This window comes from Bordetella muralis (genome assembly GCF_965139205.1).
GTDB classification, from domain to species: domain Bacteria; phylum Pseudomonadota; class Gammaproteobacteria; order Burkholderiales; family Burkholderiaceae_B; genus Bordetella_A; species Bordetella_A muralis.
In genome coordinates, this window is sequence record NZ_CBCSIU010000011.1 from 113,532 (window position 1) to 170,089 (window position 56,558).

Genomic DNA, 56,558 nt, shown 5'->3' on the forward strand with positions numbered 1-56,558 from the left:
ATCGCAATACCAACATCCGCTTTGGCCAGGGCAGGGGCGTCATTAATGCCGTCGCCTGCCATTGCAACGATTCGACCTTCTGCTTGCAGTTTGCTGACAAGATCAAGCTTGTCGGCCGGCTTCACTTCACCATGAACCTCGTCTATACCGAGTTTTTCTGCTACAGCTTTAGCCGTCGAAACGCCGTCGCCTGTTGCCATGATGACGCGGATGCCCGCCGCTTTTAGATCCTTCACGGCTTCGGGCGTACTTTCTTTGATCGGATCAGAGACAGCTAGCAGACCCATCAATTGGCCGTCTGTGGCCAGATACATAATACTTGCACCTTTTGTGCGCAACGATTCGGCAGCACTAGCCATGGTCCCAACGTCAACGTTCTCTTGGCCCATCAGGGCGGTGTTGCCCAGGGCAAGACGTTTCCCCTCGACCTGGCCGCGCACTCCAATGCCGCTACCCGACTCAAAGTCGTTGACGGCACTGAGGTTCAAATTCCGCTCGCGCGCTGCGTTGACAATGGCATCTGCCAATGGATGCTCGCTGCCCTGATCAAGGCTTGCCGCCAGGCGCAGCACTTCGTCGGCGGCCATGTCGCCAGCGGGGATGGCTTGCTCGAACACTGGCCGACCTTCGGTCAAGGTGCCGGTCTTATCAACGATGAGGGTATCGACTTTGCGAAAATTTTCGATAGCTGCCGCATCGCGAAACAGCACGCCTTGCGTTGCACCACGACCGGTTGCCACCATAATGGACATGGGCGTGGCTAATCCCAGAGCGCACGGGCAGGCGATAATTAGCACGGCCACAGCATTGATCAATCCGTACACCCAACTGGGTTGAGGGCCAAGCAACCCCCACACGAAGAACGTAATAATGGCGATGACCACTACCGCCATCACAAAATATCCGGCTACATGATCTGCCATGCGTTGCATCGGAGCGCGAGAGCGCTGTGCTTGCGCTACGAGCTGGACGATCTGTGAGAGCACCGTCGCCGATCCGACCTTCTCGGCGCGTATAACCAGCGCGCCCGAAGTATTCATTGTTGCGCCAATAACCTTATCGCCTGGGCGCTTGCTGATGGGAAGAGGTTCCCCAGTGAGCATGGACTCATCAAGAGAACTTGCGCCTTCTTCGACGATGCCATCAACCGGCACTTTCTCTCCAGGGCGCACACGTAAGCGATCTCCTTCATGGACATGCGTCAGGGGCACATCTTCCTCCGTACCATCCGCGTTGATACGGCGCGCCGTTTTTGGTGCGAGCCCAAGCAGCGATTTGATGGCAGCTGACGTCTGTGAACGGGCTCGAAGTTCGAGTATTTGACCAAATAGCGTCAGCGAGATGATGACTACTGCAGCTTCAAAGTAGACCGCGATGCGACCCATGGCCATGAATGTTTCAGGAAATATCCCCGGAGCCACTGTCGCCACAACGCTATAGCTAAATGCAGCGGCTGTACCCAGACCGATGAGCGTCCACATATTGGGGCTACGATTGATTACCGACTGCCAACCCCGCACAAAAAAAGGCTGACCGGCCCACAGCACCACCGGTATCGATAACACCAGCTCAATCCAGGTTTGAGCAGTCATGCTGAACCATCCCAACTGATGGCCAAACATGGCGAGCACTGTGACAACGATGGTGAATGGCAGCGTCCACCAGAATCGTCGGGTGAAATCCTCCAGCTCCGGGTTGTCGTCCTCCACGGATGGCATCAGCGGCTCGAGCGCCATGCCACACTTCGGACAGCTTCCGGGATGATCTTGTCGAATCTCGGGGTGCATGGGGCAGGTATAGATGGTGCCAGGAACCTCTTGCTCGAAAGTCGATTCGCCCTTGTTTTTCAGAGCACTGAACTTTTCAGGCTCGCGACTGAAGGCTTCTAAGCACTTTGCACTGCAGAAATGGAAAGACTTGCCTGCACGCTCAATGTGATGCGGAGACTTTTCTGTTACCGGCATCCCGCACACGGGGTCGCTGAGTGGGGAGTCAGACTCCGAGTGTTTCGGATTCTGCCCGTGAGGATGTTCAGATTTGTTCTGCGCCATGACAATAAACCTTTCAGAGTGAGCGCGAATCCAGCCCATGTACTGCTGACACTGTCAGCTCCCCGGGAGTTTGGGGCAGATTCCATCATGCCACATACCCACCTGTTTTTAGTCGCAAACTCGTATCCCCGCGAATTACATTTTTGTCATGTGGACTACCGTTTTGAGTGGAATCAACACTAACTACTTGTTAGTTGTTAATAACAACGTATGAAAGGTCACTGAATCGCCCCAGGGGCGATTCATCGATCTCTTCTGTCCACTTGGGATCATCTTTCTTGACAGACAAGGCGACGAAGTCGATTTTTAGGTCGTTGGTTTTCAGTCAGCGAAGAAGTTTATGCGCTCATTGAATACGGCCATTCCCCTTTGACATTACAGCGCGACCGACAGCATGTCAAAAATGTAATCGAGACGTCCACCTTCTGTCAGGGATAGTTCGTTAAAATGGCCGCACACAGAAGCTTGCGTACTATAAGCATGATGACAAAATAGCTTTCCCGAGTGTTGTTAACTTGAACGGATTGGGTCGATATGAAAACGTTACTCATAGAGCAACTAAATTGTCCGATGGAAAACGCGTCCCATAGCTGCAAGGTCCGGACACGGATTCTGGACGAACTGGCGGCCCGTAAAGTGACAGGTCACATGCAAACTGATCTGAATTAACGAACATAAAGGAATAGCCCTCTAAATGGCTGATTACTGAACATCATGCGCATGTCTTGCTCCACTGCCCGCTGGTTGCTTATTTTAGTGTTGCTCCCAACACTACTATTCTCGCGCCTGGCATTGGCGAGCTATGTGTGTCCTCAGTCTCAGTTGTTGGTTGCGGCATCAGTGGGCCATGCGCAGAACCACGGCTGCGCCCAACCGGGTGACCACTCCCATATGGTCGATGAGGTGCAGCCATCGCTATGCGCGGCGCATTCTTCAGATGAAAAGCAACTGAACAACGCTGCCGCACAGTCGGCTGCATCAGAGCCGGTTTTGCTGTTCTTGTATCCGGTCTCCTCCCCACCTCTGTCGCTCGCATGGCCAGTTTCCGCCTACGCCGACCTGCCCGACCTAGCCAGGGGCGATAGTGCCCTATTCCTGCAAACGCTCAGGTTACGCATTTGACCTGACTCCGGTTTTGTTTGTCTCGCGGCTGCGGTCGCGAGTGACCTGAAAAAACTATCCGGAGTCAACCATGTTTGTATCCATACGCGCGCTTGCACCGCAGCGCGTTCTGGTGCGCGCTCGCGCCCTGTGCGCGCTGCTTGCAATAGCAAGTGCATCTGCCTATGGGCAAGAGGCCGGCCTCACTTTTGAGGAAGCGCTTTACGAGGCCACGAACCGATCGGCCGCCATACAGGCGAGCGAGTCATCTGTATTGGCCAGTTCGAATGCCGTCGTGTCGGCGGGCGAGTTGCCTGACCCGGTATTGAAATTGGGTATCGATAGCGTTCCCATTGAAGGTCCGATGCGTTATTCGCTCAATGAGGACTCGATGACAATGCGGCGCATCGGCATCGAACAGGAGTGGGTCCCGGCGGACAAACGCGAGCGCCGGACGCACCTTGCCAACCAGCAAGTCGGCAGGGAGCAGGCAGACCTACTGTTGCAATCTGCGAATACGCGGCAGCAGGCGGCAATTGCTTGGCTCAATGCAGCCTACGCCCAGCGTGCCCTCGGGCTGTCCAAAGCGTTAACCACGCAGATGACTGACGAACTCGCCGCGACGCGGGCTTCTTATCGCGGCGTGCGCGCGACGGCCGATGATGTAACGCAGGCTCAGATGTTGAGCTCTCAGGCTAGAGATCGATTGCTCAGAGCCCAGCAGGAGCATCGTTCAGCGTTGATTTCATTGAGTAGATGGGTTGCCTCGCCTGTGGCGCGTATAGCGGGTGAAATCCCACCGTTGCAAAGCCATGTTTCGTCGCTCACGATACAGGAGCTCAACCGCGTGCAGCCTGAGCTCCTCGTTGCGCAGCGCGACATATCCATTGCTGATGCGGCCACTGCGGTTGCTAGCAGCAATAGGACCCCGAACTGGACCTGGGGCGTGACATATCAGAACCGGGGTAGCCAATACCAGGACATGGTGTCGGTAGGTGTGAGCATCCCACTGCCCGTCGATCGGGCTAACCGGCAAGACCGGGATGTGGCTCAAAGAGCTGCATTGGGCAATAAAGCTCGCTTTATGTTGCACGAGAGCCAACGCCAGGTTCAGGCCAGTATCCAGAACTTGTCCACATCACTTGCCAACGGGCGAGAACGAGTTGGCAACCTTAACACTACCTTACTGCCCGCAGCACAACGACAAGTTGGGCTTGCGACCGCCGCCTACAAGGCGGGCACGGGATCGCTGGCAGATGTATTCAAAGCCAAGCGAGGACTGCTAGAGGCAAAGCTTCAGATACTCGAACTTGAGCGAGATGTCGCACAAATTTGGGCTCAGCTCGAGTACCAGGTTATTGCGAACAGTGATGAATTTATGCAAAGGAATAGTCATGCGGCCAACTAACTGGATACGCGTTATGGTCGCACTTGCTGCGGTGGTCGTATTGCTCGGTGCCGGCTATGTGTTGGGTAGCCGCCAAGCCGGTAGCGCTACGAGCAACTCGGATGCGAGTGTGGCGAGCGACAGTAAGTCTGCACCTGATTCGGATCGAAAAGTTTTGTACTGGCACGATCCCATGGTGCCAAACCAGCGCTTTGACAAGCCGGGAAAATCGCCCTTTATGGATATGCCACTACAGCCGGTTTATGCGGATGAAGGCGCGGCCAGCGGCATCCAGATCGATCCATCACTTCAGCAAAATCTGGGCATCCGGTACGCTACGGTCACGAAAGAGGAAACGAAACAAGGGTTCGATGCGATCGGCACGACGCAGTTTGACGAATCACAAGCGGTGTTCATTCAGTCTCGTGTGAATGGATTCATCGAACGCCTGCATACGGACGCACCCTTGCAGCACGTCGAAAAAGGCGCGGCCATCGCATCGCTGTTCGTTCCTGATTGGCTTGCGGCGCAAGAAGAGTACCTTGCACTTAAGCACGGCGGAGCTGATCAAGAGATGTTGTCGACATCGCGCGCGCGCATGCGGGCACTGTCGATACCGAAGGAAGTAGTCAGTGCCCTTGATCGAACCGGAAAAGCACAAAGCTATATTACCTTGTCTGCACCCGTCTCGGGCGTGATCACCGAGCTCTCAGTGCGCAACGGCGCAATGGTTACCCCTGGGCAGACATTGGCTAAGTTGGTTGGCTTGAACAAGCTGTGGCTTGTGATCGAGGTGCCCGAATCGATGGCGTTAAGGGTCCGCCCTGGGATGGCCGTTGAGGCGGTATTTTCGGGCGATTCAACTCAGCGCGTGACGGGGCGAATTCGTGAGGTCCTCCCCGGAATCAGTACTAGCAGCCGCACCCTGCAGGTTCGGCTGGAGATCGACAACACTGAGCTAAGGTTGACCCCCGGAATGCTGATGCGCGCGCACATTAGTGCGGAAAAAACGGTCTCACGCCTGCTCGTTCCCTCTGAGGCGGTGATCACAACGGGTGAGCGTTCAGTGGTCATTGTGAAGAACGAGACGGGGCGGCTGCAGCCGGTTGAAGTCGAGCTTGGCATTAGGCTCGGTGATCGGACAGAAGTCCTGCGCGGACTGCGCGACGGACAACAGGTCGTCGCGTCGGGCCAGTTCCTGATCGACTCGGAAGCGAGCCTGCGATCTGTCCTTCCTAAGCTACAAGGAGGCGCTCGGACTGGCGCTGACGATACCGCCAAGACAACGACGACATCTGCAACAACGTATGAAACGACCGGTAAAGTCGAAAAGGTTGCTGCGAACAGCATGACGTTTTCGCACCAAGCAGTCCCGGCGCTAAGCTGGCCCGCCATGACGATGACGTTCAGCAAACCCGCTGCGGATGCCTTCCCGGACGTGAAGGCGGGTCAGACTGTGCGGTTTTCCTTCAAGCAGTCGGACGATGGCTATCAATTGGTATCGGTTGAACCGGTTACGGAGGAAGCACGATGATTGCGCGCCTCATTCATTGGTCCATCTATAACCGCTTTCTTGTGCTGCTGGGAACCCTCGTGATTGCAGCGTGGGGCGTATTTTCACTGCTGGATACGCCGGTCGATGCCTTGCCCGATCTCTCGGACACCCAAGTCATCATCAAGGCGTCTTATCCGGGCCGTGCGCCGCAGGTTGTCGAAGACCAGGTAACCTATCCGCTCACCACAACCTTGCTGGGCGTTCCCGGCGCTAAAACGATCCGAGCCTATTCATCGTTTGGCGACGCGTTTGTTTACGTGCTTTTTGATGATGATACTGATCAGTACTGGGCCCGATCGCGCGTGCTGGAGTACCTGAATCAGGTACAGAGCCGGCTGCCCGCCGGTGCCAGCGTTTCACTCGGGCCAGATGCCACTGGGGTAGGCTGGGTCTATGAATATGCATTGGTGGATCGAACCGGTTCTTACGATCTGGGCCAGTTAAGAGCCTTGAATGACTGGTTCTTGAAGTTTGAGTTAAAGGCAGTGCCAGACGTCTCCGAGGTAGCCTCTATCGGGGGTATGGTCCGCCAGTATCAGGTGGTCGTAGACCCGGATAAGCTACGCGCGTATGGAGTCACATTGGCGGCGGTGAAAGATGCGCTAGCCAAGTCGAACCAGGAGTCGGGAGGCTCGGTGCTGGAGTTGGCGGAATCCGAGTACATGGTTCGTTCCTCGGGATACCTCAAGACGCTGGAGGATTTCAGAAACGTCGTACTGCGCACCGACGACACTGGCACCCCCGTCTTGCTGGGCGACGTTGCGCGCATTCAGATCGGCCCTGAGATGCGCCGGGGAATCGCTGAGTTAAATGGCGAAGGCGAAGTCGCCGGAGGCGTGATCGTAATGCGTTCCGGAAAAAATGCGCTCACCACTATCGACGCGGTTAAAACGAAGCTGACTGAACTGAAGAAGTCCCTGCCGCCGGGTGTTGAGATCGTGACGACGTATGACCGCTCGCAGTTGATTGAGGGGGCCGTGGCAAATCTTACCGACAAGCTGATCGAAGAGTTTATTATCGTCGGTATAGTTTGCGCTCTGTTTCTGTTTCATTTGCGCAGTGCCCTTGTCGCCATTCTTTCGTTGCCACTGGGCATACTCGCAGCGTTCATCGTGATGCGGTACCAGGGCGTTAACGCGAACCTGATGTCACTCAGCGGCATCGCGATTGCGATTGGCGCGATGATCGACGCTGCTATCGTGATGATCGAGAACGCGCACAAACACCTTGAAGCGTATGAGCACAAGCATCCCGACACCCCGCTTACAACCTCGCGGCGCTGGGAACTGATTGCGACATCTACGTCGGAGGTAGGGCCGGCCCTGTTCTTCTCGTTGCTGATCATTACGCTGTCCTTTATACCGGTATTTTCTCTGGAGGGACAAGAGGGGAAAATGTTCTCGCCCTTGGCATTCACGAAGACATACTCGATTGCAGCCGCCGCAATTATCTCCGTGACACTCGTGCCGGTCCTCATGGGCTACTTCATCCGAGGGCGTATTCCCCACGAAATGGCTAATCCAATCAACCGTGTACTGATTCGGATATATCGGCCGATGCTTAATGCAACGCTACGGCGCCCATGGGTGGTTATCGCGTTGGCACTCGCAACCTTGCTGATGACATTGATGCCCCTGTCGCGCCTTGGCAGTGAATTCATGCCTGCACTGAATGAAGGCGATCTGTTGTATATGCCAACAGCCCTGCCTGGCTTGTCTGCGCAGAAAGCCACCGAGCTTCTCCAGCAGACTAACCGCATGATCAAATCGGTTCCTGAGGTCGCAACGGTGTTCGGTAAATCTGGCCGTGCGGATACGGCCACGGATCCTGCCCCACTTGAAATGTTCGAGACCACCATCCAGTTCAAGCCACGCGATGAGTGGCGCGCGGGTATGACGCCTCAAAAGCTGATCGCAGAACTGGACCGAACCGTCAAGGTACCGGGTCTGACCAATGTCTGGGTGCCCCCCATCCGAAATCGGCTTGACATGCTCTCCACTGGGATCAAGACGCCGGTAGGCGTGAAGATTTCCGGCCCGAGCCTGGAGGAAATCGATAAGATCGCCTCGCAGGTTGAAGCGGTGGTTAAGGACGTTCCAGGCGTATCGTCCGCGTTGGCCGAACGCTTGACAGGCGGACACTACATCGACGTCGATATTGATCGTGTATCGGCCGCGCGTTACGGGCTGGCCATTACCGAAATCCAATCCGTCGTGTCCTCGGCAGTGGGCGGCGAAAACGTAGGAGAGGTGATTGATGGGCGGCGGCGTTTCCCCATCAATGTTCGATACCCGCGCGAGATACGCGATTCTCTGGAAGAGTTGCGACAGTTATCTATTGTTACGAACCGCGGCGCCCAGATCCGTCTTGACGATGTGGCGGACCTTGCGATCACCGACGGTCCACCCATGATCCGCAGCGAAAACGCGCGCTTGACGGGCTATGTCTATGTTGACATCCAAAACGCCGATCTGTCTTCGGTGGTCCAGACCATGCAGGAGACGGTCGCGCGCGAAGTCGTACTCCCGGCTGGGTACTCCATTGCCTGGTCGGGCCAGTTCGAATACCTTGAACGAGCCGAAGCAAAACTGCGAACCGTCGTGCCCATGACGCTGGCATTGGTCTTCGTGCTTTTATTCCTTACATTCAATTCCGTGGCGGATGCATTGTTGCTGATGTTGACCGTGCCGTTTGCGCTAATAGGAGGTTTCTGGCTGATCTGGATGCTCGGACATGCCATTTCCGTGGCAACCGCTGTTGGCTTTATCGCTCTTGTGGGCGTGGCAGCTGAATTCGGGGTAGTAATGCTGCTTTATCTTAAAACCGCGTTGAATGATCGGCTCAAGAGTGGCAAGGCGTTGACTGAGTCCTTGCTTGTAGAAGCGATTCGAGAAGGAGCGGTAATCCGGGTTCGTCCCAAAGCCATGACCGTGGCCGTCGTCCTCGGGGGACTATTTCCGATCATGTTAGGTCAAGGTACGGGCTCGGAAGTCATGCAGCGAATCGCCGCGCCCATGATAGGCGGAATGGTCACGGCGCCCATTCTATCGATGTTTGTCATCCCAGCCGCTTGGTTCTTGCTGCAAAGACGACAAATCCGCCGTCTTGAACAACAGCGTCAATGAGGTGGCCCTTATCCGGTGCATGCGCACCGCATATTTCACTTATGGAGAATTGTTATGAAAAAACTAATTACCTATTCGCTGGGCGCGAGCCTCGCATTTGGCGTTCCACTCGCGGTCCACGCGGCCGATAGCAACAACATGAATATGGGCGGCAACACCAACTCAACGCCTTCCACGCGCTCGACGGACACTGCTTTAGCTGATGGCGTGGTTCGTAAGGTGGATCAGTCAAGCGGCATGGTAACGATCGAGCATGGCGAGCTTAAAAACGTCGGCATGCCCCCGATGACAATGGCTTATAAAGCCAAAGACGCAACGGTACTGAAGCAGGCTAAAGAAGGAGGAAAGGTTAAATTTCGGCTGGAGAACCTGAACGGCACCTATACCATCACGAGCCTGAAGAAGCAGTAGAGATTGCCGTTTCGAAGAACCACCTGGCGCAGCAAGCAAGAGTCGCAGTGCGCCAGGTGGGGATTTCAAATACAAGTTGGGCAGCCGATTGGCTGCCCAACTTGTATTGGCGAAAGGTGGATGACTTAGGCGCCGGTGTAGAAGCTTTGGATGTACGCTTTTTCTTCCGCGCTCATTGAAGCCAGCTGGGCGGTCGCACCCGTCACTGGCAATAGCCGCTGCGCGATACATCCAGCACGCGGCACAAACGACTGATGGTGTACTGGTCGCGATGCGCGTCAATCCAGGCGTACTTCATCGTGACCCTCTGGCGAAGTACGCCGTCGCTTTTTTTAGGATTTCTACATCCTGCTTCGCTTCGGCCAACTCTCTGCGAAGGCGGCTGTTCTCAGCCTCCAACTCACTCACCGGGCGGCGCGTGGCAACCTCGGTCACAGCAGCCGGTAACCGACCGTCACTCTCGACCGAAGCCCTCTGACGACGCGCCCAATTACCCACAGTGGAGACAAGAATGCCCAGGCGCCGTGCCGCCTCATGACTACCCACCGACCCCGCGAGCCTTGCCGCTTCGGCCTTGAATTCCTCTGTGTACTGCCTCTTAGGCAACCTGCCATCTTTCATTTCAATTCTCCGTACCTGCGAAGTTAACAACTTCTTGCTATACGTGGAATCTAGGCAAGGTCAAGGCAGGCATGCTCGATTTCGTTGTGCAATTCTCGGATATTGCCTGGCCACGAATATTCTTGCTGTCGCAATTTCGTTAGTGGATGCAAGGATTTGGGCGGATCATTCAGCTGCTGCACCATCGCGCTGATAAAGCGCTGCGCCCGCTCGGGCATCCGGGCTGAGTTTTCGTGTTGCGTGCTGGCGGTCGCCAACAATTACAAACCACGTCCAGTTAGATCGCCCATCCGGCGATGGTGGCGCTCACCGCGCGGGCCAGCATTCGCAATCAGTGCATAGCGGGCCGTCGTTCCCATTGCCACGAGTGCGCCGCCCAAACCGCCGACTGTACCGCCATCCGTGTCCGCTGCCCTGGCTTTCGCGGCATAAACGGCTTCCTCCCCGCCAGGCGGGTCCCCTCCATATATTCCACGGTCCTATTCATCAGCCCCGGCCAGCAGTTCAGCACGGCAAGGCGACGAACTCACGGCAACGGCGGCAACCCCGCAGGAACCGTATTGCTGCGAATGCTGAAAACCTACGATCAGGCTCGGAATCTTCGGCCCCGGTCAGCAGGAAAACCAACCGGTATTTGAAGGGGTAGGACTATGGAACAGGTTAACCACACAGCAGCTTTGGGCTACGACAACATGAACGCAGGGCAGACGCTTTATGTGCGCAGCCCATCAGGCTGCTATTACGTTGCGACCGATTCGCACGTACTGGCCGCCGCCAGGGTCGCCGCTGAAAGCTTGATCGGTGATCGGGCGGACATGGGAAACCCGAACGCTGTAAAACGGTATTTTCAGGCCAAACTGTCGGGCATGGGGCATGAGGTTGCTGCTGTGCTGTACTTGAACAGCCAGCTTAAGGTGATCCGTTACATGGAAATGAGCCATGGCACGTTGACGCAGGCCAGCGTATACCCGCGTGAAATCGTTAAAACGGCGCTACGTCTGGATGCTGCTGCGATCATCATGTCGCACAACCACCCAAGCGGTATACCGGAACCCAGTGAGGCCGATTTGGCACTGACACGGCACTTAAAGCATGCCTTGGCGCTAGTTGATGTTCGTTTGCTGGATCACATCATCGTGACCGGGCAGAACAGCACTTCGCTAGCGGAGCGAGGTCAGGTGTAAACCTGGAGCAGGACGGGTGAGAGCCCGCCTGCACAGGCAGACGCCGCATGTTCATCCCTATGTCCCATACGTCCCCGCCAAAAAGACAAACTAATCGCCCGTGTCCGCCGAATCAAAGGACAGTTGGAAGGCATTGAACGCGCTTTGGATTCGGAAGCGGCAGGTGTGGAAGTGCTGCGTCAGATCGCCTCTGTGCGCGGCGCGGTCAATGGGTTGACGGCAGAGGTGATGGAAGATCACTTGCGCGAACACATCCTGACAGTCGAAACAGACAGGGAGCGCAAGCAGGGCGGCGAGGAAATGATTGAGGTCATCCGCGCTTACATGAAATGACTTTCTGCCTACAGGCAGCTCGCGAGATATAGGATCGCTGATGAGAACGAAGACCATCCCGGCCTCGGGCCACAATCACTTCTTTCTCGGTAGCGACCACCAGCGCAATGAACGTAGGGTGTGGCTGGTCATTGGCCTCACGGCCAGCATGATGCTGGTGGAAATCATCGCCGGCACACTCTATGGCTCAATGGCGTTGGTGGCCGACGGCTGGCATATGTCTACGCATGCCGGTGCGATGCGACCGCCGTTATCGGGAGCGCATCAGCCGCAGCTATGAAAAATCCCTTGAATTGCAGAAGAAGACCGAACACTACGCCGGTAAGGCCGCAGCAGTAGGCAAGAACGGAATTTCCAGCGACGACCCGGATGCTATTGGAAAACTCACGGCCAAGCTTGCGACGCCGCAGGCCTCGCAAGACGCTATGAAGAAGCTGAATGCCGTCATTCGCCGCCATGCCGAGACCCATACCGAAACCCGCATCACCGCGCCATGTTCCTGTGTGACGGCAAACCGGCCAAGGAAACGCGCCTGTTGAAGCGCCACGGTTTCCACTGGAGTCCGACACGCAGCGCCTGGGTGCGGCAGTTGACGGGTAACGCTCAATGGGCCGCCCGCGATGTCATCCACGCCCTGGATGAAACACAGACGCAGGAATAACCCCTTTCGCCTGAGCGAGATTGCTGGCGAGTACCTGCGCAAAGGCCGTACCGTCTTTGTGGAAGGCCGGCTGAAAACCCACAAATGGCAAGATGTAGACACCGGCACTGACCGTTACAACACCGAGATCATCGCTGATCAAATGCAGATGCTGGGGAGCCGCGATAACGGACACGCCGAAACAACCCAGGCCACGCCCGCAGCACGCCCGAAAGGTCGTAGCGCCAAGAGCAAGGCACCCGCAGCAGAGTCTGCAGAAGTCGATCCATCAGACATTTTGTTCTGCTTGATGAAGCACTGGGCCGGGTAATACCGGCCTGGACTTCCCAACCATGGCCCGGCACTGTCCGGGCCTTGTTGCGTCATGGTCTACTGTTCTGTGGCCTGCTGTTTTATGGCATGTCTTCGTTCCGGTGGTCGAGGTTTAGCATCCGCCAGTGAAATTCAGAGCAGCTTGTGCTGCAGGTGTCGTGCACGTCCCAGGCTGCGCCTGGGCCCCTATCCGATGACGATGCCAGCCCGGTTCCGGTCTGGCTGGGTCTTTCCGCCCCCCAATTCGCCTACGCTCATTTGTGGCCTTAAAAGCCCCACACAAGACGCACCCCTGACGGGGTAGAAAAAGCGTTTACCTTTCAAGGAATTGGGAGCAAATGGCGGTGAGCCGCACCGTAGAACATAAAGAGCGAAAAAACAGCATAAGAGCTTGATTTGTCGAACGAATATCCGGCTACAGTTGTAGCCTTGTTTCTGGTAGACGGCCCGGGCACCGGCCGCTAGCAACGTACCGACTACACGCTGACTGCTTTCCATCTGCACTTTGATTGCATGGCGACAGCATGAGTGCTGCGTGACGATTGCCTATGGGCGGCAGGGGCCTTACAGTGTTGTGGCATCAAGCGTACGGGGAAATGTCAGAGGTACTGATTCATACTTGACCAGACAGGCATTGCCAGATCTGAAGGGCAGAAAACGACCCGTTGCCGTCACACGCACACATCGGAATCGGTCGTCCGCTCCGCAGCCAGACCGGTCACCAAAGCATCGACAAACAGACGTACCTTTGGAGGCAGAAGTCGTCGGGACGGATAGATGGCGACGATGGGAGTTGGCTCCGGTTCGTGTGCTTCAAGAATTCTCTTCAGATCACCTGAATCAAGCTGGCCTTCAACCACAAAATCAGGAAGCTGGACTATGCCAAGTCCGGCACTTGCAGCGTCTCGTAGTGCCTCACCGCTATCAAATCGTAGCCTACCGTTCAACTCAAGCGCGATCGGTTTGCCGTGTTCGTCCCGAAGCTGTAGTGGAAGTGGGCGTCCATATTGAGAAAATCGTAGGCATACATGCTCGGAAAGCTGCTCAACCGTTGTTGGCTCGCCATGTTCCGCGAGGTACGTGGGCGAGGCATAGAGACTCACCCGGTGACGGGCGACAACGCGTGATACCAGTTCATCGTCCAAGTCGCTTGCCCCGATACGAACCGCCAGATCGTACCCGTCAGCAACAATATTCGACGAGCGATCACTGAAGTTGACGTCCGCTTCAATGCCGGGCCAAGCCTTGAGAAACTGAACGAGGACCGGAAGCAAGTGGCTACGTCCATACGAATCGGGCACTGTCATCCGTAACACTCCGCGCAGTTCGCCAAGTCGCCCAGCCATATCCATCAGCGCACCGTCGAGCTCAGCCAACGTCTTGGCGCATTGCTCGCAGAGAATTCGACCTTCCTCCGTCAGGACCATTGCGCGCGTGGTTCGCTGAAATAAGCGGGTGCCTGTCCGCGTCTCAAGACGCGCGACAGCCTTGGCCACCGCCGAACGCGTGAGCCCAAGCCTGTCGGCTGCCAATGCAAAGCTGTGAGCTTCAGCCGCTGCGACGAAAGTGCGAAAAACATTTAGATCGTCCATCTTGTCCTCTGACGACTGGGATTCCACGGCGTGGCGACTATTGTTCGCCAATAAATACGGTTTAATTTCTCTTTGGGTAATTGTAATCAACAATCGGAGGGTTACTCATGAACGACACGACACGCCGCAAGACCGTCCTGGTGACAGGAGCGAACGGGTACATCGGCAATGCGGTTACGAAAGCATTCAGCCGGGCTGGTTGGCGAACGTATGGCCTGATCCGAAAACAAGAGGATGCGCTCGATCTCGCGGAGAATGAGATTTACCCCGTGATTGGTTCGCCCACGGACTTGTCCTTCCTCGACCAAACAAATGATGTGGTTTTTGATGTCATCGTCTCGAATACCGAGGACAGGAGTAACCCGGTTACCCACTTCGAAAAAGTCCGCGCAATGATCGGTGAGGTGACGCGACGTAGCCAGAGCGCAGGCGTGCGCCCACTGGTAATGTTCACCAGTGGTTGTAAGGACTACGGCAAGATGAGTCTGAAAAATGGCGATCCAGGTTTGAAGCCGCATACCGAAGACAGCCCCATGAACGCCCCGGCACCACTAGTTCCCCGGATGAATTGCGGTCTATGGCTGCTCGAAAGTTCGCATGCTGGCTTCGACGCGACAGTGCTTCGACCGACAATCGTTTATGGTCACACATCGAGTCATTGTGGGGCGCTGTTCGATCTCGCGGCGAATAGTTCCGGCGTGTTGAAGCTGATTGCCGACCCCAACGCGATTATGCATTCGCTGCATGTCGATGATTGCGGAGACGCGTATGTAGCCCTCGCCGAGCATCCGTTGCGAAGCGAGGTGGCGCAACAGGCGTTCAACCTCTCCAACGCGCGTTATGAAACCGCGAAAGAGATCGGTGAGGCACTGGCGGAGTCGTATGGATTGCCGCTAGAGTTTGTCATTCCAACTGATGGCGTTCCGATGCAAACCGCTCACGGACTCGCCAACTTCTGGCAGTGGGTCGGTTCGGACAAAGTGCGGGCTGTAACCGGATGGTCAGAGCATCGATCGACGTTTGTTGACGGCATTGATGAATACCGCATGGCCTACGAGGCCACGATTGGCCGGAAAAGCTGACCGGGCCAACTTCATACGGCGTTAAGCAGAGTCGCAGCGTTAGGGGACGGAGCGGTGGGCGTGTCAATAACGGCCTCATATTGCTTAGCCTGCCCACCTCCATACCTGCTAATCCGTCTGTGGGCAGGTTTGTCCGCTTAGCACGCGAGACCTGACAGTCGCGAGACGCCATACCAACTCTTCGGAAAGACCGCCTATGGCCGATATCTGCCGGGCATGACAACAAATTCACTTTGACGCAGCTGCGGTTGCTAGTTTGGTTAACTAGACTGTATGTGGAATAGAGAACAAGGGGTGGCTAGTTATCCTACTTCCAGTTCAGATTCTGCGCGTAGGGCAAGAGGATCCTGTTCGTTCTGGCCGTGTGTCAGATCTTCAGGCGCCACCGCCTGCAGGTCATGTGCCAGCCCCTTGTACGTCATCTGGTCCACCCGCTCAGGCAGTTTTTTTGCATCGTCTGTGAACACAATAACCTCGTGCCGTTCGCGCGAGATACTGACATAGTAAGTATCCTGGGCAGTCGTGCGGCTGAAGCTTTCGGCGTTGTAAAGAACTCGGTCGCAGGTCAGCCCTTGGGCGCTATGCGCGGTGGTCGTGTAGGCATAGTCCATGTTTAGCGGTCGATCTGTGGGCAGCTGCACGTGGCGACCATGGGTTTCGATGGTGATGCTGCTTGCATCGATCGTCGCGACCTTCGCCAGTTGGCCGTTGACCAAGTCATTATGGGCGTCGTTGCGTGTGATTCGGACATGGTCGCCCACAGACAGCTCTGCCCGATTCAGGCGATAGACCGATAGCTTGCTCATGGTTTTCGGGATGATTTCCACGGGCTGCGTAGGTGACGGGCCGGGCCGAATCGGTTCGACGGTAATACGATCGTGGCGCGTGCTGTCGATCACGCGGTACAGCCCTCCACGTTTTAGGCCGCACTGATAGTCCCGTTCGGGCACGACGATGTCGCCCACGGCGTAATACCGCGCTACGCTGCGTTCCGCACGGGTAGTGTCATGGCGAGCCAGTAGCTGGCATTGATGCCCTTTATTTTTTAGGCCGAGCAGAGTATGGATCCGTGCATTAATGGCTTCGCGCGAAGCGTTGGTGCCGGTCACCACGATGGTGCCCGCCTGGTCTGCCGGAGGAAGCTGCACATAGGCTTGAGCAATGGCCTCATATCGGGCGGAACTGTCCCGGCTTTTGTGGCCGTGCTCGTCGGCGGTGAACTGATCCGGGATGGTGAGTACCTGATCCAGGAGTGGCAGGGATCGGCTGGCTTGGCCTTCGGCGGCCAACTGCACCGCCTGGCGCAGCCGTTCAGAGCGTTGGCGCTGGATGTCTGCCATCAGTACAGTTTTCATGCCGTTTTCCTGCAGCATGGCAAACGCGCGACCTGCCTCAACGGCCTTGGTCTGGGCGGTGTCACCCAGCAAGACCACTTTGGCTCCTGTCGGTTGAATGAGGGCCAGCAGCTTGTCCATCTGCCGTATGGGTACGACTCCGGCCTCATCAATCACTACGACGGCTTTCGGCCCTAGGGTGTTGATGAAGGGGCGTTTGTCGGAAGCTGCAAGCACTGATGCAATCGTGTTAGCCGGTATGCCGTCTTCGCGCAGATTGCGAACCATGTTTCCGTAGGGAGCCAGGGCCGTCATGGTGTGTCTCTGCTGTTGGAGGATGGCTTGGGCGTTCTGCAGAGCGAAGGATTTACCGGTGCCAGCCAGGCCTTGGATACCGGCGACTTGATCGACGTCGGTCGTGATTAGCATGACAGCTTCGCGCTGGCCGGGCGTCAGGCGTGTGTCCAGGCTGCTTTCGACACTGGTATCTGCAATCGTGGTCTGCCAGGCACTGCGGCCCGCTTGATCGGCGGCCAGTATTCTGGACTCCGCTTCGTAGGCTTGCCGGGTCGCATAGCGTGGGCTTTCCATTAGTAGGCGTCCTTCGGTAATGGCCTGATCAACCAGCTGCAGGGCGCTACCCTGAGCCAGGCCGCGCAGGCGTATGACCTCTGTCGCCCAGCCTGCGCGCGTCATGGGAAGAGCCATCCTGTCTTGGGTGCTGCAGTAGTGCGGTGCTTCCCGGATCAGTGCGCCGGACTCCACGCGGCCCTGAATCGCAGCCTGAATGGCTGTAATGTCCGTATGGCCACCGGCATGGCGTACGGCGTTTTGCAGTAAGTCCGCCAGTGGCATGACGGATTCCCTTTCAGCCAGATGTTGGATTGCCCAGTTCAGTGAGGCTTGTGCGACCAAGTCAGATGACTGCTTCATGTTTTGGGTCGGCTGGATGTCCGCTTGTTGTCTGGCATGGTCAAACTGCATTCCGATGGTGGTCGCGGCGTCACGCCATTGTCGATGCAGCTCTGTGCGGCTGAGTTCTTGAGTCTTCGCCTGGCGGTGGGCCAGGGTGATGCCTTGGCGCAAGGCGTGAGGCGCTTCTTCACGACTGGTGCCGCGTGCAGACAGTTCAGCAGTAATGCCGGCGCTGCGTTTACTGAAAAACTCAATTTTCTCGCGACTGATGTGGGCCAGTTCGATATGGCTCTTTTCGTGGCGAACCCCATATCCCAGCGCCCGGACATTGCGTTCCAGCTCTGCTTGGTAGATTGAATCTGTCACGCGTAGCAATTGGAAGATTTTCTCATTAGACAAAGCCACCCAACTGCCGTCGGCTCGCTGGGTCAGATTCATCAGCACGGCGTGGACGTGTAGGTGAGGGTCTGGGGCAGCGCCTTCGGTAGGGCGTGCTGTCTCGTGGCGGAATTTGGCAATGATGAGGTTGCCCGTGTGTTCGATTCGTGACTTGCCGTTTTCTTTGTGGCGACCCAAGGTCAGATGCTGCTCGACATAAGCAAGGGCAGCAGCCACGGCTTTGTCATTGGCCTGGATTAGGCGCTCGTCGCCGCCGATCAAGGCTTGCAATGTGATGCTTTTAGGCGCGCCGAAGGTGAGATCTAGGGCGGCACGGGCCTTCGCATCCTTGCGGATAGACCGGCCCGCTGCGATGCCACGACCAAAGTCGCCCTGCAACATTGCTTTTAAGCGTGCGGGATCGATTTTGCCAACGGCGCCCAGGCGTTGGGCACCTTCACCTTGCCAACTGGCGGCACCGCCTTCACGGCTGTAGTAGTCATCGGCCTGGTCGGCGTAGTAATGGGTGGCGAGGGCCGCACGGGCGCGGTAGATCTGGCTGTGCGAGATCATGGGAGCTCCGGGAGAGGGTGGGGTGGCGAGAGATTGGCCAGCGAGCGTTAGGGCGCGCCAACGCTAGCGTATGAGGGAAGGGGTAGTGGTTGCACACGTTCATCCACAGGTTCCGTGGGTAAACGGGCGGCAGTTAATGAGCCATTCCTGACACTTGGGCTCCATCGGCCAACGTTAGTTTCGCAGCAGGCGGTGCCAGTCATGATCGCATTGCGAGTTCCTGCTTCCTAACCTCTTGCAGTCATACAAAAGCTCCTGCTGTGACAATTCCGGCGATCGCTTTAGCTTTCAAACGGTTATTGCTGCTAAAAATTATTATTAGTGGCTTTTGCGTGAGCGAGCCATATACGCCTAAGTTTGACCTCGAAAATGTTGGCAATCATGCCCCTTTCAGAGGCAAAAACGGGTTGGTATGGGTCAACGAGTGAGTGCTCGCCACATCACATGATGTGTATGTTGTCGGTATGCCATCGGAATAAAGGCGTTAACATCACGTTACGAAAAAAATATCCGCGAGCGTCAGGCTCAGCCACGCGGGATGACAACGTGATGATTTAGCAAGGGAGCGACCATGTATCTGAAACACATCCACGCGCGGAACTACCGCGCATTCGGGGACGGTACGGGTACGCCTGCGCCTGCACTTGATTGGGAACTCAATCCTGGGCTCAACATCTTGGTGGGTGAAAACGATGCGGGCAAGACCTGCATCGTTGACTCCATCCGCCAGGTACTGCTCACCACCAGCTACGAGCCCGTGCGGCTCTTCGAGCAGGACTTCCACATCAACGGAACTGACCGTGCACACACGCTCACCATCGAAGCCACGCTTTGCGGCCTGAGTCCTGATCAAGAGGCTTCTGTTCTTGAGTGGCTGACGCTTGAGAAAGACGGCACCTGCTCGCTCATTCTTCATCTCGAAGCGCGCTACCACCCGCCCCAAGCGACAAAGCGAGCGCGGGTAGACACCATAGTTCGGACCGGAACGAACGGAACCGGCCCGGAGGTTGGCTACGCGGTCCGAGAACTGGTGCGAGCGACCTATTTGAGGCCGCTTCGCGACGCCGAAGCTGAACTTCGGCCTGGCCGACAATCGCGACTTTCTCAAATTCTGGGCGCGCACAACGACATCGCAGGCCAGGAGGTGAACGACTTCGACAAGGCCTCGCCCAAAGAGATCCCAGAGCGGCTGGTTGGCCTGATGGCCTTCGCACAGCATCACCTCGGCGAGCATGAGGTCGTAAAGGGAGTCGAGAAGGACATCAACGACAACTACCTCAGCCAGTTCGCGTTCTCCGAAGACGACCTTCAATCCCGCATTCGCATCGTCCCTGACCTCGCGCTGACGCCAATTCTGGAGAAGTTCGAGCTATCGCTGCTCCCGGGCTCGCATATTCATCCCGATGCGCGATGCGCCCGTGGCCTTGGCTACAACAACGCGCTGTTTATGGCTACGGAACTGGTCCTGCTGCGTGATGGTGAGGAACTGGGACTGCTGCTCGTCGAAGAGCCCGAGGCTCATCTTCATCCTCAATTGCAGGAAAGGGTCATGGACCTCCTAAAGGAACATTCGAACGCAGAACAGGCTGACAAAAGGGTTCAAGTCATTCTTACGACTCATAGTCCATCGTTGGTCTCAACTGCGCGCATCGAGGATATGACGCTTGTGCATAAGGCCCAGACCTTTCCGCTGGAAGCGGGGAAGACAAAGCTCAAGCGCACGGACTATTCGTTCTTGCGTCGGTTTATCGACGCCACGAAGGCTAATCTCTTTTTTGCTCGTGGTGTCATGATGGTGGAGGGGCCCGCAGAAGCCATCTTGCTCCCCGCTATCGCGGAGATGTGCGGTCGGTCGTTTTCCAAGCATGGCGTGTCGATGGTTAACGTCGGCCACACCGGCCTGTACCACTACGCCCGCGTCTTGCAGCGTGAGGGCGTCGGACCGGAAATCCCAATTCCGGTAGTTTGTCTGACAGACCGAGATATCGTCCCGGATGTTGCGAAGTCTTACGTGCCGAAGCCCGCCACAGGCAATCGATTTGACTCGGATTACTCCGCGTCGGAGATCACTGCGCATGTGAAGAGCAAGAAAGACCGAGCAGAAGGTGGCAAGACCATCGTCTGTGTCTCAGACCGTTGGACGCTTGAGTACGACTTGGCGTTGTATGGCTGCGCGGAGCTGATGTACTTTGCAATTCAGCTTGCAGTGAAGGCCAAGTCTCGCGATGAGCGTCTCGATGAGCAGGATGAGGCCAATACGCTGGCGGCTGCCAAGCGGAATTGGACCACGTTGAAGGCCGCTGGGCATGTTCCGGACGAGCTCGCCTCAATCATCTATCGGCCGCTCCAAAAGAAAGAGGCCTCGAAGGCCATCGCTGCACAGTATGCTGCTTACCTAGTCTACACAGGTGCATATGGCGAGGGCGATGTTCTATTCACGAAGCTGCCTCCGTATCTGCAGACTGCGCTTGCTCACCTGACCAGGGCTCCCGCTACGAAGTCCGCGGTAGCGCCCGATGCGGCAGCCGGTGTAGTCGCGTCGGTCGCGGTGGCAACTCCCTTGGATCTTGGCGCAGCGGTGGCGTCTCCGTCGCCTTCGACGCTTCGGGCAGTTCCTGCGGTGCCTTCGGCAATCCCTGCGGTGCCTTCGGCAATCCCTTCTGTCCCGAAAGTCCCCCCGCCTGCCGCTGCTTCCGCTGCTGCACCTGCTCAGGTGGTAGCTAGTCAGTCCGCGAATCCAATGCCGCTAGGCACCGAGGCGGCAAAGGGAACTGAGGGAGCTGGCAAGTGAGCGCGGTAAGCCTTAAATCCGAAGATCTTGCGGACCTGGCGACGCTGGCCAGGGACTTGAACTTCGACGATGACGAACGCCGCTGCGCGCTGCTCGAGAACAACTCTCGGGACTTCAACGCTGTGCCGGGCAGCGGGAAGACCTCGTTGCTCGCGGCAAAATTGTTGTTGCTGGCCAAGAAGTGGCCTCATACGCGACGCGGTATCTGCGTCCTGAGTCATACGAACGTCGCGCGCGACGAGATTGCTCGGCGCCTTGCGGAGACGGTGGAGGGAGCGCAGTTGCTTAGCTACCCTCACTTCATCGGCACCATTCATAGCTTCGTCAATCAGTTCTTCGCCCTGCCGATGTTGCGAAGCTTGCATCAGAAGGTCGACGTTATCGACGATTCGGTGTTTGCTGAGAAGGCGCTCGCCCGGTTGCAACTGGGGCAGTTTTTCAAGTTGCGTTATTTCCTGGAGAACCAGAGCAATGGCGAGGGCATCGCCACGTCGCTGTTTTACAGAACTGCAGCGCTTACAGTGAATGTTGAGAGCGGCTCTCTGCCGGCAGCTCATACGGCGTCGTATAAGTCCCTAGTCAGCCTCAAGACACAACTCTCCAGCTTGGGCATCTTTCGGCATAGCGACATGTTCGCGTATGCGGACTTGGCGCTCCAGACGTGCCCGCACCTTGTCGACGTTGTACATCGCCGCTTTCCCATGGTATTCATTGACGAGATGCAGGATACGTCATGGGACCAGGAGTCCTTCTTGAATCGCATCTTCGATGGGAAGTCCGTGATGCAGCGGTTCGGAGACATCGATCAAAAGATTCTGACGGACGAGGAGAATGCTGAGCAGCTAACATTTCCACGCCAGAACCACGGGTACATCAGCACTAGCAAGCGGTTTGGTGGAGCAATTGCGCACGCTGTGGGCAGCGTCCGCATGAGCGGCGCTGCGGTTGTCGGTGAAGCAGCCAACGCCCATGCTCCCGTTTTGCTGCTGTACGCGACGGATGACGCGACGAAGGTGGTCTCGCACTACGGACGTATCGTCCTTGAACGTCTGAGCGAGACGGACATCAGCACAAGCGACGTGAAGGTAATGTGTGCTCGAAAATTGGGCGAAGGCAGTGTTTTGGCTGGGCGTCATTTAAGTGACTACTGGCCGGCTTATGGCGAGGGTCTACCCAGCATAGGTATGCGCTCAGGAAACTTCTGGAACCTTATTGGAGATACTGGGCAGCCTCGTCAAGAAACGTCGCTCAGTGCGCGAGTTTCCGATGTTCGTAGGGCCTTGCTGCTCGTACTTCGTGAAGCGGGTGCGCCGTTGGCTAAGGACCTTCGTGACGGGCGCGCGTTGCCACGTGCCGCCAGCGCGTTTGCGCCTGCTGGTCGTATAGAAGCGCTGACCCGTCAGTTGACACTCTCCGGTGAGCAGCTTTGTTCAAGCGACCAGCGCGAAACTCTATTCCAGCTTCTGTATGAAGGACTTAAAGCGTATCTTCCAGATGGGTTCGGACTCGACACATTCAAGGCGTTGGGGCTGTTCGACGAGCAAGTAGCAGCGACTGCTGCGGCTGCTCCTATAGCGGCTAAGTGTGAAGTGCTTCACCAAGAGAGGTCACTTCAGTTTGTACTGGGGACGGTTGCTGGGATGAAAGGGGAGACACATTCAGCTTCGCTGGTGCTCGAGTCCTACGGCGGCGTCAGTCGTAAGTTCGACGTTGCTCTCGGCCTCGAGTACATCGCAGGTATGCCATCAAAGAAGCTAGCGAAACTTCCGAAGACTCAGCAGGCACAGATGCGAAATCTCTACGTGGCGATGTCACGTCCAACGACCTTGCTATGTCTTGCCGCAAATGAGAATCGTGTCCCAGTGAAGATACGCGATGCCCTTGTTGGTAAGGGTTGGCACATCGAGACCGTGACTTGAAGTTTCTCTTTTGGGCGGGCGCCTATGGTCCCAGGGAAATGGCCATTCAGAACGATATTTCCCAATTTATACGACCACGTCGAGACTAACAGTCCACACAACGCTTCGCTAATTTCAGGTTTGAGATGTACAACGGTCGTCAGGCCTTTTTGTGGGCCAATGTCCGGTTTGGGCATTAGCGGTCACTGGCTTGCGAAGGCTTGGTGGCGGTACTCAGCCTGAATTTAAAGAGTCCTCACCGACAGCTTCTGGCCGCTTACGGCCTTGCAGGTATTCTATCCGCTTGATGGTGTTGCGGTAGGTGCAGTGCATTCAATACTTCCCTGACTCCTGAAACGCCGTCGCGGCTACAGCAAATTCCCTGAACGGTAAGCTCACCCTCGCAATCGGAAAATCCCCCGCCAAGGCCACATATCCGTCCAACGCTGGTAGCGACTGTATCTGCGCCGCCGTCACCACGTCTTCTGTCGTCCGATCCATATTATCCGAGGTGTTGCGATGGTCCACACTCCGGCTGACGCTGTACTTGGGGCGTTCAACTTCATGAGTGCTGAGGCTTTCACTCATATCCTTTGCCGTTTGCGGGTCGGTGCGGGAGCCGCCCAGCACAGCCAGGTTGCGAAAACTCGCTCGAATGGTAGTGGCCATGGTGCGCCCGTAGATGTACTCCAGCTGGGATGTGCTCTGCAAACCCGCAACGATACGCAGACCGTTTTTCCGCCCTTTGGTCAAACCCGCTTCCAGTGACGGCAGAGCTTCCAGACTGGCCAGCTCATCAATGAACAGCCACCAGCGTCGGTGGGTGCCTTCGGGCATGGATAAGATGGATGTGATGAATACGTCGGCCCATGACGATACGAGTGGCTTCATGGAGCTCATCATGTCTTCGCGCCAGTTGATGTACAGGTTTCCACCGTCTGGCCTAGCCAGCCAGTCTCGGATGGAGAACCTTCCCGGTTTCATGCCGGTGTGCTCGGACAGCTTGTTCGACAGCACGAAACGGGCGGAAGACAGTGCTTTGCTGGCTTCGCTGGAGCCAACAAACAGAGATTCGGCCAGGGTGCCTTCCAGAAATTGTTTCAAGACCTTGGGGTCTTCGATGGTGCACAGGCGAAACAGATCCATGACACTAGCCCCGTCGCCCTGTAACTGATGGAGTTTCTTGGCCGTCTCGCGTAGCAGCAGTCGGCCGAAGTCGTTCCATTCTTCAGCGTTCTTATCCTGGCTCATGGGGACCATGGAATGGGCCAGCCGCTTCCAGTCATAGTCGGCTCGGACTTCGTTGAAGAACGACCAGCCTTGGCTGCGGGCGTCATAGGGGTTCAGGATCACGTCGCCTGGTTGCCAAAATTTGCTGAGCAGATCGCCGTTGGGGTCGATGACGATGGTGCGGTCATTGCGATTTGGTGGCTGGCCTAGCAGGATGGTTCTCATGCTGTGGTGTGAGCGGTTCAGCACAGAGGCGGCCATGTTTCGTAGCAGCACCGACTTACCGGAGCCCGTCGCGCCGCTAATCAGCAGGTGCAGGTTTTCATTGGCGGTCGGCATGGGGATACCGCCTACGTCGATTTGCTGCTTGTCGCTTTCTTCGCACAGGCGAGCCAGGCTTTTGGCCGAGGTGGTACGGGTGCCGCGGATGAAGCGGGTGTAGGCAGCACCTTCAAACCCTTCGGTCTTGGCCGTGCGTCCGACAAACAGAATCAGCATTAATGCGAGCACCAGGCCGGCACCCAGTGCGTAGTAAAGCAAGGGGTACTGAGGTGTCAGCAACACGAAATGCCGGAAGGTTCTGGCGTTCCAGTCTCGCCAGTGCATGTGGCTTCCCCAGGTGGCAGCGGCCATCCAGGTGCCAGTTGGAAAGATTGCCAAAGAGAAGGCGGCAATGCGCCGCCGCGTAATGGGCGAGATCAGGGTGGACATGAGTATCGGTCCTCAAGAGATCAGGATCTGGCCCAAGGCCAGGCCTGCTAGTAAGCCCCCCAAAATGCCTGCTGCGCCGCCCACTGCCAGTGCGATCAGGACCATACGCCGTGCGGAATGGTGGGCGATGCTGGCATATTGCCCGGCGTCTCGCGCGAGATGATTCAGGCGATTGTTGGTGTCATTCAGCATGGCCTGAATGGCGTGTTGAGCGTGCTGGTTGATGGGTTTCGCTGCCGCTTCCATCGCGGCGATCAGGTGGCGGCTGAGTTGCTGAGGCAAGACTTGCTGTGTGTCGGCCATGGTCTGCATGTGCTTCTGCACAGCATCCAAGCTTTGGGTAGCGTTTTCCAGCCTATCTACGAGGCCAACTACTTCACCCAGTACCTCGTGGTACAGCAAATCTAGTTTGGTACGGGCGCCACTGGGATTCGGGTGTGACTCCATGGTGGTACGGCTCAGGAAAAGAGGGCGGTGAAAGCCGCGTTCATTTGCCTGTCCACCGGTTTAGCCAGGGCGCGTAGGGCGTGCCGGTTGCTTAGCTGTGAAATGCGGACATGGTCTTCAGGGTCGGCAGCCCGAAGCAGTGCACGGTAATCCGTCTGATCGGCCAACACGTTGGCAATGGTCGTGCGTTGGTCGGCCAGCAGTTCAAAGACTTCGTTTTCGTAGATGGCAGCGCCGGGGCTGGCCTGTACTTCGCCTGTTTTGGCGGCATAGGCCAGGATGGAGGGAAACTCATCCTGCACGCTGCTATCGACACGATTGAAAAGGATCCGCACCCGATCTGGATCCACGCCCAGTTCGGCCAGGGCTGCCACAGTCTTGATGGTCTCTCGCTGTGCCTTGCCGGTGTTAATGACTGGCAGGACGAAGTAGCTCATTTCCTCGTGAGCTCCTTCATAGCGCATCATGTGCGTCAGAAAATCCTCGATGTTGCTGGCGCCCACATCGACAATCGCATCTTCGCGGGTGAGCAGTTCCCGGAACAATCGGCCAAAGTGTTCGCCGCGTAGCTGATCAACATCCAGGCCCAGATCAGCACCCGTTTCATTGGTGGATTCGACTGCAAAGATCTGAGCGCTGTTCATGCGGGGAGCGAGGAGGTGAGAGGCAGCTACCGTTTTGCCAACGGAACCGGTGTAGTTGAGAACGGCGACTTTCATGATTTATTCCTTTTGACGGGGATGTTGTCAGCAGATGGAGTGCGATTGGCGAGCCCTTCACGGCGCAAGGCCTCCAGGTCTATCCGCATGTCGCGAATCTTTCGCAGATCGCCAGGGGTTTGGATATCGCGGGGTCGGCCTTGAATGGCATCAAGTGCCGGAACAGGAGATGAGGATTTCGTTGTTGGGGTAGATGGTCTGACTGCTCGCCGCTGGGCCTTGCGCCAACGGTACAGCGTGATGGCATAGGTGCTGTGCTGTACGGCCAAGCCTGCGGCGGCCAAGTCGTCCAGCACCGCAGCATGTGGAACACCTGTCGCCAATTCCACTTCGATCAGCGGAAACAGAGCACGTAGTTGTGCGGCGATGCTGATACGAGGGTCCAGGGCAGCAAGGGCGGCGCGATAGCGCGCTACGGGTCGGGATTCATTCATAGGCTTCCATGAGTGAGGTGAAGACAGTGTTGGTAATCGGATGGCGCAGCGGGTGGACTTATCCACAGGTCTGCTTGGTAGTAATAAGGTAGAAATAAGGTAGAAGGCGTCGAGATGGCTGGAAAGCCCCTATTCATGCGGGTTTCCAAAAATGATGCGCGATGCTATGCCGATAAAGCGCGATGCTGTGCCGATAACCCGCGATGCTATGCCGATGAGGGCGCGATGCTATGCCGACGACAAAGACGACTTATCCACAGGCAAGATCTGATCAATAAATAACCAAAAAATGGCCGTAATTGAGTAGGTTTGGATCACGGGATGAGACGTTATGACATGATCAATTAGCGATCCAGACGAGTCCAGACAGCTTGTTCATGTCCCTTGGTCGCCGTCTCGATTCGGGGCTCTGCGATTACTTCCAGCGCTTCCAGTTCGGCCAAACTGCGCTCAAGAGTTGCTCGAAAATCTCGCATGCGACCGGTGTATTGGGCACGCTCTTTCAGGATGCTCAGGCCGTATTTTTGCTGGATGTCAGATGACGTTCCGATGAGTCGCTGCAGGCTTTTGGAGAGATCCAGCCGCATTTGCAGTCGTTTGGACCAGTCCACCAAGGCATACTCCCGATTGCCGAAAATCTGTGCCCAGCGCGGATCGGCGTAGATGGTGTAGTAGCCACTGGGTTCGTCATAATCAAAGCCGCCGATCATGGCGAGCACCCGGGTTGAGGGGTGATTGCCGTAGCTGTATTTGATAGAGCCATCCTTACGACGGGCTTCGATGCTCAGGGTAAAGCGGGCCAAATCCTTCATGCCCTCATGTAGCCACTCGTATTGGCTGCCTCCGGTAGGCCTGCCCATTCCGCGTAAGAAATCCGCGCGATTGATGATGGGGGCTTCACCTAACAATGCGGTGGTCTGCAGATACATGGCATGCATCCAGATGTCCGCATGGTCTTCGCTCAACTGCTTGCCGGATCCCTTGAGCAGAATGTTGCTGCCTTCCAGAAATACCGTGTCATCGTGCAGTGTGCGCCAGCCTCGACGAACAGGTGCGAAGACCGCGCTTCGGGCGATGTAGTTGGGGATGGCTCGTGCTGTTTCCTTGATACCGGGCAGGATAAACGGTGTTGGAGTGCCGGCCTGCTTTTCTGCGGCAGCCGCCAGTGCTTGATCGGCCTTTTGGTGAGCACGTTGCATCGCGGCAGACATATGCAGCAATTTGCCGTCCTGGTGAAAGGGCAGGCGAGTGGGCGAAATCATGAGTCAAGCTCCAGGCGAGCCCATACAAGGCCTGCCTGGCGCGTGTGCAGTGCCTCACACGGGTTCAGGGGAAGGGAGTAACCGCGCCTGTTCATACCAGGCCGGCAACGAGATAACGGACGTTTGCTGATGTGGTGCGTGCGGCGATTTAGCCGCCGACCAGTCTTCGAGGCTCAAACCAAAGTTCTTTCAGCCGAAATCGCTCAAAATGCAGCACGACGTCTACGGTCTGACGTAAGAAGGCCTGAATGGTCGGCAGATCAAGGTTGCCGCCGGTAGGCGATTGCTTGATGAGGATGGCGAGACGGTCAAAAGTATCAGTAGCGCTGTTGGCATGCGTGGTGGTGACTGATCCCGGGTGACCTGTATTCAAGGCTGCCAAATAATCCCAGGTTTCGGGACCGCGTAGTTCGGCCAGGAATATCCGATCTGGCGACAGACGCATGCAGGCGGCCAGACTGTCCGTAGCCGGAACTCGACCGCGTGTACCGCCATACATCAGGTGAATCCGATTTCTGTGCCGTGGCAGAATCAGTTCATGGACATCCTCGATGGTGACCAGCCGTTCATCGGCGGGGACCCGATCGATAAGTGATCGGGCAAAGGTGGTTTTGCCGGACCCGGTAGCGGCCATGTTAGAGGTCGATGCGATACCTGAATATGACGCCGGCGAGTGGGACTACTGGGCGACCTTGATCATGTTGCTCATGATCTACGGAAGCCTGCCTGCCGCCAAAGAGGTTTTGAATCTACTCAACAAACTTGTGAATGAGGATTTGCCTCATGCCTGAGTCAAGTCAATACGTCGATTTCTACCTGGGATCAAGTGCATCAGAAATCGAGCTGCACACACTGCAGATCTCACAGGTCAGCTTTTCGAAGATTTATCGGTTTCAGCCGTACTACCGACAGGGGCTCTGGCTTCGTGACGAAGCCGGGGAATTGCAGTTCTTCGACTGGATGCCCATGAGGCTCGAGCCGCTGGGCGATCGGGGGAATCTGGATTTTGGCCTCGGGGTGACGTTTGGAGATCTTGGCGAGGTGTTGCCAGATGAGATCGAGCGGGCTCGCACGGCAGGGACATTGCTTAAGAATCCCGCGGTAGTGATCTACCGCATCTATCGCTCTGGAGACCTCGAGGCGCCGATGTATGGACCAATCAGGCTCCAGGCCAATCTACAACGCTGCGATTCGATGTCACGGAGAACAGCTCCGCGTGGGCTGCTTTGCGGGCGAAGCTTGGTAACGCCACGGGCGGCCCCACGCTTTCTCGGCCCTCGGGTGTTGTACAAGTCGATATGTCCGGGACATATACGATCAACACGGTCACCGGCAACCAGATCACGCTCGACAATCCAAGCGCTGTGAATGCAGATTGGACCGTGCTGGCCAATGACTACGGCGGGGAAACGGTCACATTGTTTCCGGTCATTGCGACGACGGCTGAGCGCTGGATCGGCTGGGTCACCGTGGAGTCTCAGCGGCCGATCCGGCGAATTATCGCCAACATGGTCGCCGCCGCGCTCTATGCGGACAATGGGCAGCAGCAGTACCGCCGCAATGTGGATTTCCGCTTCGAGGCCCAGCGAGTCGATGTGCAAGGCAACCCGTATGGGGCCGTGCATGCATTCGAGCGCACAGTGGTCGGGTCAGCTACATCGAGGTCGACTCGAGCTTATACGCTCAACGTCGAGCTGGTGAACGACCCTAGCAATCGCTGGCGCTTCCGCGCACGTAGGCTTACCGCCACAGATACCGATTTTGAAGGTACGACCATCGACGAGGTGAAGTGGCGTGATTTGTATGCGTGTGGGTACGTGGATCAGCTGCATTTCGGCGACGTGACCACTGTCCATGCGGTACGCCTGGCGACTGATGGGGCGCTTGCGATCAAAGATCCTAAGCTCAACATGCTCGTCACCCGAAATCTTCCGCGGCGGATCTCCGGCTCCGAGTTCACGACAGAGCTTTTTCCGACGAACAGTCTTGCCGATATTCTCTCTGCTGTGTGCTTGGATCCGCTCATAGGTAACCGTACTCCGGATGAAGTCGATTTCGACAACATTTATCAGACCGAGCAGGAGATAAAGGACTACTTTGGCATCGACGTTGCTCAGTTCAACTACACGATTGATAAGGACAATCTTTCCTTTGAAGAGATTCTTACTATGATCTCGGGCGCGGCTTTCTGTCGCGCATACCGCCGAGGCAGTGTGATCCGCCTTTACTTCGAGCGCGCTACCGATGACAGCACTTTGCTGTTCAATCATCGCAATAAGATTCCGGGTAGCGAACAACGCACCGAGGGTAATGATGCGGAGAACGACGGCATCGAGTTTGAGTGGATCGATCCAAATAATAACGACGCGCCAGCGACCATATATATCCCCGAGGACAGGTCGGCAGTCAACCCGAAACGCATTGAATCTGTAGGTGTGAGACTCAGCGAGCAGGCTTGGATTCTCGCCTGGCGTGAGTACGGGAAATTGATGTATCAGGATTGCGCCACGCAGTTTACGGGTTTGCCAGAAGCCAACCTTCTCATTCCATCAGAGCGATTCTTGAATGCCGACAATACACGAGGCCGTAGCCAGGATGGTGAGTTCATTGAGGTGGACGAAGACGATCCATTGTTAGTGACGCTTTCGCAGCCGATGCAGTGGCAAGAGGGGCAGGCATATCAGATATTCATTCAGAATCGGGACGGTTATGTCGAGCGAATGGGTGTGTCGTCCGGCGGTGGTGCCCGCTGGGCGCTGTTGGAGCGAGAACCGCGCACGCCCATTCTAACGAGACGCACTGGAGCCTACTTCCCGACTACCTATGTGATAGGCGTCGGAACAAGCCCGCGCCAAGCTCGTGCGTTCATCCTGGGCGAAAAGGACCGCGCCAATGCTGACGGCACGGTGCCACTGAGAGCAATCAACTACGACGATCGGTACTACGAGCACGACCTGGATTTTCATCCGTAACAGCTAACCCGTTTCAACCATACGCCCCGCCATAGAGCGGGGCTTTTTTATGCGAGTCGCATATGGCTGCTATTAGCAAAGAAGAGCTTAATGGTGCTTCGTTTGACGCCGGGACACTAAAGAAATATGCCAATGATCCGGCTGGCGTGCCGAACGTCAATCGGGTGGGCAACGATGTATCGAATCTAGCCACGCTCAAAGCGGAGGTGCGTGACGCCGCGCTTATGGAGGCTGGGGTGACTCCGTATGAGTTGGCTGTCGATATCCCCGCTTCGGGTAATGCACCCGGCAGTCGAGCGAGAGTCTGGGGCGATACGACAGAAAACAACGGCTACTACACTGCGGATTCCACCGGAGTGTATACGCGAGATGATCCTCAGCCCGCCAATCAAGGCGACATTGACGAACTGCAGGTAACGATTGCCACCACCCTTGGCCTGTCTGTGGATTCGGCTGATTACATTAAAGTGGTAACAGGTCCGGATAAACGTATTTATGTCTGGCTGGATCACGGTCTTATTGAGGCGATGGGGCTCGGTCCGAGGTTGACCAGCGAGACCCAGCGGATCGCCGTTGATCGAATGTCCCAGTACATCGGGATCGATGAAGATACGGGGAGCGCGGCTCGAATTGTTCAAGGTAAGAACGGGCGAGTCTACCTTTGGATAGACGATGGCCTTATAGACGCTGCGGGGTTTGGCCCACGACTGACAAAGGCGATTCAGGACACGGCCCAGGTCAATAATGCATCGTCTGTTCCAACGGTGCTGACGCGCGATCTGCCCCTTCGTACGGATGGCTCATCATTGCGCCGCTGGCATGCAAAGCTCGGCCAGATTCTTGCTGGCTCTGGCCAAGCCCGCCTTGGAATGACGGGCGATAGTTGGACTGAGTTTCTGACAATTCTCGAGGCTCTCTGCCCGGCGCTGTATGAGAAGTTCGGGCGCGCAGGGACTGGCTGGATTTCGTTTACGCCGAGCTACTACATGGATGGCGTTACCGGCTCGCGGTCTGCGGGATGGACGCTCTATGACCCGACACAAGAACCGTTCGATCCACCTCCAATGCCAACCGGGCCGGATGGTTTTGTCCTGTACTCATCAACAGCGGGCGATTCCTACGACCTTGGAAATCTCGTGCATGGCGACTCGTTGACCGTATTCTTCGCCGCTCAATCTGGATCGTTCCGGTGGCAAGCTAACGACGGGGCGTGGACGACCGTCACGCCGGACACTGGAGGCTCTCCCGTTCAGTCAGCGGTGATTCCGCTGACGTCTGGAAATGCTGATGCCGTACGAATCGAGACGGTTTCAGGCACAGTGGGTTTAACAGGGTTCCTGCTGCGCGATAGTGCCGCAGTTGGCATAGAGGTTCTAAAGTTGGGCCAGGGCGGGGCCACTGGCTACGATTTCATGCAGTTTGCCGAGTGGATTCGTTACTACGCCACCGCACTCGACCTAGATCTAGTTGTGACGATCCTGGGCACCAACGATCCAGTGCGCCCGCGCGCGAGTATCGCGACTTTCGAACAGGCGCACGAAGCCATCATTGCGGCGTATCGCACAGCCCATTCTGACTGTGGCAACGTGATTGTCATGCCAATGCAGCGGTCCACCGGGGCCATATTGATTCCCCAATCCCAGTACCGAAGTGCTGCGTATAACGTCGCGCTAGCGAATGCGACCGAATGGGTGAACGGATACGACGCATGGGCTTCACATGCGGTCGAGAATGCTCGCGGTCAGTGGGCGGATGGTGCCCACGTATCGAATGCTGGGGCACAAAGATTCGTACACCAATCACTTTTTCCTGTTCTCGGAGTCTAAAGATGGGTCATTTAATTACCAGCGTGGCCGCAACGGAACGAAACTATCCCTGGGATGGTGATTTCTCGATGCCTCAGTTGTCCTACACGGATGGCCTTGTAGGCCTGTACGTCTTGGGCTTGAGCGATTCGATGTCGTGCCGGAACTTTGCAAATCCGGCTCTACCACTCCTAGTCGTCGGGTCCCCCGATTATTCGACTGACGGCGCCGGCGTGGGCCCCGGCGCCTACTTTGATACGCAATTGCCAGGTACGCCGGATATGACACTGGTTGCAGTTGTCCAAAAGATCAACGGAAGTGCCGCACCGGTCATTTCCAATTTGACGCTCGCACAGGATGTCGGAACGCCATATGCGCGGGGTGACACGATGTTTGCATCCATTCAAGACGGCATATTGAGTACTCGAGTGTTTCGTGATCAGGGTGGGGCAAACGCAGGCCCTCTGACTGGGCTCTATGTGGCTCGTGGGCTGCCTGGTGGATGGGCAACGATAGGCGGCTTATTTAACGGATCAAACAACTCTGGTTCCTCCGTGATCGGCCAGGGTGGCGCCTCGGCCGCAGTTAACAACGCTGCTACGGGAGAAGCGCGTTTGACGTTCAACAATACGTTGCGCATCGGATCGGTCATCAGCTCATCCTCGACGCAAGGTAGCTGCCGCGTGAGAATGGTCGCGATCTATAACACCATTCCGCCGTCTGGTGGCTTAACAGCGTTGGTGGATGGCATTCGAACCGGGTTCGGACCGAGTGTCGGACTAACCGATCTTTAGCCCCAATATCGATTAGGGCTTTGTGGCGATAATGATTTGGATGCTGCGGTGTGTCGGGAGCATGTTGAGTCTGAACTCGGACTTGATTCCGGCTGCGGCTAAAGCTCTAACTGTGTCAGCACCTTGAGCTTCGATATTAGAGTCTGAAATATCAACTATCACGCCATAAGCTCTGCCGCTGAACACGGGTTGATCAATGCCGTCGAATACCTTGAAACCGGCTTCTTTGATTGCGCTTCGCAATTGCTCCGCAAAGCCCATCGCTTCTACATCTCCGCTGATGCTGCCGACCGCTATGTCGAAGGGCTGTAAACGCTGAAGATACTGAACCAACGCTCGGTGCTGATCACTGGAGAGTCTCCTTGGGGCCAATTTGTCCTCCAACTTCAGACGCGCTGTGCGCTCTTCTTCTAGCCTTATTGCCAGTTGAAGATTTTTATTTTTCAGTCCTTCTGTTTCTGCTTCTAGGCGGTTGGCGGATTCGCGAGATTGTTCCGCTGTAGCTCTCGCGCTGTTTATTGCTTGGTCATTGTGTTTGGAAATGACCCCGGATGCCCAGAACGTCAGAACGGCAGATAGGACGGTGATGGCTCCCAGTCCAATTGCAGCGAGAGATGCCCAAAAATACATCCGATTTGCTGTTTCTAAGGAGATGTCCCAAATGGATGTCATTGGTTTGGTTTCCATTTTTGCCATAGTGGTCATTATCTTGGCGTTGATTTTGTTGGGTCTCGTTGTGCGACGCACGTGTCGGCAACAGCGTCCAAGTGCGCGGAAATAATTTATCACTATTTGAGCGGCCCGCCGATGCGGGTTTTTTTACGCCTGGAGATTCAATGCGCGAGCCTGATTTTGCAAAAGCGGCCATGCTCTCGCCTGAAATGGCCGCCAAGTGGTATGACGCTGTAGAGCGATCAATGATGGAATTCGCGATCGTTTCGCCTTTGCGCGCAGCGATGTATATCGCTACCATCGGCCACGAGTCGGCGGGTTTCGTGCATACGCGAGAGATCTGGGGCCCGACGCCAGCCCAACGTCGCTACGAGGGTAGGGCGGATCTTGGCAATACTCAGCCAGGGGACGGATCGCGATATCGCGGTCGGGGGCTGATCCAGATCACTGGGCGGGCAAACTACCAGGCTGTTTCTGATGGCCTAGGCGTCGACTACATCAATCACCCTGAATGGCTGGAGCGGCCTGTAGACGCCGCCCGATGTAGTGGCTGGTGGTGGAAAAACAAGGGTTGCAACGAGATCGCCGATTCCGGCGATTTTTTACGCCTGTCGATCCGCGTGAACGGCAAAAACAAGAACGGGCTGCCCAATGGGTGGGAGGACCGGCAACGCCGGTATGAGACGGTGCGCCTTGTGTTTGGCGCTCCATAACAGCCCTTAGGAGGGGCGATGGATCTCGAAAAATGGGCATACGGTGGCATATCCGTAATCGTGGCCGGCTTTGTCGGCAAGTGGCTCGTACCTCTACTCATGCGAACGCTGGACAACAGTGTTGCTTCAGCTACGGCCTCGGGCAATGCGCTGGCCACCATCACGGCCGAGCGAGATCAGTGGAAGCAGAGGGCCATTGAACTCGACGGCCAATTGCAAGAAATGCGCAAGGATTGGGCTGCAATGAAGGGTGATATCCGGCTTCTTAAGTACCAACTTCGCGAGGCGCAGGTTCGTATCGCACGCCTAACTGGAGAGCCTGTACCGGTCGGCACAGATGATGAGGAGATCGATCATGGGCAAGGTAATTGAGCGGCTTTGCCGCTGCGATGAAGACCGCGCCAATCACCTATTGCGAGCGTTGAAGGTATGGCTCGCCTATGTGGGAATCTTGTGTCTGGGCGGGCTGATATTTGGTACGCCGCTGTACTTCTGGTTTGACCGCACGGTGGCGTCAATAAATTCCGGCCATCAGGCCGAAGTGACACGGCTAATCGACGTCAACAAAGGTTTGCTGGTGATCATCGATCAGCGGCTACCGCCATTGGTGGCAAAGACAGACGCCGCTGTTCAGGCTGCGCAAGAGGCCGTTTCCAAGGCTGAAGGCGCTTCCAAAACTGCCGCAGGGGCAGGTGCGACGGCTCGTCAGGCAGCAACTACCGCGAAGTCCGCAGCCAATAAGGTGAGCGAAGCTGCAGCAGACGTGAAAGAAGCGGTGACGCCTCAGCCTGTAGAGCCCAAAGATCCTCCTGACTGGCTGGGGGGATCATGATCAAGAAGGTGCTCGATCTGGTGACGGGCTGGAAGGGATACCTAGTCGCAGGCGCGATCGGTGCTGTGCTGGTATCGCTCGGCGTCTTGGCTTGGTCGTGGCGCTGGTCGTCTGGCTATGACGCCGGCCATGCCGCAGCGCTGGCCGAAGTGAAAGCCCAACAAGCCGCCATCGAGCGCGGCATGCAAGTGGAGAAAGATCGTGCTGATGCCCAACATCGCGGCGCCGTGCTGGCCCGCCAACTCGCCGAGCAGAAAGCCCAGACCTTGGAGCTTGAGCTTACTGCTGTCAATACTCGTATTGACGGGTTGTTGCGGCAGCATCGCAACCGTACCCCAACTGCCGGAGCCGTCAGAGGACCTGATGCGGCCGGCCCCGACTGGATCGGAATACTTGGAGAATGTCTTGCGCGAGCAGAAAGCCTATCAAGACGACTTGGCGAGGTGGGAGCGGACGCTGCAGGATGGGCCGATCAAGTGAATGGGTTGCAGGGATATGTTCGATCTATAACTGCTTTTCAAGGTCCTGCGAGATTTAGTAGACACTAGTCAAGGTCTACCCATGGAATGTCTGGCGTAAGGCGAACGAGTTCTGCCGCCGGAGCATAGATGGTCTTTGTTCCGTTTGCATGCTCGGCAATTACATTAAGAAGAAATCTATATTCTCGGTCGCGACTATATCGCGGGGGCTTGGTAAAAGCCAAAGACCGGATGATCGAGAACACGCCGTTGATTTTCTCCTCGTCTCCTGCGGTTAGAGTGATATGACGATCTGTATATAAAATGGCCCGGTCGTGTACCTCTACTGTTACTTGGTCGAGCGAGATTTTTCCAGACTCGATATCTTGTTGGAGCTTTGGCTCAATCCATTCAGGCTGTAGTTGCGTTGTCATCATCCGAGACAGATGCCACGCAAAAAGGCCGGATTTTTCAAATGGTAGCGACCATGAGTCGCTGTATGATTCAAAGAGTGGGCTAGTCTGGTTTTCGTCTGTCAGGGACATGCAGAATACAAAACCATTAGGCAGTGAGCGCTCTATTTCGAAACGCGCCTCATCAACTATGACAGGGTCTCCATCGCGCCTGACCCTAAGGCATTGGACCTTTATACGGGTGAACGCTGGTAGTCGAGGTGCTGATGAGTGCTGATCAGTACCAGAGACAAACTGGCCGCCGGTTAGCGCATTTAGGTTCGCGGCAGATATCGAGAATGGTCCACGAATATCGACATAGAGTTTATTTGTCGCCTCGCCCTCATCCTTGATCTCTAAGTTTTCATGTTGTTTGTAAAAATAATACGAACCTACCTGCAGCTTCGCAGTAGAGCTCGTTCGGATATTGTGTTCTGGATTACAGCTCTTTATAAGTCGCATCGCAAGCGTCCTTATTTAGTCCCGCGTAAGAACTCATGAAACAGCTTTTGCACGGACAACTCCCATTGCACCTCAAATCCGTCCGCTGTGACGATCCCAGCGCTCACTGACCCCAGCGCCTTCAATTCGCGCAACTCCAGAGGATTGCGATCTAGCCATTGCCCAATAGCAGACTCCGTCAGTCCGATCTCCGGCGCAACGTCCGAGATATAGCGCAGCGCCACGACGCGGCCGCCCAGGATGGCAACAATAGCCCACTCGTCGCCGTCGTGGGAGTCTTGTAGGTATTCGGGGATGGGGTATGTCGCCATACCGAAATGATACCTAATGTTTCATGGCTCGGTGCGCTCTGCCTTAAACGCAGACCAAAACCAGTGACTGTGCTTGTGATGCCTAGCCTTGTGACGCCTGAATTGGACCCGTATGGGCCCAAGATGACCGGCCGCAACGACAGCCTCATAGATGCGATCCTCAGCCAAATCGACCGGCGGGAGACTCTGCCGAGCTTCGTCCAGGTATTCCCCAGGCACTTTGGCCAAGATCCCGTTTTCGTTCGGCGCCTCCCTTTCAACGTACCTATCGGCGTCCGCTGGCTTCGGGCTAGGAGGGGGGAGATTTCGGGCTCGGCGCTCCTGAATAAAATCTTCCTCCCCGATTTCCATTTCGCCACACCTTGCGAGCAAGTCGGTAGTGCCCGCTGCCCTGACGGGCATGCTTTCCAGCAATTGATCAAAGCGACGCACGTAACTCCGCAGGCGCGCGATATACCAAAGCAGCTCGTGTACGTCAGGATCATCTCTACGCAGCTCCTGAATCTGCTTTAGACGTTTGCTGGTCAGTGGGGGCGGGAACATACATGGAGCACTAGAAATACTGGTTGAACATCCAGTATATCCGCTCTAGAATTGGTGCCACAGTGGCAATCTGTCACGAATACCGAGACACGGATGAGCGCAGCCGATTGGGAGCAGGTCGATGAATACTATTGGTCTGGCCCTGGTGGATGGTCCATATGTCGGGTCTTTGTGAATGGCGGCTGGGCTTTTGAGTTGTGGGGCGGTGGCGAATGGCGCGGAAGTCGCGCCTCTCTTGAGGGGGCTGTTGCTTTGTACGCGCAGCAGTCAAAGCGTTAGAACTGGCTCGATCGCGTCGGGCAATTCATATTTGGAGCTGCCGACCTCTTGCCGTACTGGGTGCCAGGTAAAGGCAGTTTCCGGCAGGCCCTCGTTCAGCAGGGCCTTTGCCTCATCCACTGGCAAGCCTGGATCTATCCATTCACGCGCCAAATCGGCCGGCAGCGCTATGGGGCGTCGATCGTGCACGTCGACCATGCCGCCTCGTGAATCGTTGGTTGCTATGGCGAACCCATGAGCCTTGTCCATTTCGTCACCGGGGCGCCAAGCCGTCAGGGCCGCGAAGAATAGCGGGCCGTCGCCATGGATGTAGTAGGGCTGCTTGGGCGGTTTCGGGTCGTCAGAGAGCGGCTTCCATTCATACCACCCATCGGCGGGCACGAGGATCCGGCCACGGCCAATCAACATCTTCCATGGCCAACCGTTCTTTTGGATGGTTTCCAGTTTGGCATTGACCATGAAATGCTTGGAGTTATTTGGCTGATAGCCCCACGGTAGCCGCATCATCTGCTCGGTGCCGTCAATCAACCGGTGGGCCGTGATCGGTCGAGTGCCAGGCGCCACGTTGTAGCGAGGACCGACGGGATCATCGAAGATCGTTGCCCAGTTGGTATCGATCCGCTCGACGTAATCCATCGGGCCAGATTTTTGGACTATGCGTCCGCACATGGGGCAGTCTCCATTGGATCCAGGCAGTTAGTATATGGGCTCGACGGTTCTGTCTTGACTTGAATTCGGGTCTCACCCGGAGACCAGAAATCGCGCAGAAGGCCCCAAAATAGCCCCAGAATTATAAAAATATCCCGCCAACGCTTGATATTGGCGTCTCGCCGTCGGCACCAAGAATTCTCCAGGTATCTCCTGGTCTGCAAAGCCCGTAAGAACAAGTTCTTACGGGCTTTTTGCTGCCTGCATATGACTCATCGTTGGTTCGCCGGCGAGTCATACTGGGAACTTTTCGCATCGCTCGCTGTATGCGCCGATTCTCGCTGTGTCTTCGACTCTCGGCACATTGACTCGGTCACGTAGCTGTGAATACCTCGATCGTCTGATATAAATGCGCAGGCGATGATGGAACGCATAAACGAGGCGCACAAGTGCATGGTAAATGGTCAAAAAGGTTGACTGTGGTGCTCGCGCTGTGTGCAGGTCTTGTCTCGGGTTGCAGCGGGGTCGGTAACGCGCCGATCAACACCATCAGCAACACCCCCCGCCGAGATTGCTTCTGTGGTGGCTGATACGAAAATCAACGCGCCCATTTTTGATGGGCTCCCTGGTGTTGCGGCCAGTTTGAAATAACAGGTGCTCGGATCGTCGTTGTGAACGGCCCGAGCGCACTTGCTCACATAGTGCGTCTGGCGCTTACAGCGCACTTCCCAATGCCTGCATGGTTGCGCGGACTTCCTGTCCCGGAATATCACGCAGGCGCCGGCCGCTATCGAGCGACAAAATCGCCGCGATGGCGGCGGCCCGGCCGTATTCGAAGCACTGTGCGGTAACGCGCGCCGAGGCCAGTGCTTCGTGTTCGGCGCTCAGGCATCGGCCGGCCACAATCAGGTTTTCGCCTTGTTCGGGCACCAGAGCCAGATAGGGCACTTCGTAGTAGTCATCCAGCAACCAGTGCAGCTTGGGTTTTTCGCCTGCGTGCAGTTCGATCGGCCATGGCACTCTGCAGATGCCGTCATCGCGCTTGCGGCAGGACAGCACATCGTCGTTGGTCAAAGTCTCTACGCCCACGATGCTGCGAGTCTGGCGCACACCGACTTGCGTACCGGTGTTAACCACGTAGCTCGCCTCGCAGCCGGGAATATTGTCCGCGAGAAAGGCGGCATATTCGCGGACCTGACGGCGGCCGGCGATCTCGGCTTCGGTGAAGTCTTCGGGGTCGATGACATTGAGCATATGGCCGTCACGTGCCGTCAGCCGGGTTGCATTGACCAGCAGCTCGCCGGGGCGGGTAGTCGGGAAGATCCAGATTTTTTTACGAGGCAATGCGTAGCGCCCGGCAGAGTCGGCCTGCTCAATGGCCTCGCTGACTTTGGGCGGGTTGATGGTGTCGTCACCCCAATAGGCCAGAAATCGCGGCATGTCGATCTGACCGAGTCTGAAGAACATCGTCGGGTTCTGAATTTTTCCGTGATCCCCGAAAACATAGCCGTAACCGGCGCGCGCAATGACTGCGGCATCGCCGGATGCGTCGATGATGCGCTTGGCCAGGATGACGGAACGCCCTGCAGCCGATTCGATGACGACGCCGGTGCAGGCGTCTTGTTCCATGATGACGCCGGTCACGCTGGTATGGAACAGCGTTTTGGCGCCGGCTTCCTCGACGAACTGATCCGCCGTCTCGCTCCACATGAGCGGATCGTGTGTCACGGTCCAGGTCTTGCCGTAGCGTTGCGGTGCGGTGACGCCGTTGCGGCGGGCCAGCTCGGCGCGGAAACGTTCAGTGAATCCTTGGACGACCTGACGGGGTTCGGCGTGGACGTCGCTCGCCAGATACATGCCGCAGATCGTCCCTGACATACCGGCCACGGCCGCGCCGCCAAAGAATCCGTAGCGCTCTATCACCAAGGTGCGTTTGCCGTGTTCGGCAGCCGTTGTCGCGGCAGCCACGCCGGCGGCACCGCCGCCTACTACCAACACGTCGACCTCTGCCAGGACGGGCAGGTCGGGTACGGCGTCGTAGCGGCTTTCGAGATGCCAGGCGGGGAAATCGGTGTTGTTGCTGTCCATGCTGTTTCCTTCATCAGTGCAAGCCGCCGTTGACGGCGGCTGCCTTTGCGTTAATCGATGTTCTTGTGCACGGTTTCAGGCCCTAGCGCGAGTGCGATCAGGGTCAGGACACCCATACCGCCCATGTAGACCACGATAGGCCACCAGTGCTGATAATAGGTGTAGAGCGCCGTCGCGATAAAGGGCGCCAGTCCGCCAGCCAGCAGCGAGCCGAGTTCCCGCGAAAACGCGAAGCCTGCCAACCGGAATTCGGTATCGAAGAGTTCCGCGTACCAGGCAGCCTGTGGCGACAACATGGCCGGATAGGCGATACCGAGGCCGACCGCAAAGCCCAGCACGACGGCCCAGAAGGCCTGCACATCCAGCAGCATGAAAAAGGGCGCCAGCCACAGCACGGAGACAATGATGCCGCCGAGATAGACTTTCTTGCGTCCGATGCGATCGGACAGCGCGCCGTAGAACGGAATCGTCACGAGCTGGATAGCCGATGCAATGATGACGGCCCACAATGCCATCGATTTTTCCATCTTGAGCGTGGTCACCATGTATGACACGCAAAATACAGGATAGAGGTAGGCAAAACCGTTCTCGCCCATGCGCGAGCCGATGACAATAAAGAAGCTGCGTGGATGATGCTTGATGGCTGAGAGCAGGCCGATCTTCTTTGTCTGCTGCGATTGCTGGGCTTTCTCAAAGGCAGGCGGTTCCTCGATGTTGCGTCGGATCAGGTAGCCGACCAACACGCAGACGGCGCCGAGCAGGAAGGGAATGCGCCATCCCCAGGCCATGAATTGCGCTTCGCTCAAGGTGTTCAGAAAGAAAAAGAACACTGCGTTGGCGAGCAACGTAGCTGCGGCAAAGCCCAGAGGGGCCCAGGCGCCGGCCGCGCCGCGCTTGCCTTTCTGTGCGTGCTCTACGGACAAGACCACGGCGCCCGCATATTCTCCGCCTGCGCCAAAACCCTGGATCAATCGCATCAATACGAGTAATGCCGGCGCCCATAGGCCGATGCTGTCATAGCCTGGCAATAGACCGATGGCGGTGGTGGCGCCGCCCATGAGGAACAATGTCAGTACCAGTACCGTCTTTCTGCCGACCTTATCACCGAGGTAGCCGAGCACGAGTCCGCCTAGTGGGCGAGCGAGAAATCCGACCGCATAGGTGGCGAAAGCGGCGAGGGTGCCGACCAGCGGATCGCTGTTCGGAAAGAAAATCTTGTTCAGTACGATGGCTGCCGCGGTGCCATAGATGATGAAGTCGTACCATTCCAGGACGGTACCGATGAATGCTGCCAGACCCGCTTTCCTGGATTTTTGTGCCTCTGTCTGCGTGGACATGATGGGCTGTCTCCGTGTGCCGTTGTTATGAGTTGGCCGGCGCCCTGGCCTGTGCCAGGGCGCCGGCCGGGGATCAAGAGGTATGTGCGTGAACCTTGCGTTTGCCCAGCACCGCGCCTTGTTCGATGGGCTGCACGAGTTGGGCATACTGCAAGAGATAGGTGCTGTTGCCGCCGCCGAGTTCGAGTTCACGGGGACGCCATTCACTCAGGCGCCGGGCGATCTCGTCCTGCGGAACGTCCATGTCGATCTTGCGGTTGACGAAGTCGATATGGATGGTTTCGCCTTGCCTGACCACGGCGAGGGGGCCGCCGGCTGCAGATTCCGGCATCAACTGGCCGACGATGATGCCCCGGTTCAAGCCGGACAATTCGCCGTCGGTGACGACTGCTACGTATTCGGCGATGCCGGCGCCATTGAGTGCCGCTACGAAACTGCAGGCGAATACTGTGCCGGGGCCGCCGCTGGGACCCATGTTGCGCAGGACGATCACGTCGCCCTTGTTGATCAAGCCTTTGCCCAGCGCCTCAATGGCTTCGTCCTCGCCTTCGTAGATATTGGCGGGGCCGGAGAATTCGGCGCGTTCGCCCGGCACCGCGGACAATTTCACAATGGCCCCATTGGGCGCGAGATTGCCGCGCAGAATGCCTACGCCTGGTCTCACGCTGACGGGATCAGCCAGGGATCGGATGATTTTGCCGTCTTTGACGCGCGCATCGCGGATGTTCTCGCCCACGGTCTGACGCGTCACGGTCAGCGCATCGAGATGCAGGTGTTCGCGCAGTTGGTTCATGACCGCGGGCGTTCCGCCGGCGGCTTCCAGGTCTTCGGTGCGGAAGGGGCCGTTAGGACGTACGGCCGTCAGCAGTTTGATGGACTTGCCGTAGTCTTCATAGAGTTTCACGACGTCCAGGGGCAATTCGGCCTCGGTGGCGATCGCGGCAATGTGACGCACCGTGTTGACTGAGCCGCCGACGGCCAGCACCATCATGACGGCATTACGGATGGACTCTTCGGTGATGATCTTGCGTGCCGAGACGCCGTGGCGGGTCAATTCGACGATCTGACGGCCGGCGGCTTGCGCATATTCGTTCAGGCGGCGGCCGTTGGCCCAGATGGGTGAGTTGCCAGGCAACGTCATGCCCATGGCTTCGGCCACAATATGCATGGAATTAGCGGTACCCAGGCCAGCACAGACGCCAGGCGACTGGATCGCCACATCCGTCATGTCGGTCAGGTCCTTGAGTGTGATCGTGCGGGTCGCCAGCGCGCCGATCTGCTCGTACACGTCGTCGATGTCGAAGAACTGATCCTCGAATTTCTCGTTTGAGCACTTGCCGCCGATCTGGTAGCCACAGGTCAAGAGCAGGGAGGGGACGTCCAGGCGTGCTGCCGCCATGAGATGGGCAGGTGTCGTCTTGTCGCAGGAGGATAGGCAGATCATGCCGTCCAGCACCGCGCCCTCCATCATGCATTCCACCTCGTTGACCATCAGATCGCGGGTCGGCATGAGATAGCGAGCTTTTTTCCCCGCGCTGGTGACAAAGTCGCTGGGGGCCACCGTGCGCACTTCAAACGCCAGGGCGCCGGCATCGCGGATGGCCTGCTGGACCAGAGCGCTGATGGCATCCAGATGGACGTAGCAGCAGGAAAGTTTGTTCGAGGTGTTGATGACGGCGATCTTGGGCTTGTCCATGTCTTCTTCACGGATGCCCATGCTGCGCCACTGGCTGCGCCGCACTGCCCAACGGGTGGAGCCGGGCTCAAAATTGCTTCTGTACATTGCTGCTGTCTCCTGGTTTCGCTGCCCGTACGCGGCTGTGCGACGGATAAGGCTGGGGATGATTGGTATGCTATCTGACTAAAAGTGGTCTGACAACTATCCAATTTGATCGGATTTACCCCAATTGGCAGGAAAATAAAAGCGATGTACGAGAAAGTGGACGGACCATTTTGCTGAAGAATGGTAAAGTTCCGAGTCCCGTAGTTTTGGATGTTCGGCATCGAGCCCACATGAGCAAGCCCCGTTTTTCAATGCTTCCCATCAAGCGCACAGACATTTTTCAAGAGGTGTGCCAGCAGCTTGAGAGTCTGCTGAACAGCGGCCAATTCCAAATTGGAGACAAGCTGCCGTCCGAGCGAGAACTATCCGAGAGTTTTTCTGTGAGCCGTTCGTCGATCCGCCAGGCGCTGAAGGTTCTCGAGGCCGCCGGACGTATCGAGACTCGCGTGGGCAGTGGCACCTATTTTGTCGAAAAGCACGCGGTTGCCACCAGTGGTGACAATTTGAATGCGTTGCTGGCGCAGGGCGTGAGCAAGGAATTCATGCAGCAGCTGATCGCGGCACGTACGGCGGTCGAGCGTGCGGTTTTCGAGGCGTATTCGATCAAGGCCAACAAAGGCGGCATTCGCATCCTGAAAGAACTGATCGACGACAACGCTCAGGACCAGACTGCAAAGGGCGAGTTCGAGGAGAATGCCGGTCTGGATTTGAGCTTTGAGGCCAAGGTCGCCGAGCTGGCCGGCAATCCTATCTTGTCCGCGATGCAGCAGCAGATCCATCAACTATGGACGCAGGCCTGGAGAATCTACGGTTTTGTGCCGGAAAGCCGCGACACGCTGCACCAGGAGCACTGCGCGATCATCGAGGCGCTCGCATCGAAGAACACGTCGCGCGTCATTGATCTGGTGGTTCAGCATGTGGACAAGGAAGTCCTTTAGCGTTCGTATTGCGCTCAATGCCGATTTATCTGCCGCCGACGAGAACGTTGTCAATCGAGAGATCCGGCTTGCTCCGGGGTTCATACCTGCTCTGAGTTGCCAAGACTTGCTATAACAATGGCTGCAACACTCTTTTTTTAGGGCTAGGGAATATGTCGATTCAAACGTTGGGCCGTTGTGGTGCCGTGGTATGTCTTGTTGTGGTGATGGCAGGGTGCATGAGTTCGCGCACGACTAGCCGGCTTTTCAACAAGTGCACCTGGGATCGCGATTCGTGCCTCTATGAGGGATCGTACGAGCCTGACGAGGAAGCGTATGCGGAAGAGGAAGCACGGCGTTTGAATGAGGCGCAAACACGATAGCCGACGCGGTAAGGGCAACGCGTCGGCCTGTCTGGATTATTCGGGTGAATTCCGTACGGCGCACAGAATAGTGGCTTCGGCGACGAGGTCTTTTTCTACAAATGCCTGGCCGCGGTATTTGCAAATGGCGCGGCTTAAGCGCAATGCCTGCACTTCGATGCGTAGCTGGTCCCCGGGCGTTACCGGGTTGATGAACCTCGCGTCGTCAATGCCCAAAAAATAGTAGACCGCCTGTCCTTGTTCCGGCCTGCTTTCCGTTCCCTCGTCGGCGAATGAAAACAACGCCGCAGACTGCGCCATGGCTTCGATAATGAGCGTGCCTGGCATGCACTGTCCGACTGCCATGAATGGGTCGTTGGTGGAGACATTCTTGATTGCGGTGATTTTTTGCCGAGGAATGATCTCAGTTACACGATCAATCAACAGCATGGGATAGCGATGCGGCAGGCGCTCCATAATTGATTTGATGTTCAGGCCCATACGGGAAGTACCTATTCGGTCGCACTGGAGCCCGTGCCTGGCTTCTACGCTGTTTGCGTGCTGGCAGTGTGCCACAGTGCCTGGCATGTTGCGCGGATGAGGGTGATATGAAGTGTTGCCGCGCTTCGTATCCGGCAGTCTGGCACGGATAGCGTTGCAGAACTCGGGAATTCCACGCCGTTTATGCGTTCAATTGAAACTTCGATTGACTTTCCGATGTACGGGGCTCATATTGACGGAGATCTTCAAGTGTCGTGATCGTTGAGCGGTCAGGCGCGACTACCGTGTCATCATTGTCCTCAATCCTTCCTTGATCGTCTGTTTGGGCCGTTGCTCGAACATTACTTATATAAGGAAGTGCTATGGAAACCGGTATCGTCAAATGGTTTAACTCGGAAAAAGGCTTTGGCTTCATCATGCCCGAGAATGGCGGCAAAGATTTGTTTGCCCATTTCTCCGAGATCGAAAGCGAAGGCTATAAGTCGTTGGAAGAAAACCAGCGCGTGAGCTACCACGCCGCCCAAGGCGCAAAAGGCCCGCAAGCCACAAAGATTCGCGTTCTCTAACGAACTCGTCGAGTCAAGAAACCCTCTGTGGAGGGTTTTTTTGTTGATGGCTCGGTATTCAGCCTCGTCTCGCCGTCTCGGTATCTCGCTATTTTTTCCCGGTTTTTGACGCCGGGGTGCGTTTGGCCATTTTGCCGGCCTGATGAACCATGTCGTAGAGCTGCTGCGCAGCGGGTGCCAATGGCCGGCCACGGCGTGTGATCAGCCCGAGCGTGCGGGTAACGCGGGGATGCTCGAGTTTGAGACTGGTCAGCGTGGCATGGCGAGTTAATGGCATGGCTAATTGCGGTACGGCCGCGACGCCTAATCCTGCCTCGACCATACCGAGCAATGTCATGATGTGGCTGACTTCGAACGCACTGACGGTGCGTTTACCGCTCTTGGCGAGGGCGTCGTCGATCAACAGACGATTGCCGCTTTCTTTCGCCACGGTCATAAAGCGTTCCTCCGAGAGTTCTTCCCACGAGACGCTGCGTCGGCGGGCGAATCGATGATCGTTGCGTATCGCCAGCACGAAGTCCTCGCGCAATACGGCTTTGAAATCCATGTCCGGCTCTTGCGTGCCAAAAAAGCTGATCCCAAAATCCGCACGGCCGGTAACGATGCTGTTGAGCACCGTATTGGCCGTTTCGTCGATGATCCGGACCCGGATGCGAGGAAATCGCTCGGAATAGTCGCGGATGACCGAGGGTAAAAAGTAATACGCGACGGAAGGGACGCAAGCGACGGTGACAAGGCCGCCGCGCTGCGTGGCCAGATCCTCGATGCTCAGGACGGCTCGATCCAGCTCGTCAATCGCGCTGCGGGCGCGTTCCAGAAAAACACGGCCTACGTTGGTCAACGATACGCGTCGTGTTGTGCGCTCCAGCAGGCGCGCACCCAGCAGATCCTCGAGTTTCTCAATGCGCCGGCTGAGCGCGGGCTGAGACAGGTGCAGGTCCTCTGCGGCAGCACGAAAGCTGGCACGCTCGGCGACAGCGACAAAGGCCTGCAATTCCTGCAGGTCGAAATTGATGCGTGCCATGCATTAATCCATAGATAAGTTGCAATTCACATAGTAGCGTGCCCGGCGCAGAATTCCTCACATGGAAACCGTAATCCCTTGTGTACTGATGCGTGGCGGTACGTCACGCGGCCCCTTTTTTCTGGGGGATTGGCTGCCTGCCGATCCTGCAGAGCGGGATCGTCTGTTGCTGCTGGCGATGGGCTCGCCCCATGCATTGCAGGTCGATGGCCTGGGCGGGGGAAACAGCCTGACCAGCAAAGTCGCGATCGTGTCCCGTTCATCGAGAGACGATTGCGATATCGATTATTTGTTCGCGCAGGTGTCTGTGGACCGAGCCTCGGTGGATACACGGCCGAACTGCGGCAACATGCTGTCGGGCGCCGCGCCGTTTGCGATCGATGAAGGGCTGATCGCGGCTCGTGAGGGAATGACGGTGGTGCGCGTTCATAACGTCAACACGGGAGCTGTAATTGAAGCAGTGGTGCAAACGCCGGGCGGCCGTATTACCTATGAAGGCGATACACGCATTGACGGCGTTCCTGGTACCGCGGCTCCCGTACGATTGAACTTTCAGGATGCTTGGGGTGCGGTCACCGGACGTTTGTTTCCCACGGGAAACCGGCTTGAAATGATAGAGGGTCTGCCGGTGACCTTGATCGATGCGGCGATGCCGATGGTGTTGATGCGGGCCGAGGATTTTGGGCTGCGTGGGGACGAGACGGCAGCCCAATTGGATGGCAATGTAGCGTTGCTGGAACGGATCGCTCGTATACGCCTGCAGGCCGGCAAGCGTATGGGGTTGGGTGATGTCAGCAATAGTGTGATCCCCAAGCCGGTGTTGCTGGCACCAGCTGAAAACAGGGCGTCCATCCGGTCGCGNTATTTCACTCCGCATGTGTGCCATCGAGCGCACGCGGCAACCGGGGCGGTGGGCGTGGCCAGTGCGTTTTTCATGCCGGGTACGGTGGCGCATCTGTGCGGTGGTCCGGATGTTCAAGACGGGTATCGGACGGTGCGCATCGAGCATCCCTCGGGCGGGATGGATATTGATGTGGCCTTGGACGTGTCTAGCGGCGTGGTGCGCGCAGCGGGGCTGGTGCGTACGGCACGCAAGATCATGAAAGGGATGCTGTATGTGCCCGGTCAGTATCAGATAGGCAGTCACTTGCTGCAACGCGAGGCTGCTTAGCGATTGCGATGATCGATGTGGCGCACGGATGCCGCCGATTACCGTTCATGTGAACGCAGGATCGCAATGTGGGCGCTATATGAGCTGGCCCACGCAACGAATTTGATAAAACTAGGAGACACAAATGGATTTTCTGACGAGCAAAAAGTGGGCGTGTGCCGTCGCGGTGTGCTGTACCTTTGGCATGAGCGCGGCATATGCGGATTATCCGGATCGCCCGATCACTCTGGTGGTCCCAACGGCGGCGGGTGGAGGCAATGATGCCCTGGCACGCGTGGTGGGACAAAAAATGGGAGATCTGCTGGGCCAGTCGATCATTGTGGTCAACAAGCCCGGTGCGCAGGGGGCGATCGCCTCGGATTATGTGGCGCGCCAGCCCGCTGACGGTTATACGCTGATGCTGGGTTATATCGGCACGCATGGCATCAATCCAGCTTTGCAAAAGCTGAACTACGACCCTGTCAAGGATTTCACGCCTATTGGCCGAGTGGCGGATTCGCCTACCATCATGGTGGTGTCCAGCAGTATCGGGGTCAAAGATGTGGCGGGCTTGGTGAAGTACAGCAAGGATCATCCGGACAGCCTGACCTTTGCCTCGGCAGGGGCGGGGACGGCGCCGGCTGTGGCTGGGCAATTGTTCAATCAAGCTACCGGGGCAAATATGCTGGACATCCCGTACAAGGGCTCGGCGCCGGCATTGACCGACACCTTGTCCGGGACGACGCAAGTCATGTTCCCCAGTTTGTTCAGCGTCTATTCCCATCTGAAATCTGAAAAGATCCGGGCGCTGGCGGTTGCCGGGCCAACGCGCACATCTGTTTTGCCCGGACTGCCGACGCTGGCCGAGGCGGGCGTGCCTGGTGTCGAGGTGCCTCAGTGGTATGCGATTTTTGCGCCGGCCAAGGCGGATGCCGCTCTCGTACAAAAGCTGAACACGGCCTTGAATCAAGCATTGAATGACCCTGAAGTCGTCAAGAAAATCGACGAGCAGGGCGCTGAGGTGCATACCAGTACGCCAGCGGAGCTGGGTGCGTTTGTGCAAAGCGAGGCCGTGCGTTGGAAAAAGCTCGCCGCCACGACGGCGCTGGCGGCGCGATAGGCTGCCGGCTTGAGGGCGAGTGAGGCGGTCTGATTCGTGGCCGCTTGTCTGGGAGGAGGATTTCCCTACTCTCAGAGTGATGAATTGATCCTCCGTTAACGCGGCTGATGCGGTTATCCTAGCGGCTCTGATCTCCGATAATTTCGGTATGAGCCGCTTTTTGTTGACCGCATGAACTACGACGCGGAATTCCGCTCCCTAATTTCGTTGGAACACGTTGGCCGCCTGCCGGCCGCGCAGACCTTGGTGCTGACGGTGAACAACCGGCTGGCGCGCCGTCTGACGCTGGACTTGGCTGGTCAACTGCGCCGTGAACGCCAAGTCAGTGAATTACCGCGGGTGCTGCCGTTGGGCGCCTGGTTGGTCGAGGCGGGAGCCGATCTGGCCTTTGTCGCGGACGCCGATCTGCCTGCGCATCGCCTCGATACCTTTGCGACGCAAATGGTATGGGTGGACGCGATTGCGTCAGAGGAGGGCGAACGCGTATTGCTGGACGTCGCCCAGGCGGCGGCGTTGGCGATGGATGCCGACGCGTTGATGGATGAGTGGGATCTGCAGGTGCCCAGCGGTGCCGATACGGACGAGTATCGCGGTTTTGCACGATGGCGCGCGCGTTATCGCGAGCAGTTGCGTGCGATCGATGCAGAGGATGCGAATCAAGGCTATGCGCGCGTGTTGGATGCGCTGCAGCAGGGGGCGGTAGCCGCGCCGCCGTATCTGGTGTTGGCGGGCTTTACTGATGTGTCGCCGCGTTTTGCTGCGTTGCTGGATGCGTTTCAGGACGGTGGTTCGCAACTGTCGTGGCTACAGGATGCGGAGGCCGAGGCGGCGAGGCCGGTACGGTATTGTGCGGACGATCAGGGCGGAGAATGGCGGGCGGCTGGCGCTTGGGCGGCGCAGCGATTGGCCGAGGATCCTGTGGGACGCTATGCGATTGTGTCGGCCCAGTTGCAGTCCGAGTCGCCGTTTGCGCGGCGTGTAGTGGGGCAGGCCCTGGCTCAGCGCGGGCATGCATTTAACGTGGCAGTGGGACGGCCGCTGACAGAATGGCCCGCAGTTCGTGCGGCGTTGGCGTGGTTGCACGCGTTGGCCGATATGGCCTATGCCGGTGCGGTGGATACGCCGGTCTTGGGGGCGGCATTGCTGGCTGGCCATTGCGCGGGTGACCGTAGCGATGGCGCGCGGTTGGCGATGATCGACGCGCGCTGGCGCCGCAAGGGGCTCAGCCATATCGATGCAGCGCAATGGCAGCGGGATATCGCCAGCGAGAACGTGCGGACGGCTGACCGGGCTGTAGCTGACGCGACCCGCAACACGGACGTTGGCGTTGCCCAGGATGCAATCAACAACACGGCAAACAGCGCGGAGATCGCCCCGATTGCAAGAAAGGCGACAGTGCTCTCGACCGCCTGGCCTGCCGCGCTGGAGATTTGGCGGCAGGTGGGCGAGCGTGCGACATGCGATCTCTGGATGCCTGCGATGCGTGCTGCGTTGGTTGCACTGGGGTTTCCGGGGGAACGGCCGCTGGATAGCGTGGGCTATCAGGTCATGGGCGCATTGGGAGATTTGTTTGGCCGTTATGCGGCATTGGCGCCTGCGGCTGGGCAATTGAATGGCCGTGCTGCCGTGCGTCTGCTGGAGCGCGCGGCGGCGGCAACGTCTTTTCAACCGCAGCGTGATCCATCGGCCCGGCTGGATGTGTTGGGCTTGCTCGAGGCCGAAGGCGGGCATTGGGATGGTGTCTGGATACTGGGACTGACCGATGATGTCCTGCCTGCCACGCCACAGCCCAATCCGTTGTTGCCCCTGGTGGTGTTGCGGCAGGCGGGGGCGCCGCGTGCAACGCCTGAACGCGAGCGTCAATGGGCGGAGTCTATGTATGCGGCGTTGTGCCGTTGCGCGCCTGAGGTCGTAGTGAGTCATTCGCACTTGGATGGCGAGCGCGAGCTGCGGCCGTCGCCTCTGATTGCGCAAGTGCCGTTAATGGATTGGCAGATGCCTGTGGCGGCAGCGCCTGCCTTGTTACCGCAACAGGTGTTGAACGACGATCGAGGGCCGGCGCTATCACAACGAATGCCGGACGAAGGTTACGCCTCCCTGACGACGCCGGTCTCCGATGGCGAGAACAGCGAAGTATTACCGGCGATTATGCCTGCAGGACAGCCGCCCCCCTCAGGAACAGAACGCTCAGCGGGGGCAACAGGCGGCCTGGATGTGCTGGATACGCAGGCCCGTAATCCGCTATGGGCCTTTGTACGTCATCGCTTGGGCGGCCGGGCACTGGCTGATTATGCTGATATGGCGAATCAGAATGTGCGCGGGCAGTTCCTGCATCGCGCGCTGGAGCTGGTGTGGCGCATGTTCTCCAGTCAGGAGGACTTGCACGCAGCGATGGAAGAAGGACGTTTGTCCGCCTTGATTGATCAGGCCATTGACGAGGCCGCCAGTACTGAGTTGAAAACCTATCCGCCAGCATTGCGTGAATTGGAGTGCGAGCGCGGACGGACGGTCTTGGCGGGGTGGTTTGATGTCGAAGCGCAGCGTATGCCGTTCGAGGTGGCCCAAGTCGAGGAAACTCATCATTGGTCGCGTGGGCCATTGGCGTTGACGGTGCGCCTGGACCGATTGGATCGCCTGCCTGACGGCAGAGCCGTGATTGTGGACTACAAAACCGGAATGTCTCCCGGGAATCCTGAATCGGATTGGGCGCGGGTTCGTCCGGTGAATTTGCAGTTGCCGTTCTATGCATCAGTGCTGTCCGGCGATACTCCCGATGCGGATGTGGCGGCATTGGTATTGGCGCAAGTGCACGCGCGTCAGGTGGTAGCGAGCGGGTTGACGGACACGGATCTGGGCATGCCGGGCGTGACGGCGATTGAAAAGAGCAAGGCTTTCGAGGGACAGGCCTGGGCCGATATTCTGCATCGCTGGCGAGGCGCGGTGGAGGGCTTGGCCGATGAATATGCGACGGGATACGCCGCAAACGTGGTCTATCGTCAGGATGATTTGAAATATTGCGATGCCATGCCATTTCTGAGAGTGCACTTGGAAGACGAGGATGACGCGGAATGAGTAGCGCTGTTCGCCAACCCTCCGATCATCTCGCACGGGCTCGTGCGTTGGATCCCGCTGCATCGTATCTGGTGCAAGCCCCTGCCGGCTCGGGCAAGACCGAGTTGTTGACGGATCGCATTCTGGCGCTGTTGGCGACGGTCAATCGGCCAGAGGAAATTGTCGCCATTACGTTCACGCGCAAGGCTGCCTCGGAAATGCACGCTCGCGTGTTGAGCAAGCTGCGCGACGGCAATGGCCCCATGCCCGAGACCGAGCACGGTCAGCGCAGTTGGCAGTTGGCGCGCGAGGCGCTGGCGCGTGACGAGGCCCTCGGTTGGAAACTGTTGCAGCATCCGGCGCGATTGTCGATTCGCACCATCGATTCATTTTGCGCGGGACTGGTGCGTGGGATGCCATGGCTGTCGGAGCTGGGCGGCATGCCGGATATCGCGGACAATGCCCAGGCACATTATGAGGCGGCTGCACGTGCAACATTGGCGTTGGTCGATGATTTCGACGACGTGCGTATCCTGTTAAAGCATCTGGATGTCGATACGCAGGCTGCTGTCGAAGCGATTGCAGCGATGCTGGGACAGCGTGACCAATGGCTGCCGTTATTGGCGCACGGCAGTGATCGCATGGCCCTGCAGGACGCATTGGCCGAGGCCATCGGCGAGGACTTGGACGCCTTGGCACAGGCTATGCCATTGGGCTGGGAGGATGCGTTGTGCTGGCCTGCACGGATGGCTGTTGCGGCGTTGGATGAAGAAGATCCCGCGCATGCCTTGGCTGCGCTGCGCGATTGGGACGAGCCGTTGATGCCTGATGCCGAATGGCTGGGGCACTGGAAAGCCGTACGCCATTTATTGTTGACGTCCGCAGGCGCGTTGCGCAGCGCGCGTGGTGTCAACAAGAAACTGGGTTTCCCGCCCAAGTGCGAACACAAAGAGGCGTTTACGCGATGGCTGGATGCGGCCGACCCTCAAGCCGCCTGGATTTGGATGCTGGATGCGGTCGACTCCATACCGCCGGCGGAGTTCAGCGAGGAGCAATGGCGTGTTTTGAGCGCACAGTTGATGACGCTGAAGCTGGCGGTCGCGCAATTGCACCTGCGCTTTGCGGAAACCCGTGAAGTGGACTTCATCGAGATCGCGCAGCGTGCTTCGCATGCTTTGGGCTCCGCTGATGATCCCGGTGAGTTGCTATTGAAACTCGATGCGTCGATACGTCATCTGTTGATCGACGAGTTTCAAGACACCAGTTTGACGCAGATTCATTTGCTCGCGACGTTGACATCCGGTTGGCAACCGGGGGATGGGCGAACCCTGTTCTTGGTGGGCGATCCGATGCAGTCCATCTACCGGTTCCGCAAGGCAGAGGTAGGATTGTTCCTGCAGGCGGCGGAAGTCGGTATCGGTGAAATCGCTCCAGAGTTCCTGCAGCTGACCGATAATTTCCGCTCACAGGCTGGCGTGGTCGAGTGGGTCAACGCGACGTTCCGTGGTTTGCTGCCTGCGCGCAACGATGCCGCCGCGGGGGCAATCGCCTATACCGACTCGGCCGCATTCAATCCGGCGTTGCCGGGCGAACCTGTCCGTTTTTATGGGGCCTTTAGTACGTCAGGTGCGAGCGAGGCTGACCAGGCGGCCGAGGCGTTGACAGTGCAACTGGTCAAGCAGGCGCTGCAGGACCGCGATCCTGCGAGCCGGCATCCCGTCGCTATTTTGGTGCGGGCGCGAGGCCATTTGGGGCAGTTGGTGCGCCGCTTGACTCAGGCTGGTATTGCTTGCCGCGCCGTGGACCTCGTGCCATTGGGACAGCGTCAGGTAGTGTCGGATTTGGTTCAATTGCTGCGAGCTTTGGCTCATCCCGCGGATCGCTTGGCCTGGCTATCGGTATTGCGTGCGCCGTGGTGCGGGCTAACGTTAAACAGCATGCATGCCTTGTTTGGGCACGATTTGGCAACGCCGGTTCCTACGCTGCTGTCCGCGGCTTTGCACGTGGCGAACGAGGCGAAAAACAACGCCTCGATATTGCCCCGAGGCCAAAGTTTGTCGTTGTGGGACGATCCGCAGCCGGCGCTGCAGCATGAGCCTGCGCAATGTCTGGCACAACAACGTTTAACCGCAGACGAATACGCTCGTTTGGCTCACGTCAGTGCCATTCTGTTGGACGCGGCGAACGCGAGCGGCGCGATGCCCTTGGCTGCGTGGCTGGAGTCTCTCTGGCAACGCTTGGGCGGGGCCGCTTTGTACGCCAGTGCCAGCGCAGCCGAGGATGCAGAAAGCCTGTTTGGCTTGATCGAACGCCTGGCGCCTCATGGGGGGCTGGATCCGGCACAGCTGGATACCGCGCTGGCCAGACTCTATGCGGCACCAGAGGGCGGAGCCGACGACAGCAATGTGGTCGAAATCATGACCATGCACAAGTCCAAGGGGCTGCAATTCGATACGGTAATCTTGTACGGTCTGCACAAATCTCCACGCGCCGAACGCGCGCCTCTGGTCAGTTTTGAGCAAAGTCATGAACGCGTGCTATTTGGTCCGGTCAAGCCTCGTGCAGATAAAGAAGCCGATCCGGTATCGCGGTACTTGACCTTGCGCGAAAAGCGCCGTGCCTCCTACGAAACCGATCGATTGCTGTACGTCGCGGCGACACGTGCACGCCACCGTCTGCATCTCGTAGGAAATGTCGTGGTCGATCCTGCGACAGGACAATCCAAGCCCCCAGCCGCAAACAGCTTGCTGGGGCGGTTGTGGGAATGGCTGCCCGCGGATCAAAAATCGCCGCCACCGGATTGGCAGGATACTGCTGCCTTGGATGCCGGTGCGGCAGCGCAATATGCCGGCGAGCCGTTACGTCGTATCACTGACCAGGCGATTGATCTGTTGCGTGCTCAGCGTTCGTCTGCGAACGACTCGAAATTGGGGTTGACCGCACAGAACTTCAACCAGGGGCAGGGGGTAGAGCATCCTGCTTGGCAACTGGACACCGTGCACGATGCTGCGATCGGTACGCTTGCGCATGCTTGGTTAGCCCGTATTGGTCAAGACGGCTTGGCCCAATGGTCCGCCGAGGCGCTGCGCGCATATTTGCCCGTCATGCAAAAGCAGTTGACTCGCGCAGGCTTGCCGTCCGCACTGGCCCCCGACGCCGCGCATGCCGTCTTGGATACATTACTGGCAACGCTGGATCACGATCGCGGCCGCTGGCTGCTCTCACAATCCTCTGCCCGCCGCGAATGGCCTCTCATCGACGCCACCGGCCGCGTTTCCGTCATCGACCTGGCCCTCAGCACCGAAGACGGCTGGCTCATCGTCGACTACAAGACCGCCCGCCCACACGCCGGTGAATCCACCGAACATTTCGCCACCCGCATGCGCCAGCGCCATGCGGACCAGCTCCTGCGCTACTGCACCCAAGTCACCGCCCTGGACTCCCGCCCCGCCAGATCAGTCCTATATTTCCCGAGAGCAGCGCTCTGGATAGATCTATAAGCCGAAACAAAAAAATCACAAGATGATCTGAAGGCAGACACAGGCAAAGAAAACCCGCCCAAAAGAACCATCTCCCCAACTATCAGACACCCCACCCCCTCCCTCTCGGAG

At 57.3% G+C, this 56,558-nt stretch carries 42 protein-coding genes and 6 pseudogenes (1 of these 48 only partly in view); 28 read left to right on the plus strand and 20 right to left on the minus strand.

The window, feature by feature from the left end; genetic code table 11:
• On the minus strand, nucleotides 1–1,964 hold the 5' portion of the coding sequence (locus tag ACNA0I_RS16800) for a heavy metal translocating P-type ATPase (RefSeq protein WP_415807189.1). The gene continues 286 nt to the left of window position 1, outside the view; 1,964 of the gene's 2,250 nt are visible here — the first part of the coding sequence; the start codon lies at nucleotides 1,962–1,964; its stop codon lies beyond the left edge, outside the window.
• Between the two features lie 1,279 nt (nucleotides 1,965–3,243).
• On the opposite strand from ACNA0I_RS16800, the gene ACNA0I_RS16805 reads away from it, so the two are divergent.
• From ACNA0I_RS16805 to ACNA0I_RS16820, 4 genes are read left to right on the plus strand one after another with little or no spacing between them, the layout of a single operon-like run.
• Nucleotides 3,244–4,560: a TolC family protein gene (locus tag ACNA0I_RS16805; protein ID WP_415807139.1), complete on the plus strand. Its 1,317-nt coding sequence runs from the start codon at nucleotides 3,244–3,246 to the stop codon at nucleotides 4,558–4,560.
• Nucleotides 4,547–6,073 (plus strand): efflux RND transporter periplasmic adaptor subunit, encoded by a 1,527-nt coding sequence (locus tag ACNA0I_RS16810; RefSeq protein WP_415807140.1) that lies wholly within the window; start codon nucleotides 4,547–4,549, stop codon nucleotides 6,071–6,073. Before ACNA0I_RS16805 ends, ACNA0I_RS16810 begins: the two co-directional genes overlap by 14 nt.
• Nucleotides 6,070–9,219: an efflux RND transporter permease subunit gene (locus tag ACNA0I_RS16815; RefSeq protein WP_415807141.1), complete on the plus strand. Its 3,150-nt coding sequence runs from the start codon at nucleotides 6,070–6,072 to the stop codon at nucleotides 9,217–9,219. Before ACNA0I_RS16810 ends, ACNA0I_RS16815 begins: the two co-directional genes overlap by 4 nt.
• 54 nt (nucleotides 9,220–9,273) lie before the next feature.
• The gene (locus ACNA0I_RS16820; protein WP_415807142.1) at nucleotides 9,274–9,630 is read left to right on the plus strand and encodes a copper-binding protein; all 357 of its coding nucleotides are present in this window, start codon (nucleotides 9,274–9,276) and stop codon (nucleotides 9,628–9,630) included.
• A 205-nt stretch (nucleotides 9,631–9,835) separates the two neighbouring features.
• Here the strand turns inward: ACNA0I_RS16820 and ACNA0I_RS16825 are convergent.
• Nucleotides 9,836–10,251, minus strand: a pseudogene (locus ACNA0I_RS16825) (transposase); the annotation flags it as partial.
• Nucleotides 10,252–10,301: 50 nt separating this feature from the next.
• Nucleotides 10,302–10,469, minus strand: a complete 168-nt coding sequence (locus ACNA0I_RS26780; RefSeq protein WP_460478191.1) for an AAA-type ATPase lid domain-containing protein — start codon at nucleotides 10,467–10,469, stop codon at nucleotides 10,302–10,304.
• A gap of 432 nt (nucleotides 10,470–10,901) precedes the next feature.
• Here ACNA0I_RS26780 and ACNA0I_RS16830 point away from each other — a divergent pair, with 432 nt between their 5' ends.
• From ACNA0I_RS16830 to ssb, 5 genes and pseudogenes are all read left to right on the plus strand, one after another.
• Nucleotides 10,902–11,435 (plus strand): JAB domain-containing protein, encoded by a 534-nt coding sequence (locus ACNA0I_RS16830; RefSeq protein WP_415807143.1) that lies wholly within the window; start codon nucleotides 10,902–10,904, stop codon nucleotides 11,433–11,435.
• Between the two features lie 59 nt (nucleotides 11,436–11,494).
• Nucleotides 11,495–11,768: pseudogene (locus ACNA0I_RS16835) on the plus strand (metal/formaldehyde-sensitive transcriptional repressor).
• A gap of 40 nt (nucleotides 11,769–11,808) precedes the next feature.
• Nucleotides 11,809–12,009 (plus strand): annotated as a pseudogene (locus ACNA0I_RS16840) (cation transporter); the annotation flags it as partial.
• Nucleotides 11,996–12,307 carry a DUF3560 domain-containing protein gene (locus tag ACNA0I_RS16845; RefSeq protein ID WP_415807145.1) on the plus strand — a complete coding sequence of 104 codons (312 nt, stop codon included), beginning with the start codon at nucleotides 11,996–11,998 and terminating at the stop codon, nucleotides 12,305–12,307. The pseudogene ACNA0I_RS16840 and the gene ACNA0I_RS16845, both read left to right, overlap by 14 nt.
• 129 nt (nucleotides 12,308–12,436) lie before the next feature.
• A pseudogene (gene ssb / locus ACNA0I_RS16850) lies at nucleotides 12,437–12,739 on the plus strand (single-stranded DNA-binding protein); the annotation flags it as partial.
• A gap of 673 nt (nucleotides 12,740–13,412) precedes the next feature.
• On the opposite strand, the gene ACNA0I_RS16855 reads toward ssb, so the two are convergent.
• Complete coding sequence (locus tag ACNA0I_RS16855) at nucleotides 13,413–14,333, minus strand: LysR family transcriptional regulator (RefSeq protein WP_415807146.1); 921 nt, start codon at nucleotides 14,331–14,333, stop codon at nucleotides 13,413–13,415.
• A 107-nt stretch (nucleotides 14,334–14,440) separates the two neighbouring features.
• On the opposite strand from ACNA0I_RS16855, the gene ACNA0I_RS16860 reads away from it, so the two are divergent.
• Nucleotides 14,441–15,415, plus strand: a complete 975-nt coding sequence (locus ACNA0I_RS16860) for an NAD-dependent epimerase/dehydratase family protein (RefSeq protein WP_415807147.1) — start codon at nucleotides 14,441–14,443, stop codon at nucleotides 15,413–15,415.
• A gap of 273 nt (nucleotides 15,416–15,688) precedes the next feature.
• Complete coding sequence (locus tag ACNA0I_RS16865; protein WP_415807190.1) at nucleotides 15,689–15,919, plus strand: cysteine-rich small domain-containing protein; 231 nt, start codon at nucleotides 15,689–15,691, stop codon at nucleotides 15,917–15,919.
• Nucleotides 15,920–16,674: 755 nt separating this feature from the next.
• Here the strand turns inward: ACNA0I_RS16865 and mobF are convergent.
• Nucleotides 16,675–18,615, minus strand: a pseudogene (gene mobF / locus ACNA0I_RS16870) (MobF family relaxase); the annotation flags it as partial.
• Between the two features lie 571 nt (nucleotides 18,616–19,186).
• Here mobF and ACNA0I_RS16875 point away from each other — a divergent pair.
• Nucleotides 19,187–21,406 carry an ATP-dependent nuclease gene (locus ACNA0I_RS16875; RefSeq protein ID WP_415807148.1) on the plus strand — a complete coding sequence of 740 codons (2,220 nt, stop codon included), beginning with the start codon at nucleotides 19,187–19,189 and terminating at the stop codon, nucleotides 21,404–21,406.
• The gene (locus ACNA0I_RS16880) at nucleotides 21,403–23,325 is read left to right on the plus strand and encodes a UvrD-helicase domain-containing protein (protein WP_415807150.1); all 1,923 of its coding nucleotides are present in this window, start codon (nucleotides 21,403–21,405) and stop codon (nucleotides 23,323–23,325) included. The genes ACNA0I_RS16875 and ACNA0I_RS16880 overlap by 4 nt, the downstream gene beginning before the upstream one ends.
• Nucleotides 23,326–23,637: 312 nt before the next feature.
• Here the strand turns inward: ACNA0I_RS16880 and ACNA0I_RS16885 are convergent, their stop codons facing one another.
• From ACNA0I_RS16885 to ACNA0I_RS16910, 6 genes are all read right to left on the minus strand, one after another.
• Nucleotides 23,638–25,245 carry a type IV secretion system DNA-binding domain-containing protein gene (locus ACNA0I_RS16885; RefSeq protein WP_415807151.1) on the minus strand — a complete coding sequence of 536 codons (1,608 nt, stop codon included), beginning with the start codon at nucleotides 25,243–25,245 and terminating at the stop codon, nucleotides 23,638–23,640.
• 12 nt (nucleotides 25,246–25,257) lie between these two features.
• On the minus strand, nucleotides 25,258–25,692 hold the full coding sequence (locus ACNA0I_RS16890) for a hypothetical protein (protein WP_415807152.1): 435 nt from the start codon (nucleotides 25,690–25,692) through the stop codon (nucleotides 25,258–25,260).
• Between the two features lie 11 nt (nucleotides 25,693–25,703).
• Nucleotides 25,704–26,411, minus strand: a complete 708-nt coding sequence (gene stbB, locus ACNA0I_RS16895; protein ID WP_415807153.1) for a StbB family protein — start codon at nucleotides 26,409–26,411, stop codon at nucleotides 25,704–25,706.
• On the minus strand, nucleotides 26,408–26,845 hold the full coding sequence (locus ACNA0I_RS16900) for a hypothetical protein (RefSeq protein WP_415807154.1): 438 nt from the start codon (nucleotides 26,843–26,845) through the stop codon (nucleotides 26,408–26,410). The genes stbB and ACNA0I_RS16900 overlap by 4 nt, the downstream gene beginning before the upstream one ends.
• A 344-nt stretch (nucleotides 26,846–27,189) precedes the next feature.
• Complete coding sequence (locus ACNA0I_RS16905) at nucleotides 27,190–28,107, minus strand: TrfA (protein WP_415807155.1); 918 nt, start codon at nucleotides 28,105–28,107, stop codon at nucleotides 27,190–27,192.
• Nucleotides 28,108–28,255: 148 nt separating this feature from the next.
• Nucleotides 28,256–28,741 (minus strand): ATPase, T2SS/T4P/T4SS family, encoded by a 486-nt coding sequence (locus ACNA0I_RS16910; protein ID WP_415807156.1) that lies wholly within the window; start codon nucleotides 28,739–28,741, stop codon nucleotides 28,256–28,258.
• Between ACNA0I_RS16910 and ACNA0I_RS16915 the strand changes: the two genes are divergently transcribed.
• The 4 genes from ACNA0I_RS16915 (at nucleotide 28,740) to ACNA0I_RS16930 (ending at nucleotide 33,678) form a co-directional block, all read left to right on the plus strand.
• Nucleotides 28,740–28,898: a hypothetical protein gene (locus ACNA0I_RS16915; protein WP_415807157.1), complete on the plus strand. Its 159-nt coding sequence runs from the start codon at nucleotides 28,740–28,742 to the stop codon at nucleotides 28,896–28,898. The genes ACNA0I_RS16910 and ACNA0I_RS16915 overlap by 2 nt on opposite strands.
• A gap of 507 nt (nucleotides 28,899–29,405) precedes the next feature.
• Nucleotides 29,406–31,079 (plus strand): host specificity factor TipJ family phage tail protein, encoded by a 1,674-nt coding sequence (locus tag ACNA0I_RS16920; protein ID WP_415807158.1) that lies wholly within the window; start codon nucleotides 29,406–29,408, stop codon nucleotides 31,077–31,079.
• A 62-nt stretch (nucleotides 31,080–31,141) separates the two neighbouring features.
• Nucleotides 31,142–32,905: an SGNH/GDSL hydrolase family protein gene (locus ACNA0I_RS16925; protein WP_415807159.1), complete on the plus strand. Its 1,764-nt coding sequence runs from the start codon at nucleotides 31,142–31,144 to the stop codon at nucleotides 32,903–32,905.
• Between the two features lie 2 nt (nucleotides 32,906–32,907).
• Nucleotides 32,908–33,678, plus strand: coding sequence for a hypothetical protein (locus ACNA0I_RS16930; RefSeq protein WP_415807161.1), 771 nt, complete (start codon nucleotides 32,908–32,910; stop codon nucleotides 33,676–33,678).
• 12 nt (nucleotides 33,679–33,690) lie between these two features.
• Here the strand turns inward: ACNA0I_RS16930 and ACNA0I_RS16935 are convergent, their stop codons facing one another.
• Nucleotides 33,691–34,383, minus strand: coding sequence for a hypothetical protein (locus tag ACNA0I_RS16935; protein WP_415807162.1), 693 nt, complete (start codon nucleotides 34,381–34,383; stop codon nucleotides 33,691–33,693).
• Nucleotides 34,384–34,514: 131 nt separating this feature from the next.
• Here ACNA0I_RS16935 and ACNA0I_RS16940 point away from each other — a divergent pair, with 131 nt between their 5' ends.
• The 4 genes from ACNA0I_RS16940 to ACNA0I_RS16955 are packed head-to-tail and all read left to right on the plus strand — an operon-like array spanning nucleotide 34,515 to nucleotide 36,443.
• Nucleotides 34,515–35,063: a glycoside hydrolase family 19 protein gene (locus ACNA0I_RS16940; protein WP_415807163.1), complete on the plus strand. Its 549-nt coding sequence runs from the start codon at nucleotides 34,515–34,517 to the stop codon at nucleotides 35,061–35,063.
• Between the two features lie 18 nt (nucleotides 35,064–35,081).
• Nucleotides 35,082–35,435, plus strand: a complete 354-nt coding sequence (locus ACNA0I_RS16945) for a hypothetical protein (protein ID WP_415807164.1) — start codon at nucleotides 35,082–35,084, stop codon at nucleotides 35,433–35,435.
• Nucleotides 35,419–35,895: a hypothetical protein gene (locus ACNA0I_RS16950; RefSeq protein WP_415807165.1), complete on the plus strand. Its 477-nt coding sequence runs from the start codon at nucleotides 35,419–35,421 to the stop codon at nucleotides 35,893–35,895. Before ACNA0I_RS16945 ends, ACNA0I_RS16950 begins: the two co-directional genes overlap by 17 nt.
• Nucleotides 35,892–36,443, plus strand: a complete 552-nt coding sequence (locus ACNA0I_RS16955) for a hypothetical protein (RefSeq protein WP_415807167.1) — start codon at nucleotides 35,892–35,894, stop codon at nucleotides 36,441–36,443. Before ACNA0I_RS16950 ends, ACNA0I_RS16955 begins: the two co-directional genes overlap by 4 nt.
• On the opposite strand, the gene ACNA0I_RS16960 is transcribed toward ACNA0I_RS16955, so the two are convergent.
• From ACNA0I_RS16960 to ilvD, 6 genes are all read right to left on the minus strand, one after another.
• Nucleotides 36,440–37,267, minus strand: a complete 828-nt coding sequence (locus ACNA0I_RS16960) for a hypothetical protein (protein WP_415807168.1) — start codon at nucleotides 37,265–37,267, stop codon at nucleotides 36,440–36,442. The genes ACNA0I_RS16955 and ACNA0I_RS16960 overlap by 4 nt on opposite strands.
• An 11-nt stretch (nucleotides 37,268–37,278) precedes the next feature.
• The gene (locus ACNA0I_RS16965) at nucleotides 37,279–37,578 is read right to left on the minus strand and encodes a hypothetical protein (protein WP_415807169.1); all 300 of its coding nucleotides are present in this window, start codon (nucleotides 37,576–37,578) and stop codon (nucleotides 37,279–37,281) included.
• A gap of 810 nt (nucleotides 37,579–38,388) precedes the next feature.
• A complete protein-coding gene (locus ACNA0I_RS16970; RefSeq protein WP_415807170.1) occupies nucleotides 38,389–39,069 on the minus strand; it encodes an SOS response-associated peptidase in 681 nt (226 codons plus the stop codon).
• A 693-nt stretch (nucleotides 39,070–39,762) separates the two neighbouring features.
• Nucleotides 39,763–41,136, minus strand: coding sequence for an FAD-dependent oxidoreductase (locus ACNA0I_RS16975; RefSeq protein WP_415807171.1), 1,374 nt, complete (start codon nucleotides 41,134–41,136; stop codon nucleotides 39,763–39,765).
• A gap of 50 nt (nucleotides 41,137–41,186) precedes the next feature.
• Nucleotides 41,187–42,473 (minus strand): MFS transporter, encoded by a 1,287-nt coding sequence (locus ACNA0I_RS16980; RefSeq protein ID WP_415807172.1) that lies wholly within the window; start codon nucleotides 42,471–42,473, stop codon nucleotides 41,187–41,189.
• Nucleotides 42,474–42,546: 73 nt separating this feature from the next.
• Nucleotides 42,547–44,256, minus strand: a complete 1,710-nt coding sequence (gene ilvD / locus ACNA0I_RS16985) for a dihydroxy-acid dehydratase (RefSeq protein ID WP_415807173.1) — start codon at nucleotides 44,254–44,256, stop codon at nucleotides 42,547–42,549.
• 230 nt (nucleotides 44,257–44,486) lie between these two features.
• Here ilvD and ACNA0I_RS16990 point away from each other — a divergent pair, with 230 nt between their 5' ends.
• The gene (locus tag ACNA0I_RS16990) at nucleotides 44,487–45,194 is read left to right on the plus strand and encodes a FadR/GntR family transcriptional regulator (protein WP_415807174.1); all 708 of its coding nucleotides are present in this window, start codon (nucleotides 44,487–44,489) and stop codon (nucleotides 45,192–45,194) included.
• Between the two features lie 398 nt (nucleotides 45,195–45,592).
• Here the strand turns inward: ACNA0I_RS16990 and fabZ are convergent, their stop codons facing one another.
• The gene (gene fabZ, locus ACNA0I_RS16995; protein ID WP_415807175.1) at nucleotides 45,593–46,036 is read right to left on the minus strand and encodes a 3-hydroxyacyl-ACP dehydratase FabZ; all 444 of its coding nucleotides are present in this window, start codon (nucleotides 46,034–46,036) and stop codon (nucleotides 45,593–45,595) included.
• Between the two features lie 362 nt (nucleotides 46,037–46,398).
• Between fabZ and ACNA0I_RS17000 the strand changes: the two genes are divergently transcribed.
• The gene (locus ACNA0I_RS17000; protein WP_415807176.1) at nucleotides 46,399–46,602 is read left to right on the plus strand and encodes a cold-shock protein; all 204 of its coding nucleotides are present in this window, start codon (nucleotides 46,399–46,401) and stop codon (nucleotides 46,600–46,602) included.
• Nucleotides 46,603–46,690: 88 nt separating this feature from the next.
• On the opposite strand, the gene ACNA0I_RS17005 is transcribed toward ACNA0I_RS17000, so the two are convergent.
• Nucleotides 46,691–47,626 (minus strand): LysR family transcriptional regulator, encoded by a 936-nt coding sequence (locus ACNA0I_RS17005; protein ID WP_415807177.1) that lies wholly within the window; start codon nucleotides 47,624–47,626, stop codon nucleotides 46,691–46,693.
• A 61-nt stretch (nucleotides 47,627–47,687) separates the two neighbouring features.
• Here ACNA0I_RS17005 and ACNA0I_RS17010 point away from each other — a divergent pair.
• The 5 genes and pseudogenes from ACNA0I_RS17010 to ACNA0I_RS17030 all read left to right on the plus strand — a co-directional run.
• The coding region (locus tag ACNA0I_RS17010) for a PrpF domain-containing protein (protein WP_462935938.1) at nucleotides 47,688–48,487 on the plus strand (800 nt) is incomplete at its 3' end.
• Between the two features lies 1 nt (nucleotide 48,488).
• Nucleotides 48,489–48,797: pseudogene (locus tag ACNA0I_RS17015) on the plus strand (PrpF domain-containing protein); the annotation flags it as partial.
• Nucleotides 48,798–48,921: 124 nt separating this feature from the next.
• Nucleotides 48,922–49,896: a Bug family tripartite tricarboxylate transporter substrate binding protein gene (locus tag ACNA0I_RS17020; protein WP_415807178.1), complete on the plus strand. Its 975-nt coding sequence runs from the start codon at nucleotides 48,922–48,924 to the stop codon at nucleotides 49,894–49,896.
• Nucleotides 49,897–50,067: 171 nt separating this feature from the next.
• Nucleotides 50,068–52,968 (plus strand): PD-(D/E)XK nuclease family protein, encoded by a 2,901-nt coding sequence (locus tag ACNA0I_RS17025; protein ID WP_415807180.1) that lies wholly within the window; start codon nucleotides 50,068–50,070, stop codon nucleotides 52,966–52,968.
• Nucleotides 52,965–56,447 carry a UvrD-helicase domain-containing protein gene (locus ACNA0I_RS17030; RefSeq protein ID WP_415807181.1) on the plus strand — a complete coding sequence of 1,161 codons (3,483 nt, stop codon included), beginning with the start codon at nucleotides 52,965–52,967 and terminating at the stop codon, nucleotides 56,445–56,447. The genes ACNA0I_RS17025 and ACNA0I_RS17030 overlap by 4 nt, the downstream gene beginning before the upstream one ends.
• Nucleotides 56,448–56,558 lie beyond the last annotated feature (111 nt).

Coding starts and splice junctions, on each gene's coding strand:
- ACNA0I_RS16805 (WP_415807139.1), top strand. CDS start 3,244: ATGTTTGTATCCATACGCGCGCTTGCACCGCAGCGCGTTCTGGTGCGC.
- ACNA0I_RS16810 (WP_415807140.1), top strand. CDS start 4,547: ATGCGGCCAACTAACTGGATACGCGTTATGGTCGCACTTGCTGCGGTG.
- ACNA0I_RS16815 (WP_415807141.1), top strand. CDS start 6,070: ATGATTGCGCGCCTCATTCATTGGTCCATCTATAACCGCTTTCTTGTG.
- ACNA0I_RS16820 (WP_415807142.1), top strand. CDS start 9,274: ATGAAAAAACTAATTACCTATTCGCTGGGCGCGAGCCTCGCATTTGGC.
- ACNA0I_RS26780 (WP_460478191.1), bottom strand. CDS start 10,469: ATGCCCGAGCGGGCGCAGCGCTTTATCAGCGCGATGGTGCAGCAGCTG.
- ACNA0I_RS16830 (WP_415807143.1), top strand. CDS start 10,902: ATGGAACAGGTTAACCACACAGCAGCTTTGGGCTACGACAACATGAAC.
- ACNA0I_RS16845 (WP_415807145.1), top strand. CDS start 11,996: ATGCCGGTGCGATGCGACCGCCGTTATCGGGAGCGCATCAGCCGCAGC.
- ACNA0I_RS16855 (WP_415807146.1), bottom strand. CDS start 14,333: ATGGACGATCTAAATGTTTTTCGCACTTTCGTCGCAGCGGCTGAAGCT.
- ACNA0I_RS16860 (WP_415807147.1), top strand. CDS start 14,441: ATGAACGACACGACACGCCGCAAGACCGTCCTGGTGACAGGAGCGAAC.
- ACNA0I_RS16865 (WP_415807190.1), top strand. CDS start 15,689: ATGTGGAATAGAGAACAAGGGGTGGCTAGTTATCCTACTTCCAGTTCA.
- ACNA0I_RS16875 (WP_415807148.1), top strand. CDS start 19,187: ATGTATCTGAAACACATCCACGCGCGGAACTACCGCGCATTCGGGGAC.
- ACNA0I_RS16885 (WP_415807151.1), bottom strand. CDS start 25,245: ATGTCCACCCTGATCTCGCCCATTACGCGGCGGCGCATTGCCGCCTTC.
- ACNA0I_RS16890 (WP_415807152.1), bottom strand. CDS start 25,692: ATGGAGTCACACCCGAATCCCAGTGGCGCCCGTACCAAACTAGATTTG.
- stbB (WP_415807153.1), bottom strand. CDS start 26,411: ATGAAAGTCGCCGTTCTCAACTACACCGGTTCCGTTGGCAAAACGGTA.
- ACNA0I_RS16900 (WP_415807154.1), bottom strand. CDS start 26,845: ATGAATGAATCCCGACCCGTAGCGCGCTATCGCGCCGCCCTTGCTGCC.
- ACNA0I_RS16905 (WP_415807155.1), bottom strand. CDS start 28,107: ATGATTTCGCCCACTCGCCTGCCCTTTCACCAGGACGGCAAATTGCTG.
- ACNA0I_RS16915 (WP_415807157.1), top strand. CDS start 28,740: ATGTTAGAGGTCGATGCGATACCTGAATATGACGCCGGCGAGTGGGAC.
- ACNA0I_RS16910 (WP_415807156.1), bottom strand. CDS start 28,741: ATGGCCGCTACCGGGTCCGGCAAAACCACCTTTGCCCGATCACTTATC.
- ACNA0I_RS16920 (WP_415807158.1), top strand. CDS start 29,406: ATGTCCGGGACATATACGATCAACACGGTCACCGGCAACCAGATCACG.
- ACNA0I_RS16925 (WP_415807159.1), top strand. CDS start 31,142: ATGGCTGCTATTAGCAAAGAAGAGCTTAATGGTGCTTCGTTTGACGCC.
- ACNA0I_RS16930 (WP_415807161.1), top strand. CDS start 32,908: ATGGGTCATTTAATTACCAGCGTGGCCGCAACGGAACGAAACTATCCC.
- ACNA0I_RS16935 (WP_415807162.1), bottom strand. CDS start 34,383: ATGACCACTATGGCAAAAATGGAAACCAAACCAATGACATCCATTTGG.
- ACNA0I_RS16940 (WP_415807163.1), top strand. CDS start 34,515: ATGCGCGAGCCTGATTTTGCAAAAGCGGCCATGCTCTCGCCTGAAATG.
- ACNA0I_RS16945 (WP_415807164.1), top strand. CDS start 35,082: ATGGATCTCGAAAAATGGGCATACGGTGGCATATCCGTAATCGTGGCC.
- ACNA0I_RS16950 (WP_415807165.1), top strand. CDS start 35,419: ATGGGCAAGGTAATTGAGCGGCTTTGCCGCTGCGATGAAGACCGCGCC.
- ACNA0I_RS16955 (WP_415807167.1), top strand. CDS start 35,892: ATGATCAAGAAGGTGCTCGATCTGGTGACGGGCTGGAAGGGATACCTA.
- ACNA0I_RS16960 (WP_415807168.1), bottom strand. CDS start 37,267: ATGCGACTTATAAAGAGCTGTAATCCAGAACACAATATCCGAACGAGC.
- ACNA0I_RS16965 (WP_415807169.1), bottom strand. CDS start 37,578: ATGGCGACATACCCCATCCCCGAATACCTACAAGACTCCCACGACGGC.
- ACNA0I_RS16970 (WP_415807170.1), bottom strand. CDS start 39,069: ATGTGCGGACGCATAGTCCAAAAATCTGGCCCGATGGATTACGTCGAG.
- ACNA0I_RS16975 (WP_415807171.1), bottom strand. CDS start 41,136: ATGGACAGCAACAACACCGATTTCCCCGCCTGGCATCTCGAAAGCCGC.
- ACNA0I_RS16980 (WP_415807172.1), bottom strand. CDS start 42,473: ATGTCCACGCAGACAGAGGCACAAAAATCCAGGAAAGCGGGTCTGGCA.
- ilvD (WP_415807173.1), bottom strand. CDS start 44,256: ATGTACAGAAGCAATTTTGAGCCCGGCTCCACCCGTTGGGCAGTGCGG.
- ACNA0I_RS16990 (WP_415807174.1), top strand. CDS start 44,487: ATGAGCAAGCCCCGTTTTTCAATGCTTCCCATCAAGCGCACAGACATT.
- fabZ (WP_415807175.1), bottom strand. CDS start 46,036: ATGGGCCTGAACATCAAATCAATTATGGAGCGCCTGCCGCATCGCTAT.
- ACNA0I_RS17000 (WP_415807176.1), top strand. CDS start 46,399: ATGGAAACCGGTATCGTCAAATGGTTTAACTCGGAAAAAGGCTTTGGC.
- ACNA0I_RS17005 (WP_415807177.1), bottom strand. CDS start 47,626: ATGGCACGCATCAATTTCGACCTGCAGGAATTGCAGGCCTTTGTCGCT.
- ACNA0I_RS17020 (WP_415807178.1), top strand. CDS start 48,922: ATGGATTTTCTGACGAGCAAAAAGTGGGCGTGTGCCGTCGCGGTGTGC.
- ACNA0I_RS17025 (WP_415807180.1), top strand. CDS start 50,068: ATGAACTACGACGCGGAATTCCGCTCCCTAATTTCGTTGGAACACGTT.
- ACNA0I_RS17030 (WP_415807181.1), top strand. CDS start 52,965: ATGAGTAGCGCTGTTCGCCAACCCTCCGATCATCTCGCACGGGCTCGT.